This is a genomic window from Paenibacillus sp. LjRoot153, assembly GCF_964253085.1.
GTDB lineage: Bacteria > Bacillota > Bacilli > Paenibacillales > NBRC-103111 > Paenibacillus_E.
In genome coordinates this window covers 2,478,871-2,536,541 of sequence record NZ_CAXUQH020000001.1, presented here as the reverse complement: position 1 = coordinate 2,536,541, position 57,671 = coordinate 2,478,871, and the positions used below count along the sequence as shown (strand labels likewise).

Below are 57,671 nucleotides of genomic sequence, written 5' to 3'. Positions count from 1 at the left end.
GGGTGCCTGTTTCCGAGAGAGCGCCTTGATCCATTACAAAGATAATGTCAGCATTCTCGATTGTTGAGAGACGGTGGGCAATCATTATGGTCGTCAACCCTTTCCTTCTCTCTTCAAGCGGCAAGCAGATATCGTTTTGTCTCCAAATCAAGCGCCGAGGTCGCTTCGTCGAACACCAATATATCGAAATTCAAATAATACAAAAAGAATGTCAGTCGGGTAGAAGTTGAAAGAGCAATTCGACTAAAGGAAACAATTTATTATTTTGAATTCCATCATAACTGATTACTTTAACATCCTCTGGAGTACGTAAGGAGATGAAACCATTTTCAATACAATAGATCATGATGCGGATATTGTAACGAAAATAAAAATACCAATCGCCGTTAGAGACGATTGGTCATAATCCTAAACATCTATTCCATCCTGCCATGTTAACAAAAAACTATTTACCTCTTCAAACGAAGGCAAAGCAGGAATAGCGCCATGCCGAGTCGTTGTTAGTGCCGCCGTCGCATTGGCGAAAGACAAGATTTTCATCTTTTGTTCATTAGAAACATCACTTATCTTCAAATTCTCTTTGCTTAACTGAAATAGCACAGCCCCAATAAAAGAATCTCCTGCCCCGGTCGTATCAACCGCCCGAATCCGATGTCCTGTAACCGGAATGCGTTCGGTTTTCGTATACCATACTGCGCCATCAGCACCCCGCGTATAAATAACATGCTCTACATCTCCAACGAATAAGGAGGAGATCGCTTCTTCTACGTCATCAATTCCCGTAATAAACGATAACTCTTCATCACTAATTTTGATCAGATGACTCAAAGGAATAAAGTATTGTATCGTTTTTCTGCATTCTTCTTTATCATTCCATAACGGAAGTCGCACATTCGGATCAAAGCTGACAATTCCTCCGTTTTGTTTAACAGTCTGTATGGCCTTTAAGTGCGCATATTTCACCGGAGCTTCGATTAAATCAACGGAACAGAAATGCAGAATGTCCCCCTCAGTAAACCATTGCTCTCCGATATCTTCTTGTGCGAGCAGCATATCAGCGCTCGGGTTTCTGTAGAAAGAAAAATCCCTGTTTCCGTCAGCTTTCAAACTAACGAAGGCCAACGCCGTATTCGCTTCAGCGGTTCTAAACACGTATCGAGTCTCAACCCCGACTGATTCCATCGTTTCGATTAGAGAGTCGCCGAACGCATCAAGTCCAAGCTTTCCGATAAATGCGCTCTTTGCGCCGAGCTTAGCAACCGTACAGGCCACATTGGCCGGAGCACCGCCCGCCGCTTTCTGAAAGCCACTTACATGTTTCAGTTCAATGCCGGTTTCCAGCGGAATAAAATCAATGAGTGCTTCTCCTATTGTATAAACAGTTCCCATCTGGCGCTCCTCCTTAAAGAATATCCCATTTGCGAAATGAAACGACACGGCACTTTCCGCGAGCATATATATGAATGCCATTCGACTCTGGTCCTGGATAAATGCGTCCGGTCATGACCTTCTCCCCATCCTGGATAAAGACTTCCACTGAAGAACGATCTACAAAGATTCGGAGCATCAACTGATTATCTCTAAGATCAACCTTGGTTATTCGCTCACCTTTGGGACCAATCCCAGACCGTTCACGGTTAAACCGTAGCAAGCTATCTTGGAGCCTGTATGAAATGAGCGTGTGTTCCTCTTCGTACGCCCGAAGCATCAAACCAAACTCTTCCGCTTCCGCCGCATCAAATACGACTTCCAGCTCGTAGCTGTCACCATAGCAATCCAAATTCCGTTTCCCGTTAAGTTCAAAGTCCAGCAACTCATAAAGCTTTGAACGATATGCTTTTATTTCTTCCACCGGTACATATATGATTTTATCATTGACGATTCTCATCTCTCGCGGCAGTGTCATCGCTCCTGCCCAATTGTGTCCTTGCTGCGTTGGAATTTCCGTCTCCCAGGTATCCATCCAGGCAACTACGATGCGTCGCCCCTTATTGTCAACACATGTTTGAGGTGCATAAAAGTCAAAGCCATAATCCATCGGTTCATAATTGTTGTAATCAAAAATTCCATTTTCTGTATCTAAACGACCCAACATGGAAACCGTTGAATGTAAATTATGATAATCGTATCCTTGAGAAGGCATGCGCTGCGGTGACATCACCAGAACATCCCGGTCACTCAATTGGAACAAATCCGGACATTCCCAATTATCTCCCATACTCCCGTCGCTTCTCGCTATATCATTAACGAAAGTCCAATGCTGTAAATCTTCGGATCGGTATAACAAAATGACACCGTTTCCGCTTCCGTCATTTGAACCGAGCACTACGTAGTACTTTCCGTCCCGTTCAAACACCTTCGGATCCCGGAAATCCTTCTGGCTAGCTCCGGTTGGAATAAGAGAAGCAGGTATAACCGGATTCTGAGCGATTTTCTCAAAATTCACACCATCTTCGGACTGAGCAATGCTTTGCGTTTGAACGTAATCGATGTCCTTGTTCGGGCCAGTCATCATGTGCCCTGTATACATCAACACTAATTTCCCATCTTTTTCTACAGCGCTTCCCGAAAAACACCCATCCTTGTCATATTCCTGATCGGGAGCTAAAGCGACAGGCAGATAAGACCATTTAATCAAATCGTTGCTGATCGCATGGCCCCAGTGCATCGGGCCCCAATAAGGTTTATACGGGTAATGCTGGTAAAATAAGTGGAAATTTTCCTTATATTGAATAAACCCGTTTGGATCGTTCATCCAGCCATATTCACTCATTAGATGAAACTGGAGACGATAATCAGTACAAAGATGTTGCTTATTTTCTCGAATAAAATGATCGGCTCTTGCTGTTGTATAGTTGTTCACGAGGCACCCTTCCGAAGCATGAATTGTTTATAAAGTTAACATAATAAAATATCCGACTACTTTACTGCACCCTGCGTAATTCCTTGAATGATTAACCGTTGGACAAAGAGATAAATAATTAAAACGGGTAGAATAACCATTAATACCGCAGGCAAAAATTTCTCATAATCTGCCGAATAAGTTCCATTAAATACTTGAATAGCTAAAGGCAGAGTCAGGTTCTCTTTACCTGCATTTTGCAGAATGATGACCGGTAATAAAAAGTCATTCCAGATCCATAAAACATTGAGAATCCCGATAGTAGCGGAAGTCGGCGTTAATATCGGCCAAACAATCTTGAAAAACGTTTGCCGAGGATTACAGCCATCCATCAACGCCGCTTCTTCTAATTCAAGAGGTACGCTTTTTATAAATCCATGATAAATAAACACGGCAAGTGAGGCGCCAAAACCGATATACATGAACATTAATGTTAGCACAGGCGAGGATTGAATCCATCCTAGTTTTTGCCCGTAAATGGATACTAACGGAATCATGATCGCTTGAAATGGAATGATCATCGCCGACACCATCAAGAAAAAAAAGGTATTGTTAAATTTCGTGCGGTTTCTTACAAAATAATGAGCTGTCATCGATGAAAAAAGCGATATGAAAGCAACACTTACGAAAGTGATAAGCGATGTATTTATAAAACTGCCAAAGTAATTCATTTCGATAATGGCCGTTTTGAAGTTTGCAAAATTAAAGGACGTCGGAAAGGAAATCGGCGACCCAATGATTTGATCATTCGTTTTGAATGAGTTTAAGATTAGTAGTACAAATGGAAAAACGAATATGATCAATGCGGCTGCTAAAACCATGAATACAAGTGTCTGCCGAAGGAGATGGCGCGCTTTCATTAGGCTTCAACCTCCAGCTTCTTGCTAAAATAAACCTGAAGAATCGTTGCGCCCGCAACCATGAAAAAGAGCATAAATGCTTCTGCTTGACCGACACCGTAGTCGAAGCTTTTAAACGCTTTGTCGTAGACGTGCATTGAAGCCATGACCGAGCTTCCGAATGGGCCGCCTTTCGTTAATGACAAGTTCATATCATAGACCATAAAGGTCCGCTGCAAGGTAAGAAAAACGGTAACGATAAAGGACGGTACCATCAAGGGAAGTACCATGTGTGTAAGCTTCTTCCAACTACCTGTGCCGTCGATAGTAGCTGCCTCCAAAATATCCCGTGGGACGCTCATTAAACCGGCAACGAAAACAACCATCATATACCCTGCATATTGCCAAACACTGACAATGATAAGCGCCCAAAATACCTTATGCTCATCTCCTAACCAGGATTTGCTTAAGATAGACAATCCATATTTTTGGCCGATGTTCACAAAAAAACTGTTAAACATAAATTGCCAAATGAATCCAAGAACCAGGCCGCCAATCAAATTTGGCGTAAAAAATGCCGTACGGAAAAAGTTCTGCCCTTTAATTCCGGACGTCACCAAATACGCCAAGAAAAACGCTACAGCATTTACTAATACGACTGTACAGACAACATATTTAACTGTCAGCAGCATGGCGTCCCAAAACTTGCCATCCTTAAAAACCTCAACGTAATTACTAATTCCCGTAAACGGCATACTGGAAGAAATACCATCCCATTTGAAAAATGTCATATAAATTCCATAAAGGAAGGGAATCACGATAACAGCAAAGAACGCCAGTATTGTTGGTCCTGTAAAAAAGAGTTGATTACTGATTCTTCTAACCGGGCTCTTTTCAGAAATCATTCGCTCTGCCTCCACTTCTCTATCTATGTGTGATAATTTGAAAGTCGATGGACGAGTTGTGATCGTTTCATCCATCGACTTTCATTCTATATATTTAACTGATAACTATTTTCACTTCACTTTTTTCCAGTAGTCTTGAATTTCTGCGGCTAATGCAGCACGGTCAGCTTTACCAACGAGATACTTTTGCATCGAAGCGCCAAGCACTTTCCAATGATCGCCCGGTACATAGTTCCCAGCAAAAGGAATGGATTTGCCAGCATTATTATATGTTTTGATCGCTTTTGACAGAGAATCTTTAGGTTCAAGAGTAATATTTTTGAATGCAGGAATGACATTAGCTTTGTTCACCAGGAAGTCTTGGCCTGCTTGATCGTAAACGATCCAATTCAAGAATTTCTTAGCGGCATCTTGTTGCTCCGGTGTATTCACGGTTTTATCGATAAATACTTGCTTCGTTGCCCCAACCGCAATAGCGGAGTTCGCTTTATCACTTGCATTGTTACTTATAGGAACCGGTATGAAGCCGTATTCGCCTCCTGCTTTCACTTTATTCAAATCACCAATCATCCAGTTACCGTTGAACGTAATCGCCGCTTCACCTTTTGCTACAGCAGCGGAAGTTTGGTCATAACTGACAGAAAGAGGATCATTTTTCCCTTTGTTATATTTCTTCATGACATCGAAGGTGTCCATTAACCCTTTTAGCGCAGCATTGTCAGCCATTTTAACATTACCGGCTTTTAAGCTATCCAGGAATTTGTTAACATCGCCATCCGGTTGTGTAGCGTAATCAATGGCCAGGAAGTGGTTACCCAAGGACCAATCCATGCTTCCGATCGTTAATGCTGCTGTCCCGGAAGCTTCAATTTTCTTGAAAAGATCTTCCAGTGCCGAAGTGGTGTTGATCGTAGCCGGATTAAAAGAACCGCCCACTGCCTTATCGACAACCGCCTTATTATAGATAAGCCCATATCCTTCAACAGCAAATGGGAATGCCATGGTTTTTCCATCGATTTGGTTAGGTTGCGCCAGATCATTTACCCATTTTTCACCCGAAAGATCGGCAGATTTATCTTTAAACTTTGGAATGTCACCAGCATCTAACATCGTTAGCGTTGCTGGTGTGCCCGAAGCGTAAAGCAGCGAAGTTCTCTCAACAGGAGACTGTCCATCTGCCGTCGTCAACACTTCAACTGTAATATTGGGATTTGCCTTAGTAAACTCTTTCGCAGCTTCTCCAATTTGTTGTTGAATTTCAGCTTTCGAATTCATGAATGTGATTTTTACAGGCTTTACAGTTCCTGTTGCTGTTTCTTTAGCGGCTGGAGCCGTTGTAGCAGTGCCGGAGCTAGAGGTATTGCCTCCGCAAGCGGTAATCATCATTGCAAGTGTCAAGGTCATCGAAGTAACAAGAGCGATTTTTTTCATTTTGTGCTTCCCCTTTTCAAATAAAAAGAATGAATGATTTCGTTATTTTTGAATATTACCGTTTGAATCCACTTTGCGAATATGTTTCCACATCACCCCCAGAAATAATCAAAAAGGACATTTATTACGTTTTCTTAAACGAAAATATCAACATACAAATATGCTTTATCAAAGGAGAAGCGCTTACAAACACATTATACATGTCAAACGATTGACATGTCAATCGTTTGACATGTTCGTTTTTAAAAAAACTTTATCCATATCAGATAAAGTTTTTTTGCTTAAGTTGAACTCCGTTCTACCATCGTCACTGGAAGTTTATTTTCCATAGTAACTTTTTCTCCAGCCACCAGTTTGTCAATAAGATCAACTGCAAGTATGCCCATTTCTTCAAGAGGTTGTTTTATCGTAGTTAACCCTGGAGTCATAAGTGAAGCAAACTGAATGTCGTCGTAACCAATCAGCTTGATTTGTTCCGGAATTTTCATTCCGATTGACGAACATACTTTTATCGCGTTTATGGCAATCATATCACTAGTCGCAAAAAGACCATCCACATCCGGATGTTCATCAAGCAGATTCTGAACTACACGTTCGTAATGTACGTTCTCAAACACATCGGAACCGAGTTCTATGACAATCGGCTCCAAAGATTTACTGTTTAGTGTTTTCAAGAATCCCTCCGATCGAAGGTCACCGAGTAAATCAGGATTACGCCGTCCACAGATAAGGGCAATCTTTTTGCAGCCTTTTCTGATAAGCAATTCAGCGGCTAACACCCCACCGTGATAATTATCCGACGAAACGTAAGGAATCCCCGTTATAAACCTGTCAAACGTGACGATCGGTTGTTGAAGCTGTGTATATTCATGAACATCCAGTGTATGGCTTCCCATGATAATGCCTTCAACCCGATTACTTTTGAGCATATCGATATACTCTTTTTCTTTGAGTTGATCCATTCTCGAATTACATATAAGAATTTTGTAACCTAACGATGAAGCATGGTTTTCAATGTAATTGGCCAATTCCGCGAAAAATGGATGGGCGACCGTAGGAATAATCATTCCTAGCATCATCGATCTTTTCCCGATCAGGGACCGGGCTATTTCATTCGGTTGATACTGCATTTCTTTCATGACTCGGTATACTTTTTCCCGTGTTGCCTGACTGATATAACCACGATTGTTGAGGACCCGCGATACTGTTGTAACGGTGACCCCTGCTTTTTCCGCTACGTCCTTAATAGTCGCCATTGGTGTTATTCCTTTGCCAAATAAGATTAGTTCATAATTATATCAGTAAAAAGAAGACATATAAAGCTCCTTAGATCACTTTTTACATCTATACTCGTTACTTAAGAAAAACCTGATTAGCTGGTATAGTACAAAAGGCCACCGAGTTTACACCGGCAGCCTGTTTGATCTTTGTTATGAAGCTATCGTTCTGCGTTAGCTTAGTCTTCTTTTCATAATTTCAAATCATTCTTAGCTAAGTCCAAAGCTACAGCTATTTTAATCTGATTCGTTTTACTAAATCCCTTAGTCAAATTTTCTAAGAGATACACATCTATTATTGGAGCTACTTTATTATCGTATCGATCCAACTCAATCTGAATTACTGTTTGTGTATCGACAAGAAAACTTATAATATCTTCCCCCTGCTCAGGAATCCAATATAAGATGTACGCTGTTTTCATTGTGGGAAAGGTCTCTCTAATAACGCTTAAAAACCTTTGCATCGAAACATCATTAAAAAGACGAGTTTTTGAGGCTTGTAATTCTTTTCTATACGTCTGTTCCGTAATAGTCCCTCTAAGTTTCATGATTTTCCTCTTTATCTGAAAATGCAGGAGATTATTTATACATTACTTATTCATTAGAATTGCACGTTTTCCTACCCGTTAGTTGAGCAAATTCGAATTTTCAAGACACAGTACTGGCGGCAAGGGAATGCTTCAAATTCAGAACTTATGGCAAAAATATGCTTCATAATTGAACTTGTTGGAATGAAAATAACCTAAAATCGTCTGATTTTAGGCAAGAAAATGATTCAAACTGTGGCAAAAAAATAGTTCAAATCACAGGCTATTATATGTATGTTTGAAGCTTTAAGCATATCTTTGCCGCAGCGGCAATGAAATGCTTAAAAGAACCGACGGCAATAAATACTTCAAACACTGTATGTTATCATCATTGTTAGCTATTTAATGTTAAAAAATCCTTAATGTTACGCGGTTCAGTACAGATACGCAGTTCCCTAAGGTTATATCGATAAGTGAGGTAAAAACATATCTTTGTAACTGCTGCTAGCTCCCAGGGGAATTAATGCTTCCAAAATCACAAATATCGAGTCATGCTCTCCCGGGTTATCCAAGATTCGCAACCTTATCAGTTTAAATCAATTCGGAGGCCTTGCTTGAACCAAATTGCGTCGAAAGACACTGACCGCAAGTAATATTGCTAAAGGCATTACAAATGCAAAAGGCTCCCACATTGGACCTAAATAACTAACGATTTCCCCCCATTTCCTCACGCCTGTGAAGGAGGCTTTCCCATTTAAAAAAAAGATCATTCCAACGATTAATATAACCAGCCGGCTGTCACGGAGATTGAACAATCGTACTATAAATAAATTCATAACATATAGTGCAATTGTTACTTTCATAAAAGAGCCCACAATCAAAGACATGCCTATAACGGATTCAATTCGTTGAATGATTTCCTGTACCTCGATCATCCGCGCCAACTCGAACATAGGAAATTTACGGTCGCCAGCGATGGGACCGAAGACTAGGATCGTGCTCATGGTAACCAGAATTAATACGATCAGATTTAAGGACATTGAGACAAACATAACCTTCGGTATCCGATGTCGTTCATCTTCTCTTACGAATGGGATCAACATGCTGAACAAGAAAAGTTCCGCGTATGGAAATGAAAAAGACATATAAGCGCCCAAAATAACAGGCTTGAACTTACTCGGTAATAGGGGTTTCAAATTACTGAAATCATAATCCGGAATGCTGAGCACAAGCACGATGCCTACAAAAACCAATAAAGTAACTAAAAGTAACGCAAACATCTGTGCGATGACTTCAATGCCTGACAGGACAGTCAGTACAGTCACAATCAATATTGTTGAAGTAAAGATGTAAATCGGAGTCTCACTCATCATGGTGCTCTCCATAAAGAGGCCGACATCTAGCGTAATCCCTGTACCAATATGAATAATAAAAGGTAACGGAAGCAGGATCACGATGATGAACGTCGCGGCCTTGCCGATTAAGGAAGAGCTGATATCAATAAAATCAGTGCTAGGAAAGCGTTTATGCAAGTAGAGCATACCTGTTAGCAGCAGACACCCGGCAGTCCAAGAAATAAGGATGGACAACCATGCGTTGTTTTTCGCTACTGCAATTAAGGGGCCGGGAATATTTATAATGGATGACCCGGTTAAATATGTGAAAAATAAGACTCCGAGCTGTCTTGCACTGATCTTGTACTCTTTTAAATCCATGATTCATTCACCTAATCCCAAGTTATTCAGAGGGTTTCAACATTTCGACCACCTTACGAGAACTTTTACCAAATACATAGTCCGCCCAATCGTACATTGCGAATAGTTTCGTATGCCAAATACAATCGATGCTCATTAGTACGGTAACAGTCAAAAGCGAAACATATACGATGCGTTCTCTAGCCTCGGCTCCTTTTAAACGTTTGAAATCATGAGTCAGGATCGCTCCAAATAGGATGATAATCAAAATAATAAATCCAGTCATGCATTTACCTTCCCGGGTTACTTCGAAAATACCGGTTTACCGGCAGATGTACCCGTGTTTTCCAGATTCAACGTAACGCGAGCATCAAAACTGGCATGTGAAAAATAGTTTTCCCATTCCGGCTCTATCTTGTTCCATAAGGTTTCGTTATTTTGATAAACACGATTGCCGATTAGAAAAATGTCCAGCTTCTTTTTTTGCAAATCCTCAAAAGTTCGTTTCATCCGATCGACAATAATTTCCTCCGTCTTTTTCACAAAAGCTGTCTCGGCATCGACTGAATCGAAAGCGGTGCATTTAAGCTCTCGCGCCGAGCCTTTGGCCGTTGCCTTAACCGAAACGACCAATTTGTCTTTAACAAATTGATACTTTAGATTGCTCGAAAACGCGGTAACTTCAACGATTTCATTTTTCTGCTTGTTTTCAGCTGAATTCCCACATGGAACCTCGACCAGACCATAGTTGTAACGATTCGTTAACATGAGGTATCCGTCATTTTCGTCTCCTGTCAATTTATCAACCATTCTGTCTTTCTTAAACAAAGCGGAACCGCTGACTTTGAAGCCTTTCTCCTGGTTGGGAATGACATATGCAATGACCGCATTGCCAGTTTTGTCCTTCAACTGTTTACCTAAATCTAATAAATTAGAGTCCACAGTTCGAGCTGAGTACTTATAGAGCGCCTTCTTGGATCGCATGATTTGTTGACTAGTCGTTTGCTCTAGTGTTGGTTTCTTTTCTAAGTACGATTGTGCAGTGCCTTTTGTAATCATGATAGACGCTGTTAGTCGAGGTTCAGGGTCGCGATAGAAAATATCCAGTAGATCGCCAACATTAGTTCTGCGTGCGGTATCTTCGCTGATCAGAATGACTCGCATATGGCTCCACTGTGATCTCCTTCCAAGTTCTCCTGTGATTTTACGTATTGCTGGTAGTACCGAATCGCCCGTTGATATGACATTAAAACTTGTGGTTCCAATGTCTTGGCTGTTAATCTTTCCTCCCTTCGGTTTATAGTACTGTGTAGTAATCTGCACAGTACCGTCCTGCTTCGTATCGATCGCCAAACCCATCACGAATACCAAATCAGTTAATTCGTAATGACTCCAGCAACCAGTAAGGAAGATCGAAACAATCACCAATACCATGTTCATTCGGAGAATCTTTTTCATCTTTTACCATTCCTCTGTAAAGTCCTTCCTAGGATGCCAGCTCTTGATTTTCGCATTAACTGTCGAAGAGGTACACGAACAAATACATCCCGCCATTCAGGTAAGTTCAAAGGCGCGAGCGGAGACATGTAATATTGACCTAGCGGGCGCAATTTGCACAGATGAAGTAAGATTAACATCAACCCTAACATCAGTCCGTACCCTCCGAGCCAAGCTGCTAATATCATCAACGGAAAGCGCAAAACACGTAACCCGATCGCCACACTGTATTGAGGGATAGCAAAAGACGCAATTCCCGTTAATGACACGATGATGACCATACTTGGCGAAGCAATGCCTGCTGAAATTGCGGCTTCCCCAATAACAAGCGCCCCCACGATACTAACAGCTGACCCAACAGGACGTGGTAAACGAATTCCAGCCTCCCGAAGCAATTCGAAGAAAAACTCCATGAGAAAAGCTTCAACAAATGCTGGGAATGGTATCCCCTCTCTTGCATCGACAATGGCAAGAAGTAATATGGTTGGGATGAGCTCAGGATGAAATGTCGTGAGCGCGATATACATGCTGGGTAGTAAGAGTGCGATAAAAAATGCAAAAATGCGCAACAACCGGATTAAACTCGATAGGACAGTCCGTTGGTAATAATCTTCGCTTGATTGGAACAATTCGATAAATAAGCCCGGGCATAACATCATCGTGCCGGTTCCATCTACCATCACAACTATCTTTCCTTCCAGAAGTCCAGCAACTACTACATCTGGACGTTCGGTGAATCGCACTTGCGGGAACGGAGAATAGATATTATCCTCCACCAATTCTTCGACATAAGATGTCTCGAGAATTTCCAACTCGGGGATGCAGCTTATTTTCTCAACGAAAGCATTCAGTAAAGGCTTGCTTACACGGCTATTTAAATACCCGTAAACGAGATTGGTCTTCGATTCGCCGCCTCCTACCAAAAAAATCATTTTAAGGTCAGGGGTTCGCAACCTTTTTCGGATCAATCCCACATTAGTCTTGAGATCTTCGACGCTCCCTTCGCGTGGACCTTGTACGACGGATTCGCTTACCGGTTCTGCCACAGGCCTAGTTTCGACGCCAAATGCATCAAACGCAAGAGCTTTGCACCATTTATCGATGAGAATAACAATATGACCGTCTAAAATATGGGTAACAACATCGTCAAGACGTTCAAACAGAACAGCACTTTTTGTAGATACACCATGGTTTTCAAAAAATGAGGTGAATGCTTCCAATGTCACATCTGTGGTAGTTCCGTTTTCAGGCTTAAGCAGATCTTGAAGCGCTTTTTTCAAGTAATTGGTTTCTTTTTCCTTGGAAAGTGTTTTAAAGTAAATCGAACAGGCAGAAATGGAGAAATCCTTACCAAAACGCCATTCTTGAATCACTAGATCATTTGCACATTCAAATACTTGATTCAATATAGTCAAATTATCATGGATCGATACTGACAAGCTTTTCGCAATGTCCATTGAATGAGATGTCGCTATCAACATGTTCACCTCTTCCTAGGTCATGGTTATGTGTGCTTATTCTGTCCAAGATATACATATCTATCCATATTTAGTTTTCAAAAAATGCTTAGTACTTGGGATTAAAACTCAGACTAAGCTTTTAATTCTCTACTATCGTGTTTTACCTAATTTACTGATCTTCAGATTCAATTTTTAATTATGGCGTTCTCCATCAATCAACTCAATTGCACATATATGAGGGATTTCCTTGTTGTCCGTTTAATTGAACAGACTCCCAAAACACATGAGGCTACCCATACACACAATGTGCCGGTAGCCTCTTAAGGTATATTGTTACGCTCTGGTCTTAAAACGGGATCCGCAGAAGCAGTTCCCGTTTCAATTCATTGAACTAACGTTATCCGTTAGTTCAGAAAAGCCCCGATGCTTTATCGCTACAGTTGGGGGCTAGGAGTAATTCATATCTTCCTTTCATTAACAAATGCTTCAATTAATAATATTAATTCAGATGTTTCTATAGAAGTAACATTATTCTCTTCACCATACTTGAGTACTATGAACATTAGGAAAAACTAATTTATGAAATATATCCCTCCAGAAACAGTGTTAAACCTTATTTTCCCATGCTCAATTCTTATAAAGGGAATCTTCTCGTTAATTTCTAAAACTTTCTCTAGACCGCCTGTCACTACTATACATTCGCCACCACAGTGCGAAATGATCTCTATGCTTTGTAGACGACATTCTGCCCACTGAAAGCTAACCTCAAAGCCTCCTCTTGCACGCAAGCCTCTTGCACTTCCGTTAGGCCAAGCATCAGGTAAAGCCGGTAATAAGTGAATATATCCTTCATGCGATTGAAGTAACAGTTCAGCAATACCTGTTGTGATACCAAAGTTACCATCGATCTGAAATGGCGGATGAGCATCTAATAAATTAGCATAGACACCGCCTTTATGATAATTTAGTGATTCATCTTTCACGAGTTTCAGCAAATTTGACATCAGCTTTAATGCGCGATTGCCGTTTGCAAACCTTGCCCATAGACACACCTTCCAAGCAAGACTCCATCCCGTTCCTTCATCCCCTCTTATTTCCAAGGACCTCTCTGCTGCATTAAAAAACAGTTGGTTCTTTGCGGCTGTGAGCTGTTTTCCAGGATATACGCCAAATAGGTGGGAGACATGTCGATGATTAGTATCTTCATCATTAAAGTCGTGACTCCATTCCTGCAATCTGCCTTGCTTGCCAATCTGCATCGGGAGCAGTCGACTTTGTGCAGCAACTAAACTTTGACGAAAATCATCATCTATCTCGAGGACATCTATAGCCGCGATACAATTCGTAAACAAATCCCACATGATTGAAATATCCATCGTTGCACCTACACTTACGTCTGCCAATTCCCCATTCGGAGCAATGAACCGATGTTCCGGAGAGGTGGAAGGGGCTGTCACCAGATAACCATCTGAATTCAAGAAGGACCAGCTCAAACAGAACTCAGCTGCGCCTTTCATCAGCGGATAAGCGACTTCACGAAGGAAACCACGATCTTGGTTAAATTCAAAGTGCTCCCACAAATGCTGACAAAGCCAAGCCCCTCCCATCGGCCAAAGCGCCCATACGGGCTTACCATCCTGTCCGAAGTCACCAACAGGTGCGCTTTGTCGCCAAATATCTGCATTATGATGAGCTGTCCAACCTTCAGTACCATAATTCACTTTAGAAGTTTCCGCTCCATTGACGGACAAATCCCGAATAAAACCGAACAGTGGTGTATGGCACTCCGATAGGTTTGTTGTTTCAGCATGCCAGTAATTCATTTGAGTATTTATGTTTAAAGTCCAGTTGCTGCTCCATGGTGGCCTTATTTCTGCATTCCAAATGCCTTGCAAGTTAGCCGGTTGTGTACCTCTACGTGAGCTAGCTATTAATAAATATCGGCCGTATTGAAACAGCAACTCAATTAACCCCGCATCCCTTGCACCATTTTTCTCAATTCGTAAATCCGTAGGAAGATCGGCATCGTACTTCTCTCCTCCAATATCAAGTGACACTCTATCAAAGAGAGAGCGATGATCCTCAACGTGCCTATGATACAAAACATTAAAATTGTACTGTTTTACCAAATCCAAATTTCGGCTTACCTCATTAGCAATCTCTTCGCGAGCTCTTAAAGGCTTTTTATCAAAACCGCAAAAACTTGTTGCTGAGCAGAAAATAAGTGTCACTGTTGTTGCTCCATCAATATGAAGCCCATCCTGATTCACAAGCATCCTACCTGTATCAATTACAGCACTTAGTCTTCCTTCAAATCGCATAGCTGTACTTGTATCCCAATCCCCATACTGGATTGGATCCGAAAGATTATAATAGCTTGGGACAACATGTTCTGGTGCTAATCCTTGCATAATCAGCTGATCATCTAGCCAACAGGTTTGATGTAAAAGATCGCTGCTTAATTTCGCGGTAAAATTCAATTTTCCTGGATTGCTAACCTCAAGTCGAATAATTAGTGCTTGGTCCGGATGTGAAATAAAATATTCCCTTTTATAAGTTACGTCCCCTATTTGATAAACAACTCGAGAAACCGCATTTTTAATATCCAGGTTACGTTCATAGTTGTGAGCAATTTGTCCATGTCGAAATGCAAGAAATAGATGACCAAATGGCAAGTATGATTCATTGTAGGGCCCCATCATATGCAAAGAAGCATCTGTTGCTTCTGTATATTCCCCATTAGAAAGATGCTCCCTGACTTGAAGTAGCTTTTCTTTAGCTCCAGGATTGTTCCAGTTCCTTGGCTCCCCTGACCAAAGTGTATCTTCATTTAGTTGCAAGTGTTCAGTCTCTATCCCACCAAAAACCATAGCCCCAATGCGACCATTACCAAGGGGAAGTGCTTCGTTCCAGTTTCGCGCAGCCTGATGATAAATCAGTTTATTCATGTTACCCTCCTGTGCAAATGGTTATCAAAATACATTATACTGGAGCGATTTGATGCTTTACATGGATAATTCTATCTTGTCTATGGGGAGATTTTTAACCATTTACAACCCCCCAACTTCAACTATAATAGGAGTAATTACTAGAAAGGAGTATGCAGAAATGAGAAAGTTAAATACGATACATTCGAAAATATTTCTAAGATACTCCATCCTCATTGCCGCCATTATCGCTTTCTTTCTTGTTTTTTTCAGTCTATATATGTCTAAGATTCTAAAAGTTGAAGCAACTCAAAATATGCATCAGATCTCATCCAATATATCTGACACATTGGATTTAGAGATTAATAATATGTATGCAACCGCACTCAAAGTCGAAGCCTCAATTCCTATTAAAGAGGTGTTTTTTAGTGACAGTAGCGACCCTGCTGTTCTCTTCGAAAACAGAAATCGCCTGGCCAATATAATATTATCCATTATGGGGCCTTTGCCTAATTTCTATAAACTGAAGCTTCACCGAAATGATGGGTTTAGCTTTGAATATGGTAGTCAATTTAATACTTATCAAGAAGATACTCTCACCTTTAATAAACAAAGTTGGGTCATCGAAACGTTTAAAAAGGACGGCATTAAATCTATTTCTCCTCCCCGCCAAGATCAAGTTGATTCCAATATAACCAACGTAATTTCAGTAAGCATGGCATTTGCTGAAATCTATGGGATGAAGAATGATAATATCGTCACTGTTGAGCAAAACTACAATGTCTTCGAAAAGATCATTGAAAAGGCTGTTATCTCGCCTGACAACCAAGCAAAACTAAATAAGACAATCATTCTTCTGGATAAATCAGGAAACCTTATTTACCCAATGGAGAGCCAGCAAACAACCCTAGAGCTAATAGAAGAATACAAGCGTATCATTCAAGAAGGTTCATCTGTATCAGGTAGCCATACACTTATTTATCCTAGTACTAAAGAAAGAAGTATCGTCACTTCCGTCCAATCCAACTTTTCTGGATGGACTGTCCTGTTAGAAGAGCCGGAATCGAGTCTAATGGAACCCGTCACTTCGTTTAATGAGAAAGTTATATTATTTGGTATTGTTTTTCTAACGATTACACTCATTATGACTTTCTTCGTCTCCAGAAGTCTTTCAACGCCAATTAAAAAAATTAACCGTTCCGTTCGAAGTTTGGACCTCAATTCCCTTATGCCTAGACCCACACTTGAATTAAGAAGTAATGTTGACGAGCTTCAGGAACTATATCAAACCTTTATCGAAATGCGTGAAAGAATGCAAGAATCCCTGGAGGAAGCCGTGGCTTCCAGATCTCACGAAATACAATCCCGAATGCTGGCATTACAAGCACAAATGAATCCTCACTTTTTGTACAATTCACTATCAGTTCTGAGCATCATGTGCGAAGATAATCGCAATGAGGACGCAATACGGTTCTTAAATGGACTTTCCAGTATCTTGCGCTATATATCTACCAACAGCCATCATCCAGTAAAGTTAAGTGAAGAAATTAAGCATACGAATGACTATATGCTACTTATGAAAGAACGTTACCGAGAGATGCTTGAATTTCATATTCATGTTCCAGAAACAATGATGCATCTAGAAATTCCTAAGCTTTGCATTCAACCTCTAGTTGAAAATGCGGTTAAATACGGTAACCAAGTAGATCCTCCTTGGGTAATTAGGATTACAGGAAAGCTATTATCTGAAAACTGGATCATAACGGTCTCTGACAATGGTGGGGGATTTTCAGATGAGCAGCTTCAACAAATCAAACAGAAACTAGCAAGCATTGACGATATCAAAGGGTTGCCTGAGCTCGCGTTAAACGGAATGGGTCTTCCTAATCTCTACATCCGGTTAAAGCTTCTCTATGAACAAGCGATGATTTTTGACATCAAAAGCACTAAAAATGAAGGTACAACGATTACAATTGGGGGCTCATTACGTCATATGAGAAATCTATTATGAGTACAAATCGGATAATTAAAGTCATTGTTATCGAGGATGAAACAGCCATACGGGATCATATTATCCGAAAAATAGAGCAAACAGCGAGTGATTTCAAAGTCATCGCAAGCGCCTTCAATGGAAAAGAAGGCCTTCAGAAGATTATTCATTTAAAGCCGGATGCCATCTTTACGGATATACGCATGCCTATTATGGACGGTTTAGAGCTAATAACTGAAATAAGAAAATTGATGCCGGATCTCCCCATTGTCGTTCTTAGTGGCTATAATGATTTTGATTACGCTAGGCAAGCGCTTCGTCTGGGCGTATCGGAATATTTATTGAAGCCCCTTACGAATGAGGCACTCTATCAAACCCAAACCAACATTAGACGCATTGTCTACAGTAAATTTGAAACTATTGAGCGTAAAATTATTTCTTCCGAATTGTCGGGGAGTCTTCCCCCTACCAATGTACCGGCTTATTTTGATAATTCGTTTTTCTTAATCTATTTATTAGGTATCGGTAACTTAAGCAACTACATGACCTTAAATAATCGCATACATTTCTTTGAACAATGCTGGGCTAAATTCAATTGGGAGCAGATCATTAAACAACTTCCATTACAGACATTAAACTGGTGGGTCATCGATGAGAAATTATCTAATCAGAAATTTTTAGTTCTCTCTGTAGCTCCAAATAAAGATATCGAGCCTGAAGCCGTAACCAGGGTTCTTCATTCTTTATTAATTCAATCTGTATCCCCTTATCCTGTATCTATTGCTACTGACTACTCTAATTCATCTAATCAAGGACTATGGGATACAGCTCAGAAGCTCAGATTAGCCTTTGAAAAAGGGATTGTACTTGGTAAATCAAGTTTTATTAATAATTTTGATCCTCAAGTTCCAGAGAAACCGAATATCCAATTAATTAGTCCTGCGTTTTCTACTAAGATATCCTCTCTCCTTGAGCCACTTAAGAACGATATCATCAAAAAATTGATATTTGATTTATTTGATGCTTGGGAGGTAGCAGAATTTCCACAACGGCTAGTTGAGAAAGGGTTTATGGAACTTATTCAAACCATTCAAAAAGGAAAAATGACGACGCTGCAGGTAAACACGATGGATTTGGAATCTCTGCTTTTGGAACAAGTCAGTGAAGCGATTGATTTTAAAAGTGCTTGTGATCGTGTTTGGAATCTCATCGATTCTATGTTACTTGTAACTACCCACACAGACCCTAGCTCTGAAATTGCCGACAAAATTGAAAGATATCTCAAAGACAACTATGTCGAAGATATTAGCCTTGAGGAACTTGCTAACAGGTTCAATTTTACATCTGCTTATTTAACAAAAATTTTCAAGAAATATAAGCATGAAACCCCGCTTAAATATGTAATTAATCTTAAAATTGAAGAGTCGAAGAGACTAATTGTTGAGCATCCTAGTTTAGATTTGAAGGTCATTGCTGAGATGGTCGGTTATTTTGACCAACATTATTTCAGTAAGGTTTTTAAGAGTATGGTCGGGAAAACTCCAACTGATTTTAGGCTTGAACATCGAAAGTAAGTTACTTAGTCTACATAAACAAATAAAACCTTCATCACCTGCGACTTTGGCTGGTGTTGAAGGTTTTATTTGTTATCCTTTGATAGCTCCAGCCGTCATACCTGCAATAATGTGTTTCTGTCCGATCAAGTACACAATCAAGGTGGGGATGACAATGAGCATTGCGCCAGCAAATAGTAATTCATAGCTGGAACGAAAAGCACCGATAAATTGAAATAAGAGCAATACAGTTCCCCACTTTTGCGTCTGTGTCACAAAGTATAGAGGGAAAATAAAATCATTCCAGCAATTGACGAAATTAATGACCATACCTGTCACGGTAACAGGCTTTAGTATTGGAAAGATAATCGAGTAAAACCTACGCAAAGGTGAAGCTCCATCTACCGTAGCTGCCTCATCGAGATCTGCAGGTAAGTTACTAATAAAACCAATATACAAGAAAATGGTAAAGGGTAGAAATGAAGCTGTATACAGTAAGATTAAACCATGGTAAGTATTAATAAAATCCAGTGCTTTCATTACTTTAAACGTAGTGACCATATTCATCGGGGCAATCATCCCGACCAGAAATAAATTGAAAATGGATGTGTTTATCCGACTTTTTCTTCTCACAATAATATAGGCAGCCATAGCCGCTAAAATGCTTGTGAGCAATATAGAGGAAATACTAAAGATCGAACTATTCATAAAGGCCTTTAACATATCCCCCGTATGAAACACTTCCGAGTAATTATCAAAATGGAAGCTCGATGGCCATTTTATCGTCATTGCTTGTACTTCAGTCGCGGATTTCACTGAGTTAATCAGGACAAAATATAGCGGGATAAAAATAATCAATGAAACTACCCAAAGTAGAATTTCCATTATACGATTTGGTAGATTTTTCATGATACATCCACCTCAAACTTTTTGAATATGGCGTTGATAAAGAAATAAACGACAGTAATAAATAAAAATAACATTAATCCCATTGCTGTAGATAGACCGTAATTTCCCTTTGAAAACTCATTCAAGATTGTAACATTAAATACCTCGGAAGCTCTAGCAGGTCCACCGTTTGTAAGCACGTAGATCAAATCGAAAACTTTGAAACCACTGATTAGCCCTAGCAATGTATTAATGACAAAGGCTTGATATAAGTAAGGCAATGTTATATGAACCAGCTTTTGAAAGGACTTGGCTCCGTCCATTTCCACAGCTTCGTAAATTTCTTTTGGAATCATTTGCAGCGCAGCTAAGAAAACTGCCATAGCAAAACCGGAAGCCCTCCATATTTCTACCAATGAAATAGACCATATCGCTAATTTTGGTTCAGCAATCCAACTGTGTGTCCAAGATTCTAAACCAATCCCTGTTAAAAAGTGATTTAATATCCCCTGAGGACTGAAAATTTCCGAAAACATAACCCCTAACAGCACTGTGGAAATCGTAATAGGCAGAAAATAAACAGCACGCAAAACATTTCTAGAACGAATACCTTCGTTTAAGAGTAGTGCTAACACAAGCCCAAAAACAATTTTCAAAACCGTTGTACATAACGCAAAAATTGCCGTATTTTTAAATACATCGCCATTACCTGCTGAACTGCTGAACATTTCTCTAAAGTTATCCAAGCCAACAAATTTAATTGTTGTACTGATAACATTCCAATTGGTGAAGGCATAATAAAAGCTAGCGAAATTGGGGATTAAAAAAAGAACAAAGTAGAGAAGTACAGCTGGCAACAGCAAATACTGAGGGTACATTTTTTTAGTAATCTTAGGTACGTTCATCATTATCATCCCTTTTTAAAATCCTTTGAGAAATATCCATTGTGAAATGAATGACTATTTCCATCTTCTCAAGCAATGGATATTCCCCAGTTTTGCTCCCCTTATTTCGAGAGTGAATTATTTCGTCTGTGCATTAAATATTTTCTTACGGTCATTATCGATAGCTTCAAGTACTTGCTTCGCTGTCTTTTTACCAGCCAACAATTCACCAATATAGTTCCCTACAATTGTGTTGTCCCAAAACTTAATACCTGTTTCCATAATCGTGTCATTCGTATTATCGGAGTTAGCTCGAAGTGTTTTCTCCAAATCCGAAATCACAGGAGTGAAAGCTTTAAATGATGGATTTAACCCAATTGCCGCATAGTATTTTTTCAACACATCTTCTCTGCTGATGTATTCTAAATATTTTTTAGCAGCATCAATATTTTTACTATTTTTATTGATTGTACGGATCAAAGTGCCATCGTAGACTGCAAGCATTTTGTTATCCGCGAATGGTGCAGGGAATGAAGCAAACTTCGAGAAGTCGAAATCCGGATTAGAAGCTTTCGCTTGAACATCTTGATTAGCAGGTACCATGAACATGGCATATTTCCCATCTTTTAATGCAGCCATTCCTTTATCGTAAGTGTTTGAGAATGCATCTTTGCCAAAATACCCTTTATCATAAAGTGTTTTGTATTGATTTAGGAAGGTGTCGAATACTTTGCTATCAGCAAAATTCGCTTTATTGTTGTTTAAACCATCAAACAGTCCAAATTGATCCTTATTTGCTTTTGGACCTAAGAGTGCAAACCAAATCCCTGAATGCCATGTATCCTTCAGCGGTTCAAAGATTGGCGTTACACCTGCCGCTTTAATTTTCTCACTTACAGCAAGGAATTCATCGAAAGTCTTAGGTACTTCCGCACCTACTTTACTAAACAATTCCTTGTTATACAGGACACCCCAACCACCATCTTCTCCAGCAGGACCCCAACCAATAACCTTACCGTTCGCAGACCCATTTTTCTTAGCTGCATCTGTTAGTCTTGCAACCCATGGCTCATTGCTAAGATCTAGAAAGTTATTTTCCGGGAAGAACTGAGCGGAATTCGCCTCTGGCCATACGATCGCCACGTCTGGTCCCTCTCCGGAAGCAAATTTGGTTTTGAGTACGCCTGCATATTGTTCCGCTGGGATCACTTGGACATCAACTTTAATACCAGTTTCTTTCGTGAAGTCAGCAATAATATCTTTATCAATTTGTCTTACCCAAGTATCACCAGACGCAGTTGCAAGCGAAATCGTAACATCCTTTTTAGGCTGTGCTGCAGTAGTTGCAGCAGGAGTAGTTGTGCTGGCAGCACTTGCACCTGGTTTATCTGTACTGTTACCACATGCTGCTGTAATTCCCATAGTCATTATGATCGTTGCCGCAACGCTAATGTTCTTCAAATTGCTTCTTTCTCTTTTCAATTAAAGCCCCTCCTCAAGATGTACATAATTAGCTTTATTAGTTCAATTAGTTCATTTCATCCTGCCTTTTCCGGAGAAGACAGTTCGTTGTTTACTTACACTTTGAATTCTAGTGGTTTATCATCAAATCGTAAATGTAGAAAACGCAGGGCGATACGTGGATATTTTTAACCAGGGATAATACCTATTATTTGCCTATTACTAATCACGTAATCGAAGATCAACTTCATTCAACGAAATAATAAACATAAAAATAAACGCCAAATAGCCAATTAGAATAGAATGATTGGCTATTTGGCTTCCTAGTTAATTAAATAATTCACTGTGTGTAACTAAAAGCATCAATCGCCCCGATCGTATCGGAGGATGCAGCATTCTTAGTCCCATCAACAACAACTTTGATTGTGTGAGAACCCGCTGTAAGTCCTGTTTTGCTAAAGAGAGTCACTTGCTTGGTTGTCGTTGCCGCATATGCGTCAATGTTTGCTGTATCGAGTACGCCATCGATATAAACATCTATAAGCCCCATATTGTGTTGCTTCATAGAAATCAGACTGATCGACGTTCCTGTAAAAGTAAACTGTGCATATGCACCTGCTGTCCGATTATAGGTTTCGGTACTGCTGTAATCAGACGCGCTTGAACTTTGCGACCATGTACCACTGTAGGTAACGGCTGGATCTCGATCATCCACGGTTATGGGAGTTGGCGGTGCCATGACCGTTTGACCCAATTTGGCAACCCATGCATCATCAAACTGCGCAATTGTCCCATCATACACCGACAAACCAACTTTACCATTTGCAAAGGTTTTATCTACTGCGGTCAAAATCGGATTTCCATTTAGTGTAACCGTAAACGTATCATCCCTGACAATCAAGCTTAATGCATACCATTTCTCCAAATTCACGGTCGTGCTGGCAGTCGCTAAGGTAGACCATGTGCCAGCAACTCGCTTCTTAAATTGAAGTTGCCCTGTAGTTCCATTCGTGGATATCCCTAGTTTGTACATGTTGTTGTTATCGACTACTCGGAATAGCATACCCGCATCATATTTCGTACCTGCTTTAAATTTCATTAATACTTTGTACATGTAATTCACCCATGCTGAATCCCCCGCTGTCGAAAAACTCTCTACCCCTGCATTAGCAGAAGCTGAATAGATTCCGTTCTCTCCGCTTGTGTGAATTGCATTATTATTAACAACCTGCCAAGTGCCATTGCTGTTAATCCACTGCCATGGGAAATTAAAACTCGTACGAGTAGGCCAGTATGTGAATGCAAGCGCACCTTCACCTACCCAGTCCGTAGCTGTGCTCCAACTGCTAAAGTCAGAACTATAATCGACCGTCGATCCCACTGTAACTTTGGCATCATCAACAAGCACAAAATCGTTCGGAGCGCCATAGTTCACTTCAGTCTTCACACCGACCATCCCAGTTGTATAGCTGGCATCCGTCGCTGTAATATAGAGAGTTCCATCCAAATAACACTGAATCGTGGTACCCGTCATAACAATTTTCACGGCGTACTGTTGATTCGCTGAAAGGGATACTGTGCTTGTTCCTAGCAATGTCTTGTCATCTTTATACAATTTCAATTCCTGTGTACCATCAGCGTTCACATTCTTGTTTAATGGATCGAGCATCAGGGAATAGCCAGTACGACTAGCAGGAGTTTGCCGGAATGTGACCCTTACAGGAGTTCCTGCTAGGGAATTCACTTTTAATTCATACGTAAAATCACCCGAATAACTCTTCTTCTTCATATAAATCGGTACATCACTGACCCACGGGGAATCATATGGCATGATTTTCATTTGCCCATTCTTCACAGTCCAATGCTCAGATCCCAGATTGGTATCCTGATCATTCGCTTCGCTATCATAGCTGAAGTCATTGAAGGAAATATCTTTAAGCATCTGAATTTCAGCAGGAATGTAAGAAAACCGGTCTACACCAATACTGCCACTTTTTTGAATAATTTTAATCGTATGCTGTGTATTCGTCAGACCTGTTTGTCTATAAATGACTTGACCGTACAACTGTGTGGCGTTCATGGTGCTGATATTCGAAGCTTTCAGTGTTCCATCGATGTAGACATCTGCCGTACCTCCAGTTGGACCTTTACGGTCTAACCATGCAATGGACGTTCCAAAAAATTCATGCGAAGCCGAAGCCCCTGAAGTGGAAGTCAGGCTGTAGGTCGAATTGTAATCACTGGTAGTACCCGCATTAGTCCAAGTACCCGAATACGTAATTAAATTGCTTCCATCATCTGTACGTGTCCAGAAATTAGCATCGTCAGCTGCGGTATTGAGAAGGAGACGCACTGGTCCGTTATGGTTAACGGTAATAGTATCGACAAAAGTAGTGGCATTCCAATTTTCTGTATACGTATAATGATCATCATATCCAGAAATAGTAATTACGGGCTTACTTGTCGCAGAAACTGTAAACACGGTCGAGCGCAATGTCGTATCGTTCGGATGTGGCACATAGCTGTACTCTGCAAAGTAATCAGTAAATTCTAGCATCCGTTTACCCGCAGGTACATAAATATCTTGCTGATGATCGGATCTATAGTCATTGAGCAGAATGTCTAGACTTGATCCCGAATCATTCACAGTGGCCCATGTATGTGGGGTAATCGTCGTGAAATTCAGTTGGGAGAATGTCGTGCCTCCTGTCAAAGGGAGCGATGCCGTTTCATTCGTGTTAGCTGTGTAATGATTATTGTACACAAGCCAATTATTGCCGTTCTTTTGTGCAAATGCTGTACCTGAATATACGGATGGGTATTTGGTATTAAAGAAGGCTGTCCGCGTAGCCTGATCGGTATAACTGGCATTATAGGTGGTCAAATCGAGCACGTTAGGGAATTGTGATAGCACACTGCTAGGAGCATATTTCGGGATTTGCGGAATCATCCCATACCTGCCCTTAGATCTTAACCAATACCATAGACCGGAATTTGAGTTTGCATCTGGTGCAACTTCATACAGTCCTTGGAATAACGAGGTCTGATTTTTGACCGAGCCCCACGTCCGAGAATCAGAAAGTTCATTCATGGTTCCTGCTGAAGCATCAAAAGCAACTTTTGTATTCGCAATTACCTGCGCTTTGGTCGGTGCTGGATTATTAACGATATAACGGAATGCAGGTAGGATCGATTCATAAAATAACGGCGTATACATATTGTTCACGGTTGGAAGATCTAGCTGATTTTCCAGGTGATATACGGTTGCCCCATTCATGTAACTGTCAAGCATATTCATACTATAAAGTGTCTCTGGAACTGCGCGTGTCGTACGATCACCACCACCATTAGAAGAAAGTCCAAAAATATTACTTGCTGGAAACGGATAACTATCATAATAGGGGCCCCAATTATCTGCCACGCCTGCCAGCCAATAACCCTGTGCCTCCGAGTTTACGTAATCATAATTCTTGTGAACCATTTTAAAATTCGGAATAAAGTTAGCACTATACTGTGCAATGGAATTGTAATACGACTGAGATTTCATCGCTGTTGCAAAGCTGTCGTTATCCTCCATAGAGCCTTGAATATGATACCCACCATAAGTGTTAGCTAACGCTAGCAGACCAGGAATAGCCGAGTTTGTGCTAACTAATTCAGATACAACTGTACCTATCATGTTCGGATATGTCTGATAGAGGCCTTCGAGCCACGTCATCCCATCAGAACCACTTGTTGGATTCTCACCATATAGCACCATTGTCGGGATATTGAGATCTTTGCCCTCAGCCAAATTGTCTTGAATCCATTGTCTCGAATCTGTTACCAATGGCTTTGTAAGCCAATTCGCAAAGTGTCCGGGATGCAGGACGAATACAACATAGGGCTTAATATCATCTGGAAGCGCTGCCCACGCTTGTTTAATATCCCACTTGTTGTTATTATCACGTCGAAAATCAGTGTCAGCACTTGAGTTATTCCCCATGATCAACTGCATGACTAGCATTGGATGAGCGTTATCAATCACTCTTCGCATAGCACCAGCCGCGTGCACTTCTTTTTCCCCTGTAAATAGAGTCAGTGATCCGGTTAGTGAAAACATGAAGCAGAAAATCAAGAAAACTTTCATCATTTTAGCGAAATATCGCTTTACAGCAACATTTAAATTCTAAATGAAGCAAATCTATTTTTAAATGTTAAAAAGTCGACTTGCGAAGTGTAAATTTTTAACTACCAGCCTCTACAGTAAACAAATAAAATGACAAAAAGCTAAGTGGCTTGTTTGCACTTAGTTTCTTTGCTCCCTTATGACAAGCAAACCATTGACTTTATAACCTTCGACTCCGGTTTCAGCCACGTTTCAAACTGATCTACCATTTCTTCGAAGGAGGAGCGATGTGTGATATAACGGTCAATGTCGATGTTGCCTGACATTAATGCAACCTTTACCGTATCAAAATCCTCGGTTGTGGTACAAGAATTAAAAAAGATAGCAAGTACCTAATAAATTGTAATTAACTATGCCACAATACCAAATATTTTATTGAGCCATTCAACATCAGAGAGGACAGACGAATTATTTTCGGCCTGCCCTTTCCTTATCATATGTAAAGCCTCAATTCCCTTTAACGTTTAAACCGCTGGAAGAAACGATTTGAAACCAAGCATCGGTTTTGTGATTTTCTTTATGAACCGGTGATCTTGCTCCACAATGTTTGTAAAGAAACGCTTGGCTGCCGTCATATCACGATTTTCAGATAACATGAAATCAATCGTGTTTCCTTTTGAATCTACTGCTCTGTAAAGATATTTCCACTGTCCTTTAACTTTAATATAGGTTTCGTCCGTACGCCAAGAATCGTTTGAGGGTTTCAAATAGCTGCGGATTCGTTTATTTCGGGTCCAAACTCATGGACCCATCTCATGATCGTTGTATGGGATATCTTTAAACCCCGCTCGCACATCATTTCGACTATGTCTCGATAGCTTAAACTATATTTTATATACCATCTCACGGTTAGTAAAATGATTGCTGATTCATATTGCTTCCATTTAAATAAATCAATTTGGTTTCCAAAGTAAGTTGCTCCATCCCATGACTTCATTATCGATTATGTTATCATGAATAGAGTTTTGCACCACAACCCATATTTCCATTATTGTCTTATACTAAGTACTTTATCTACCCACTCTCTATTCTATCTAGGTAATTCTAGGCCGTCTGTCACAAATGAGAATTTCTTTTTTCGAACGAAGTCATCATTTCCTACTCACGAATATAAGAGACCTCCATCACTAAATAGTAAAAGAATAACACCAGTTTTCCCGACATAAAAAACAGAACCCCACATATATCCCATGGAGTCCCCGTCTTCACCATCTTATTCTAAACACTCTCTAACAACCGCCCATCACGAAACCTCACAACCCGCTTCGCCTGCAGCGCTATCGCATGGTCATGAGTAATCAGAACTATCGTCCTCCCCTGCTCATTCAACCTCTTAAATATATCCATAATCTCAATCCCCGTCTTCGAATCCAGTGCTCCAGTCGGTTCATCCGCCAAAATAATCGCAGGATCTCCTGCGAGCGTTCGTGCGATCGCAACCCGCTGCTGCTGCCCGCCAGACAACTCCGAAGGCAAATGCTTCCTGCGATCCACCAAATCGACCGCTTCCAAAGCTTTCAATACAAGTGGCTCTCGTTCTTTCCGCGTCATCCCCCGATAAATTAAAGGCAACTCTACGTTCTCATATGCACTTAATCGAGGTAGTAAATTAAAGTTTTGAAACACGAATCCGATTTTCCGATTCCGTATCTCGGCTAGCTGCCAATCTTTCATCTGGTTAATCGCTTTGCCGTCAAGAACGTACGATCCCGTGTCAGACACATCCAAACACCCGATGATGTTCATCAGCGTCGACTTCCCCGAACCTGAAGGCCCCATAATCGCGACAAATTCTCCTTGTTCAATTACTAATGACACATCATCCAACGCGCGGATCGTTTCCCCACCCATCACATATTGCTTACAGACATGATCAATTTGAATTAGACTCATATCCTTCTCCTCCATTTTGCGATCCCAAGATCCCTAACAATGAAGAATGCGACTATACGAAACGTGTTAAAAATGGGAACCTTAACCTAGCAGTCTTACCGCTTCGCCTTATAAAGTTCATGATAAAGCTTCACTAACGCCCGTTTCTCAATACGCGACACAGATGGATTAACATAGAAAAGGTGACCGGAACAGTCAATACAAATGGAGTTCCATCTAACATAATGGCAACTTTACCCTCTAATAACGCACTTACTACTTTATCTGGACGCTCGGTCGTTTGAGCTTGCGGAAAAGGGGACCAATAATTATCCTCAATTAATTGCTCCACATACCCCGATTCCGGAACATCATCGATATCGATACGATTAATGCGTCTTTGAACTTCCTCAACAAGCTGTTCATCGGTTATTCCATTAATATAAACAACCAATAAATCCTTTTTAGATCTGCGTCCTATCTTATAGCTGATTAGCCTAAGGTTAGGATCTTTCAAACGCTTTCGAATCAACGATGTATTTGTTCGTAAATTTTCGATAAACCCATCCCTCGGTCCTCGTACTACCGATTCTGTAGAAGGTTCGTCGATACTTCTAGTCTTTTGTTCGGCAGTCCCGATAACCACTATTTCTATACTGCCGTCTATTAGAAGTGCACAATTCCCCGACAATATTTCCTCAACATATTCTTTAATGCAGTACACCGCTTTTAAATCCCCGACGCTGATTACGTTGTCCTTTATTTTTTCGATTATTTCAGATAGGCTGGCTCTATCTGAAATAACAATGGACATTAAACGATTCAGAATTTGTTCATTAATTACAGCAATGTTGACTAGTCCGTCTAAATATGCAATGGCTGCCCCTATTTCCGTATTACCTATTTGAAATTTACGTATGATGAGGTCGGAGGCTTCTCCAAATATACTTTTGGTTATTTAAAGATTATTTGATAGCTCTGCATTTATGCTTAAATAACTGTTTGGCATAAACACCCTCTCTTTTTAAAACAAGTTGTATTCATTTAGCTAATATGTAAATTCCCCCATAATTTCTGTAATTATGCAATTGTACGTGGCAGACCAAAAAATCAAAAAACTTTTATTGAGTTTAGTTTGATTAATGTACACCGACGTTCACATGAGCAATAGTGATTGATACAACTGGAATTTTTTTTATATGAAAAGACGAATACGCTATTAGGATTCCAGACATTTCAAACAGCCGACTTAACTTTAAGAGGAATTGAAACTTTGCATATGACCAAAATTGGACAGGTAAAGTCATCAAGACTTTTACCTGTCCAATTTGTCGAGCAATGGTTATTTTTCCCTCTTGACTTCCATTTCAAAACGGAAACTTTCGTTGGTTGCTTTATTTTTTTGCATCAGAACCATCAATTATAGTGCACCCTTCTCCTCCTTCGCCCACTTTTGCCAAATAATTCACCTAATCGTTTTTCTTATTATTTCTGGATAATGCTCATTGTAGCAGCTGTGCCGTTTGGTCCTGTTGCCGTCAAATCGTAAGTGACATAGGCCACACCGTTCGAATCCTTCGCTGTTCCATCTATTGATGCGGTCACATTACCGTACGGATCAATATCTACTTTCCCACCTCTAATGTTCATTGTTGAGAAAGTAAGGCCTAACAGGCTGTTATACTGTCTCGGTGCCCCGCCATGACCCCATCCAGCATAAAAGGAACCATAGTTATCAAGTTCAAATAGTTGACTAAATACATTGAAACCTGTCAAAGCAGTCGTATACGTAGTGTTATACGCTCCGATAAAGGTTACAGCAATTGGGTCGTTCTTAACGGTTACCGTTGCAGTCACCCTGTTATAATCACCTTTTTTGGTTTTATAAATGACCATAATCGTGGCCGTTCCAGGTTTGTTCCCTATGACATATGCTTTCCCGTTTCCTCCATAAACTGCTTTTACTACAGAGGAATCGGAGGAAACGATAGATGTAATTTGTTTCGGTAGAGCTACCGGATTGCCTGATGCATCTGTCGCGCTGAATGTAACTTCATGAGCAAGAGTGCTAGTGACCGCATTTAACATATCAGTGGTTGTAAGCTTGAATTCCTCCCAAACATCCTTATTAAGATTCGAATCTGTATTCTCAACAACATCGCCACCAGCAACTGCGCCCCCGATTGCGAACAAATTGGACACATTATTTAATTTGTAGGTAAGACCTTCGCTAGCAATGCTGCCGGCATCTATAACCCTTACATAGCGACTTAAGGTATCGACCACAGATTCAAAACCGCTTGTATTTACTTTGATCAATTCAGCTTTAAAGCCTATAGTTCCGTTAGCTGCATCAGATGAAGTAGCCAGACGATATTTATTATCTACTAATTCCGCGAAGCCTATATTTTTGGCATATCCGGAGCCTCCGTTTACGTAAGCAAACGTATTATATTGTTTGGCGGAAGTTACGTAAGGCGAAAGCGTATTTGGCGCAACTTTGGTATCATCATCATTTGTAACAGCCGCAGCAATCCCATCTGTAGAAATTGGTGTAAACTTGATTTTGTAATACACAGCCCCAGTAACGTTGTTTACATCCGAAATGGCTATGGGATTGCCTAAACCGTCGCTTGCCAAGAAATAATTCCCGGTCTTCCCATACTGATCGATCGCTTGGATCTTGAATTGGGTGTTGCCGCCTGCGACAATTTTCGAAGTCGGTTCGGTTACCATTTTCAAATAATCCGGAATGCGAACATCCGCAACATGGAATGATTTGAATGATGAGCTATTCACATTTGCCGAATTGATATATGCATTTACCGTAACCATGCCGTTATGAGCAGCTTTAACTTGAGATAAACGGATGGCGCCTTTGTTTTGTCCGGAATTCCAAATAATTGCATTGGTACCGGAAGTTCCGTCCTGATTTAAAGCATCTGCTCCGGAAACTAGCACTTTAATCCGGCCTGTATTCAGATCACTGATTAAGTCATCCGTATTCAATTTATTGCCACCTGCGTCATATGCTATGATGGGTACATACACGTCCGTATCGCCGGCTGCAATCACATCGCTTGGGTCTCCTATCTCCACTTTTGTAGCCACCGCAATTGACGCTACCGAAACCTTAGCACTGGCAGATGCACCTTGAATATATACATTGATATTGTAATCCCCAGCTTTGTCCACATTCTGGCTAAGACTTAAGCGAAATTCCGGAATATCCGTGTTGCTGTAGTCCTGGAATCCTGCCGTTACGTTCTGCTCAAAAGGTGAGATGTTCCATTGCACTTTGCCAACTGATACAAGATCATTATCACTCGTTGCACCAAGTATATCTTGAATTGCCTTAAAGCCTATTTGGTCTCCATATTGATCGTTTACCACCAAAGTAACGGAGGCATAATCTCCTTTTCGACTAAGAACAGTCCCTTGTGAGTATTTCATTTCCCCAAAGGACACCTTTGTGATGAAAGCTCTATTGCCTACCGTATAACTCTTTGTAGCAGCAACGTGTGTAACATTATCGTAAATCATGATTGTAATACTGGTCAGATTCGTCGAAGACGGATTTCCGATCGAGTCCGCTTTCGTACTGTCTAACGTCATCTTCAACAAACCGTCGTCTCTTTTGCTCAATTGTGCGGTTTGTCCATTGCTCAAAGTAACTGTATAATTGCCAACCGGAATGGAAGCGTTCTCATTGTATTGATTAATTGCTTTAACGAGTAAAGTAGCAGTGGAAGAATAGGCAATTGTGTCGCTTGTGTTTACAAATTCAATTTTTTGCAATGTTTCATCCTGGGCTGTAAATTTACCGAATGCAGTTTTTATACTTGCTGCGTCAAGCCCGCCAAGCGTTACTTCGTAGTCGCCAGCACGTAGATTGGTATCCGTTAGTGTCAACGTAGCCGTTTTCTTATCATCAGACCACATTGTTTTAGTAGCGATTGGAGCTTTTCCTTTCGTCAACGCAAGAGTAGCCTTTGATGAATCCACTTCGCCATCTAAGGTTATGATAACCGTTCTGATACCGACAGCTTTCACTGTTTCAATCGATATCGGAGCAGCTTTGTGGGCCTCTACAAAGGCTTGTAGGCCTCCAAAAGCACCATAAACGAGATCCGCGCGAGTAGCAATTTTGGCGCCGTCGGCATTATCCGGTAGAATTTTGGCCGCAATCGCTTGCTTTACAGCATCTTTATACCAAGGGGTACCGGATAAGTCCACTTTACTGCCTAACCCTTTTATAAGCGCAGTTGCGAATTGCCCTATGGTAACTGCTTCCCCTGGGGCAAATACAGGTCCGTCAGCCGAATCGATCATTCCTTCAATCAAACCCGCTTGTTTAGCCGCCTCGACGTTAGGAATCGCCCAACCGTTTGCTGGGTCATCCATCTTCAGGTCAACGAAGCTTGAGGTCTTCACACTCAAATCTACTTTCAAGTTATAGATAATGGATAGAACTTTTGCAAATTGAGCACGAGTCATGTTTTGATCAATTCCGAAAAAGTTAGTGGATACTCCTTCAAAACCACCTTTTGCAAGCAACGCATCAATTTTCATTTTTAAATCTGCGTCAATGCTGCCTAGATCTTGAAAGTCAGCAGACGTTTTAACTGACGATACCGTATTAGCAGTTGTGCTCGGTACGGCTGTATCAGCCCAAACCGTCGATGAAAGCATCGAAATTATCACTGCCATCGAAGTTGCGGTTATGAAAGTTTTCTTCATCATGGCTTATTTCCCCCCTGTTTTCATGAATCTCTTTTCAATATCATTCTAGCTGAGGCGAAATCAAATTGTTATGACAAGAATGGAACTAAATATGCTAAAACAGGCAGATATATTTTCCTGTTTTGACAGCTTTATTTTTCCGACTTGACATACCGTGTAGGAATGAACTGATCTATAATCAAGGTCAAGCAGTAGGTTTTTCAGCGCCTTTCCTCCTCCGGAAGCGCTTTCTACTAGAGGTAGTCCAAAAGATTACCTCTTTTTTTACTTATTCAAATGTCTTCCTATACTGACCCGGCGTAGTGTTGAAATAACTCAGAAAATTGCGATGAAATGTACGCCACTCCATGCCAACCCTTTCAGCTACCTCCTCTATGCTAAAGTCATTGATCTTCAGCATTCCTGCTGCTCTTTCCATCCTGATTTTCAGGATAAAATCTTGAATCGAAAAACCTGTCTCTGCTTTAAAAAGCTTGTTTAAATATTTCGAGGTATATCCGAAATTTTTGGATAACAATGTAAGAGTCAACTTATCGCAATAATGTTCCGATATATAGTCGACTATTTTATCAGAATATGATTTACAAAAGGGTGAATGCGCTTTCAAAATTGCATCTTCCATTTTAATTTCCATAAGAAGTGAGTACACCCATTCCGACGATTTCCACATAGAGTGAGTACTCCCTTCATACCCGCTTAAACATTCCAAAAGCTGCTTCATTCGAATGTTCAAGTTGGAAGGTCTCTGAACCGAAAGCTGAAATTGAGCAAAAACGACAGACGTGCAGTAGAACCGGATAAAGGCGACCTGCCAATCCACTGTCATCCATTCAAGTTGGTAACGAAGATCCGGACGAAGGATCAATACTTGATTCTGGTCAAGTAGCAAATCCTCCTCCCCTTCAAGTCGCAATTTCCCATTACCTTTAAGGCAAATCATGATTTGGTAAGCATCTTTAACATACAACATAGAATCCGTACAATCGTCTCCAAGATATATTATGGAATGCAGTCGGATAGGCAGTATCTGGTGCAAGCTATTGTCCTTCGAATAAGTGAAATAATTGGCGGCTGTAAGCATTCGACTCACTCCTTGTCTAAAAATGAATATGTGATTTTCTGTTTCTAAAAATCCCCTACCGTGAATTTTTAATGGAAATAGGTTGGATTCCGATTAGTTTTAAGACCCATCGCTATAAAAACAAGGGACCAAACAAATACCAATTGCCGTTCCTTTTCAAGGACGTTTACAAAAAACTTTGAACCTTCCTTTTTTGAACGCTCCTTTAGACTATGGTAAAAAAGAACATCAATGTCAGATGTTCTTTTCGCAACTTGCTCACTTCAAATGTTAAGGTCTAACTACTACTCAATATCGATCGCTGTTACGCTATGCGGTTCAACCGTCAGCTCCAGGTACCATTCCCCGCTAGGGAGCTGTTTAAGCTGAACAGGCCTACTTGTTACTTCGGAAGCCTTGAACAACTCCTGAAGTTGATGCTTCGTAGGATATTCCGGGCTGCCTTGTCCCACCCATTTCGCTTTCGGATTTGCATGGGTTTCGTCAATGACCCGAATAGTAGCTTGCTTTCCGGTTAAATCGCCTCGAAATGTTATGCAAACTTCCGCGCCCGTGATCTCCTGCTCTGGTGCATTGTGATTATGAATAGCCATTGCCAATCCAGCACTTTTCTTCGTCACAAGCAGTTCTAGCGTTTCGATTTCGCAGGTTTCCATGGAAATTCTTTCTGTCCCCAAACCATGCATGATTCTATAGGCATGATAGGTTGGCTTCGGTACACCATCGATATTCAGCAATCCGAACCCCCCATGGAACGGCAACGATTGTTGAACTGATTCTTCAAAGATGTCTGAAAACGTCCAGAAGGAATATCCTTCGACAAGACCTGCATTATCAGCCAAGGTTTTCACGACGAAAGCGGCGGAATAGGGTTCGTCCTGCTTGTATGGGAAAGCGGCGGAGTTCCATTCTGTATAATAAAGCGGATAATCACCGGCCTCCCGCTTCGCATTTTGCGTCATCACCGCCATGACCCCACGCTCATAGTTTGGATTCATCAACGCTGCAAAGGCCTTCTTTTTCTCTTCTTCTTCCAATCTCATCATCGCTTCGATATCAATTTCATGATGTGTACTTAGAGGGTCAGATGTAGGATAGTGATGCGTAGAAATGAAATCAACGGCCACATTGTTATTTTTACAGTAGTCAATAAAATCCGGTATCCAGGCATTGCCGGAAGATGCCGGTCCTCCAACTTTTAGAAGAGAATCCACTTGCTTAATCGCACGAGCCGAGTATTCATAGAGCTTCATATATTCTTCCTTACTGCCGGCCCAAAAGTATTTTAAATTCGGCTCGTTCCACACTTCAAAAAACCAGGTACGAACTTCCTCGATGCCGTATCGTTCAACCAGGTGCTTTACGAGTGTATTCACCAGCTCGAACCATTTGTCATAACTTTTCGGCGGAGTAATGTTTCCTTTATATGAGAAGCATGTTTTGTCCCCGGAAGCCAATGCAGAAGGCATAAACCCAAGCTCGATAAACGGTTTCATCCCAATGCTCAATAGGAAGTCGAAGATCACGTCGATATTGTGGAAGGAGTACAACTCCTTACCTGTGAGTACGGTATAAACCGACATGTTATCGTCTAATAAACCATGGAAACGAACATATTTAAATCCCAGTTCTTCATGAGCTTTCGTCAACAGGCGCTGATAATCCGCGCGAAGGGCCGTATAAGCATGGCAGCTCCCTATGCATAGTTCCCAGTAGTGAGGAAATGCCTCTGTTTTCGAATCAAGGTTGACAGTAAAATTGACTTTCATATCTTGCACCACTCTTTCTTGTTATTAATAAGTCTAGAGCCAGAAACACCACAACATAATAATCGGTTAAACGAACCATTCAACAATATCATCGAGATTTTGTCTTGTTTTTGGACGTTTGGGATCCTCTTGCCGATATCCGAAAGCGACCATACAGGCTACACCGAAATCGTTGTCGTTAATAATATCCTCATTTTGTAGAATAGAGTTCACCTGCTTATTATCAAAACCTTCAATTGGACAGGAATCAATTCCAATTTGAGCCGCAGCTGTCATCATGTTTCCCAAAGCTATATATGTTTGTTTGCTTGCCCATTCAAAAATAAGACGGTCATTATTTTCGAATGCTGCTTCGACGAACGATTTATAGAAACCAGAATAACCTTCAATAATTTCTTCAGGCATATGTTGAATGTCTTTCAACATTTTGATCACGTGAGCAGAATCATGACTTAAGCCTTCTTTCTTTCTGGCCAATATAATTACAAAACGGCTGGCAGTGGAAAGTTGTCCCAGGGCTCCGCTAGATACAGGTTTTAATTTTTCACGAAGCGTTGTATTCTCGATCACGACAAACTTCCACGGCTCGAAGCCAAATGAACTTGGAGACAATCTTCCTGTCTCCAAGATAAAGCGAAAATCTTCATCCGAAATCTTTTTGTTGGTATCAAATGCCTTGCAAGCATGTCTAAACTGGTATGCTTTTAAAATTTCTTGTTTTTTACTCTCTGTTCCTATCATGTAAAATCATTCCTTTTCTGTTTTTTATAGCATCAGGCTTCTATTAAATTAATGTACAGCAACTGGTCTATTCTCTCCCTCGCCTGCTGGAGGAACCGAGCGCTTTAGAAAAAATAGAGCGGTCAGCAAAGCAATCACTACAATGCCGAAGGCTAGTAAAAATGCCTGCTTCATACCTGCCGCCATCGCCAGCATCTGCAATTCGGAGCCCGATATTACGCTGGTCTCACTTGTCACAAAACGGCTGGAGCCGTTCGACATGACCGTCACTAGCAGCGCCATTCCTATTGCGCCGCCAACCTGCTGTAGCGTACCGGCAATAGCCGTGCCGTGCGGATATAGGCGTCTCGGAAGCCCGTTCAAGCCGTTCGTCATGACCGGCATCATCAGCATCGAAATTCCGAGCATGAAAAGCGTATTTAAAATGGTAATCGTCAAATACGAAATGGTAGGCTTCATGAAGCCTAAGCAGCATAATGTGACGGCCATGAGCGTAAGCCCGATAACGGCCAGCCACCTGGCACCGTAACGATCAAACAATCTGCCCGTTATCGGCGACATAATACCCATAACAACACCGCCTGGGAGCATTGCTAAGCCGGCAAGCAACGGCGTGTATCCCAACGCACCTTGAAGAAAGATCGGTACAAGCATCATCGTTGAGAACATCGCCATCATGACAATCATCATAATCATTACCGAGAGTCTGAACATACCGAATTGAAAGGTTCTTAAATCCAGCATTGGCTGCCGCATCGTCAGCTGCCGCAGACAGAACCAGATGAGCGCGCATCCTCCAGCTGCAATCGGCCAGAGAACCCTTGGATCCGACCAGCCCCCGTGAAATTCCCCTGCGCTGCTGAAGCCGTACACGATCCCGCCAAACCCAAGAGTAGAGAGAAGCAAGGAGAGCGGGTCAGCCTTTGTCCTCCCGGTTTCCGCAAAATTTTTCAACCGCAGGTAAGCAATGAGCATAACGAAAGCTGCAATCGGCAGCATGCTGAAAAAAAGAACGCGCCAGCTGTAATGCGCAACGATTAAGCCGGATAACGTAGGGCCGATCGCAGGCGCAAACGTTATAACGATGCCGATTGTCCCCATCGCAGCTCCCCTTTTATGAAAAGGAACAATAGCCAATACGACATTTGTCAGCAATGGAAAAAGCAGCCCTGTTCCCGCCGCTTGAATAAGTCTTCCGGCAAATAGAAAGGCGAAACTGGGGGAAATCGCCGCCACAAGTGTGCCTGCTGCAAACATTCCCATAGCAGATAGAAACAAAGCTCTTGTCGTGAAACGCTGTATGAACATGGCTGTAGCAGGTATAAGCACGGCGATAACGAGTAAATAGCCGGTGTTCAACCACTGAGCGGTACTCGTCGAGATGTCGAGATCGTTCATAATCGGCGTAAGCGCTACATTGAGCAGCGTTTCGTTCAAAATCGCGACAAACACCCCAAGCACCATGACGAGCACGATTAATCGGTTGCTTTTACTACCGAAAACAGATTGCTCTTGGTCTTTTGCGTTTGATAAATCCATATGGCTTCCCCTCTCTATACGAAATAGACCGTCAGGACCGAATGATTCACTCGCTGACGGTCATCCGTGGAAATTACTGCTATAACGTCATCCCTCCGTCTGCAAGGACAAGTGATCCCGTCATATAACTTGATGCTTCGGAAGCCAGAAACACCACAATCTCCGCTAGCTCCTCCGGTTCGGCAAAACGTCCGATTCTCATGTTGGGGAATTCCTCGGGAACGTATCCACTTTCACGCAGTTCTTGAGGCACGGCTGCAGTCATATTCGTCGCCACTCCGCCTGGGCAAATCGCGTTGATCCGAATTCCTTTTCTTACGTATTCGATGGCGGCAGCTTTGGTCAAACCGGCAACACCATGTTTACTAGCTGTGTATGAAGCGAGACTGTGTTCAGCCCGAATCGCAGTCGTTGATGCGGTATTGACAATATTCCCGTAGCCTTGTTTGTCCATCACCTGAAGAACATATTTCATTCCCAGAAAGATCCCTTTCAGGTTAACATCGATTACCCGGCTAAACTCTTCCTCGGACACATCCTGGAAACGCTGAAACCTTTGCATCATTCCTGCATTATTGAATAGGATGTCAATTTTACCGTAAGCATCCAAAGCCTTTTGAACATAATTCTGGACATCCGCACTTTTTGAAACGTCCGCTTGAACGAAAATTCCATCCCCGCCGTTGCTTTTTACAACATCTAATGTTTCTTGTCCGGATTTTTCATTATAATCAACAAGGACTACCTTAGCGCCTCTTGCTGCTAGCTTGATGCTGCTGGCCCGTCCAATGCCACTGCCAGCCCCTGTAATAATCGCCACTTTCCCTTCATGAGTACGTAAGCCCTTTGTTTCTAGCGCAGCTGAAGGAGCCTGCTCGTTCTTTTCCGGTGTGCTTTCAAATGTAACTGTGGATAAATCTTGCTTAAGTGCCGCAAGTACAGGGGCCGGAATGTTTACTTGGGGCAAACCAGTCAGTTGATCTAAGGTAAAGCTAGAAGCCATCTTGAACATAGGCTCTTTCACATATTCCGGTAAATGCTTGGTTAGGATTTCTAAAGCCTCATTGTTCCCTAACAGTTCCCCAATTTTTAAGTTTTCGTTGTATCCCATTTCCAAATATCCTCCCTTTTTTTAATTAATGTGCCTATCTCTAAGCTCTTTTGTAATCTGCGGAAAAATTCTATCCAATCCCCAAAACAGGCTGCAAACAAAAATCAGCAGCGAAGATATCATAGGAATATAAATACTGAGGGATAATATGCCTTGGATGGCAGAGCTAGCCTGACTTGCCGCTGCTCCATCATAATGAGTTATACCTAATATCCATCCCACGGACGATAAACCAATGGCCGTACCTAAAAGATATGCTGTATTATTTACACTGTTTATTACTCCTGGAGCGCGAATGCCTGTTTTCCATTCTCCATAGTCTGCAGCATTGTTGATCATGACACCGCAGTAAGTTAAAACCGGTACAAAACCGACCCCATTAAGCACTGCTCCTGTGATGCCGAAGACGACATTACTTGTATCAAGTAAACGAATCACGCTACCCAACAAAGCTAGTAAAGCTCCTAATCCAACCGTCCATCTAATGCTCATTTTTTTAGTAATAATAGGGAGAATAGCGAATGCTAGTATCGCTGGCAGCGCACCTGCTGCTGCAAGAGCAGGTTGTAGACCGACACTCCCCAATATATATTGAGCATAATAAACCCCGGAGGAAGAGGTTAACGTACTGGTGAGCGTCGACAAAAGACTTACAGAAATAGCGATATAAAAAAACTTGTTGGTTAAAAATGACTTCAACATTTCCTTGACAGTAATCTTTGGTACAACTTCTTGATCATAGACTTGAACGTTATCTACACTTTCACGTGCTGTTTTATACTGGTAGAAGACCAGTAAAGCACTTACAATAGAAATTGCACCAGTTGCGATCAAGTACGCCTGCTGTCCACCTCCTAGAAACTGCGCAAGTGGCAGAAAAGCAACGGTTATGATCGTACCTCCAACGAAACTACTTACACCTCGTGCCGTTCCTATTTTTGCCCGTTCATGTGGATTTCGTGAAGCCAGTCCCATTAAAGTGCTTTGAGCAGTACCTTGTACAGAAATTGAGAGTTTATATAGAAGAATACCTGCTGATACAAATACAAGCTTCATTGCCAGATCCATTCCATCTCTGATAGCAGTTAAAATGAGTAGCGAAAATACCATAGGCAGGACGGAACGAGCAATCCACGGTCTAGCTCTTCCATTCTTAGTTTTATACTTATCAATTAACAATCCTGTTGCCAAGCTTCCTAAAGCACCAATAATGGAACCAAGTAAAGCAATCGTTCCGGTCGTGCTTGGATTCATATGAACAATATTTGTTAAAAAATACATGATAAAGCTAGTATAAATAACTGCCGTCATGACAGAACCAACTTGACCTAGACTATCACCAAGCAACTGACCTTTTCGCAGCTCTAAAGGGTACTCATTTGAGTTTAAATCCTTATTGGACTCGTTTGACATTACCTGGACTAAAGTTGTCATTCTCATACTCACCTCGATAGTTATCGTTTGTGAAAAGTAGAATAGATTCTCTTTCACTTGTTTTATTTTAAGGGAATCAGCACACACCCACTATCAAATATCGGTTATCCCCCTTATAAAATTCCGTCATTACTCTCAATTAATCTAAACTATCAGAAGAAAACTAAATCGAAACTAAACAAGCTGACGCCGAATAAGTTTCGACGCCAGCTTCCATCCTAAGGTTTTTCATTTATTGTTCTCATAATTCACGCTTATTAGAACGTTCCCCTGTTTGTCGATCCTAAATCCACGCGCCCATGGTGGCTCCGCTTACTTAACTAACGATGTTTAAAGCTCTTAATAAGGCATTTAAGCTATTATCCGCCTCTTTTTTACTATGAAAAGCATCAGGAATTACGAACCCAAAATGATGGTAACCTGGATATACATGCAGTTCTGTAAGTACGCCGTCATACAATAAACGTTTTGCAAAATCCAATGTCTCCTCAGCAAATAAATCGATTGATCCTACGCATAAATAAGTGCTAGGCAAGCCTATAAGTGACGTAGCTCTTGCCGGGGAATAATATTCTGAAATTCCCTCAGTCCCTGGTTCTTGATTAAGTACAGATTTCCAACCAAAATAATTGCTTGCTTTATTCCAAGCATATTCACCATTAAACGGATGATCCTCATTGATGGCTGTACGGTCAGCTAACATAGGAATGGTTAATCGCAAATGTTGTATAGTAAATTCTTGACGATCACGAATAAATAGTGCCAGTCCCGCAGCTAACCCAGCTCCAGCACTACCGCCAGCGACGGCGATTTTGTCAATATCTATATTTAATTCTTTAGCGTTGTCGATACACCACTTAATACCTGAATAACAATCATACAATTGAGCTGGTTGCGTATATTCGGGGGCCAAGCGATAGTCTACAGAAATACCGATAAAATTGTACTGATGTGCTAAATATGCATGTGTTTCATTTTCTGATTCTGCAATACCAATAATCATACCACCGCCATGAACAGAGTAGATCAATGGATATGGCTGTTCAGATTTATTTCGCGGTTTGGTAATGACTAACCTTACTTTAGAATCATCGAATACATTATCAACCCAAATTTCTTCTGTTTCTACCTCATAACGTTGTTCCACATGACTAGATGCAAACACGGCTTTTAATTGTTCTCGTGCTGCTAAATAATTTTCTGTTGTCAAGCTCGTGTTGCCCAAAAACTCTAGAACACCTCGAATTTCTGAATCAATTAAATGTTCACTTCGTTTTGGTGTATCCATACTGAACCCCCAAATTATATACTGTATATTTTCTTTAACCAGTTATGTGCTAGTGCCGGCCAAATTGCGATCCCTTCGTCCTGCTTATTTTGTTGAGCATATTGCGACATAATCTGTCTAAAATAATCCTTGGCGCTTAACCCCTCAGGAATCGTTCCGAGCATATTAAAAGGAGCCGGAAGCTCTATACGATGTTCAACTAAGTACTCTAGGGTATCAAAAAACTGTTGCATCGTGTAAAATCCCCCATAGTTCCCCGATGCCCACTGTTCGTTGGCCAGGGACAGTCCGTGGTTACCGTTTCCGAATACATGAAGCTCAAAGGGGACTCCCTGTTCCTTGCACGAGTTTGCAAATAAATAGCTGTTCTCCACAGGCACCTCTTCATCTGTTGATGTGTGCCACATAAAAATAGGTGGAGTATCTTTACCTACATGTTTTTCTAAAGACATAAACGCCAACTCTTCTTCTAATGGTTCTACCCCAAATAGGGCTGTAAACGAGCCTTGATGCCCATATTCACCTGAAGTAATCACCGGGTAAGATAAGATGACTGCATCCGGACGATTGCTGATTCCTTCATATTCCTCGTTAAGAAGCAATTCTTTCTCATCGAAATGCACGGCAAGACTGCCGCATAGATGCCCCCCCGCGGAAAAACCGCAGATCGTCAGTTGATGAGGGTTAATGTAAAATCGTTGCGCTTGTTTCCTCACAAACGTAACCGCCTTGGATAAATCCTTTAAAGGCTGCAGCTTCAGCGGGCTCGACTTCATAAAATTTGTAGTATAAGTAAGAACGAAAGCATTGTAACCTTTGTTGAAGAATTCCTGTGCAACGATTTCTCCTTCCGAGTGAGCTACCGCAGCATAACCACCACCTGGAACGATGATGATTGCAGGTCTTGCGAGATCATCTTCATCGTGAATGTATGTTACTACATTTGGAACAAATCGCCCGATCACCGGATACGTATATTCCTCTTTTTCCCATAATTTATGCGTTTCATGGATCATCATATCGCCTCCTGATTCATTCAATTTCCTAACATAAGAAGCATCCCAATTATAAGAAGTCCCGATTTAACAAAACCATCGGGACTTCACTAGGAGTTACACTTTATAGGTAAATTGATATTTGCCGCTGCCAACTTCCACGGTGACTCCAGTTGCTTTGTCCACAATCGAGGTAATACCGTCCTCTAGCTCTATATCGTGTTTATGAGCCCCTGTTAACACAATCGTAGCGGTCGTATTGGCCGGGATCTCGATGTAAACCGAAATTTCTTGTGCGTTGATGTTCCATTCAGATACGATTGTTCCATATATCGAATCATACGATGCCTTAGCATAGGTGAGGCTGCAATTGAAATCAGGTTGAATGAGAATATGTTTGTAACCAGCTTGGGCTTTATCTATTCCGGCAATTCTTCGATACAGCCAATCTCCGATGCAACCAAAAGCGTAATGATTGTAGGATACATCCGAAACCTTGCCGTCTGGACGAATGGCCTTCCAACTTTCCCAGATGGTCGTCGCTCCCTTCTCGACTTCGTACAGCCAGGAAGGAGCTTCCGTTTGATAAAGTAATTGATAAGCGATGTCGGGACGTCCGTTATTATAAAGAACATCTAATAGGAAAGGAGTAGAAACGAAGCCGGTATCTAACCGAATTCCATTTTGCTCAATTAAATGTACCAATTGAGCCAACACCTTGCTGCGCATCAAATCGGGCACCATGTTCATTTGCAGCGCGAGCACGTAAATGCCTTGGTAATGCGATTTCAGCGTACCATCTTCTTTGACATATTCCTCCGAAAAAGCTTTTCGAATTTTCTTATTTAAATCATCGTAACGAAGTGCATCCACTTCATGACCGATCACTGACGCGATATTGGACAATAATTTGGTGGAGTACGCATAAAAGCATGTAGCAACCAAATCTTTCGTCATCATCATGTTGTCTTGAATATCCGTCGGTCCGCCTCGATCAAAGCTGGGAATGTTCCAATCACCGAAATGCTGTCCCGTATTCCAAAGATATTTCTGACGTTCCCGCTCTTCTGTCGTCAACTGCCGATTTGACACGTCATCCGGAAGCTGTTCCGCTGCGGTCTTCTCGACATAGGAAACCCATTGGACCATTGCCTCATAGTTCTCTTCAAGTATGCGGGTATCTCCATAAGCTTGATACAGCGCCCAGGGAACAATGACGATTGCGTCTCCCCAACCTGCGCTGGATGAAAGCCCATAAGCCGCTGTCTGCTCAAGATAAGCTTTAGGAGCTGGAACAATATTAGGAACTTGACCGTCCGGGAATTGCTCAACAACAAGGTTTCTTAACCATCTGGTCAGAAAGGCATTCATATCCATGTTAAACGCCGCAGTTGGGGCGTAGACTTGGATATCCCCAGTCCATCCCGCCTTTTCCCGCTGTGGACAATCCGTTGGTATGGACAACATGTTCGCTTTTTGGCTCCATACGATATTTTCCTGAAGTCTATTCAAACGATGATCCGAGCAAGTAAAGGCGCCGCTTGTTCTCAAATCCGAAGAGAGGATGACCCCGGCAAAGCTTTCTTTCCTCACGATACCAGGATAACCGCTTAGTTTCACGTAACGGAAGCCGTGGTACGTAAATTTCGGTTCAAATGTTTCTTCCGTGCCCCCTCTAAGAATGTATATATCCTTTTGCTCTTTATTCCGTCCGATAATGTTATTTATAAAGTTCCCTTCCTCGTCGAGCACCTCGCTGTGCTCAAGGATGATTTCGGTGCCTCTTTGGCCTTCCGCTTGCATTCGAACTCTGCCGGCGATGACTTGCCCAAAATCGAGAACCACTTCGCCTTTTGGAGTCGTAACGATACAGTGTACCGGAATTTCACCGACCACGCGAACCGGTTCACCGTACTGCGCAACGATGTTTTCCAAACCGTAGTTTGCCATCTGAACATCAGTCCAAAGGGAGTCATCAAAATCAGGTTCGCTCCATCCTGCTTGTTCGAGACGTGCATCTACCATTTCCCCAATGAAAAGATCGGAGTATCTCACGGATCCGAAAGAAGACTTGAATCGTTCATCCGTTACAATGATTTGCTTATGACCGTCGACGTAGTCGATCTCCAATTGCAGCAACAATCCGAGTTTATCGCCATATTGGCAGCTGTCGCCGGAAAAACTGATCCGACCTGCGTACCAACCATCCGACAGCATCGCTCCGATTGCGTTGTTTCCGGCCCTGAGAAGCGAAGTTACGTCGTAAGTCTGGTATTGTAGATATTTAGGATAGGCCGTATACTCTGGAGCCAATTCAAAATTCCCGATTTTTTTGCCATTTAATTCGAGTTCGTAAATGCCATTGGCGGTTGCATATACCCGCGCGCGTTCAATCCCTTCGCTCGCCTCAAAGGTTCTTCGGAGTATAGGGCATGGATGAAGACGCTCCGTGATCGGCAAATCTACTTTATTCTCATGCATATTCATGTAATCAAATGGCGATTCTAACGTAACAGCATTTTGCACAGGCTCAATCCATTGAGCTAACCATTCTGACTGGTGAAGCAGTCCCATCTCCCAATACGCCCAAGCACTCCACTCGGATTCTTCTCCACGTTCATCCCAAACCTTAACCTGCCATTCATAACGCGTACGGGAAACGAGCTCAGGCCCCTGATAAGGAACATAAACTGATTCTTCAGATGCTACCTTTCCGCTGTCCCATTGCACAATCCTTTTAGATCCTGGTTCAAGAACATTTACAATAATTTGATAAGCGGTTTGATGTACGCCTCTGCGATTCGCTTTTAAATTCCAACTGAATCGAGGCCACTTTACATCGATTCCTAGAGGATTCTCTTGTGATTCGACGAGAAGTTGGTATAGCAAAAGCGCTGTCTTTTCATTTATCTCCAGCATAGTTTCGAAGTCTCCTTTAAAAATCACCTTAATTTCGTGATAACACGCTTTACATCGATTTACATCGATTTTTGTCCCTATCAAAGTATTGCTATGGTTTACTAATCAGTTTAGTGCAAACGAAGCAAGGCTTACGCTACCATACCCCAAATATTTAAAGTACAACGCATGCACGCCATCCGGTATCGTAATATCTGCGGAGTATTCCTTCCATTCGTTCATCATCTTCACTGGAATGCTGCCAATAGATGGGCCATCCCAAGAAGTCATGACCTCAAAAGCTCCTCCCCAGCCTCCGCGTGCTTTGATTGTAATTTGGCTTAATCCTTTACAATCAAAGTATTTAAAGCCAGCTACTGCGCCGTCCCTCATATTGGCGATATATCCGATTTCCTCGTCTCCATCCTTCCCATCCTGTGTAATCTTAGGGAAGCGGTCGTCCATCCAGCCTCCAGGTCCTGGCATAGATGCCTCAACATCTCTCCAGAACAAATTACAAGCAAGATATGCAGGATATTCTCCCCTGCCGATCAGCGGTCCACCATTCGGACCACACGATGTCATTTCCACTTGAGGTATTGTACCGTCTTTGAGAATCTGAATCGGTTCTATGCATCCCTGCCTGCTGAAACTCGTTCCATTCGTATGTCTATGATAGAAGACATACCAGCTATTATTGATTTCAACGATGCTTCCATGGTTATTCCCTCCAAAATACATGGCTTGTTCTGCAGGTTTGTAGGAGTCGATAAACGTATCACTATTGCTAACGATCGTCCCCCGGTATGCAAACCCTTCCGTAGGGGAGTTGCTAGTTGCATAGCAAAGCTCATGATAATTGATAGAAGAATAGATAAAGTAGTAGGTATCTCCTACTTTTCTCATGGAAGACGCTTCAAAGAACTCATGACCTTCGAATCCCGTGCCTTTACTGTAAGAATCACTAGGCACGACAACTTTCGGCCCTTCTTTAATCGTAAGCATATCCGATTCCAGAATAGTAACCGTTGCTCCCTTTCTGGATACATCACCTCTCAGGCTGAAACCCGTGTAGAGGTACACATTGTTTCCTTCCACCAGTACAGCGGGATCGAATTGCGGCTCATCGCCAGCCTGATACCCGAGAAGCGTCCCCTCTGGATAATGCACATCGCCGTAATATTCGTACTTCCCTGCAGGGGTATCGCAAACCGCAACAGAAACTATCGGTTGTTGGTCCAAGACATAAAACAAATAATATCTTCCATCTGACCCTCTCGCGACATCTGGTGCCCAAAGATACATTCCGCCGTCTGAATTTTTCGGGTCATCCGTTTTTTTGTAAATGACTCCTTCGTTTCTCCAATCCGCCAAATCAGTTACGGGCGCCGACCAACATACATAATCGTTCTGGCAAAAGGCATATCCGTTAAATCGATCGTGGGAACCATATACATATACTCTATTGTCGAACACATATGGTTCTCCATCTGGGATATATTCGAAAGAAGGCAGATAGGGGTTAAATCCTTGTTTCATCATTTTTCACTCCTTTAATTTTCCCGACAATAGTAATAAGTCACAGGATCCCAAATGAGATCCTGTGGTTTATTAACAATTTATTTTTTGTTCGCTGCCCATGCATCAAGCTGTTTTTGTTTCTCTGCGTTAATTTTTTCAATACCTGCAGCCTTTAATTGCTTATTCATTTCCGGCAACTTCGAAGCGGGATCAATCATACCTGTTTCCAAAGCTACTTGAAATTGGCTCAACACGTTAGAAACTGCTGCTACTTCCGTTCTAACCGGCTCTACATCAAAGCTGAAGCCTAGAATCCTTGATTTCACAGCCTTATTACTAATCTCGGCTGCATTTTTCCACATATCAGGAGCATCTCCTTTACGAAGATACGATAGGAACGAGTTTCCAAACATCCAAACTTGAGCAGGGAAATAAGTAGAATTCGACGCATCAACACCCTCAGGGAAGTCAATGATGTTGTCTGACACTTTTACATAATGTTTGCCTTCGATCCCGTAATCCAATAAATTAACCACATCTTTGTCCGTATACATGAGTTCGAGCAGTTTCATCGCTCGTTCCTCATCCACCGTGTTTTTAGTAATACTCCACATAAATGAATTAAGCGATGAAGTAGCGACTGGAGCGGCCTTAAGATGAACAAGTACCGTTTCTTTTCCAGTTGACGAATCGCTAGTAAACCAAGGATCTACTAGATTGGGGTACGAGAAAACTTTTCCTGCTTTCATAAGATTAAAACCAGTCTCCGTACTCGTAGCACTATCTTTGTCAATGTAGCCCGCTTGATACCATCTTCTAACGGTATTCAGTAAATAGGCATTTTCCTCTGTTTCGAACCAGTTTACTACTTTTAATCCGGCATCTTTTGTTGAAAGTCCGGCTCCATCGCCAAGCAGTTCCCCATTAATACCATTCAGAACTGTGAGAATTGAGCTGCCGGATTTTGCTATTGGCGTGACATTGGGTTCATTTTCTTTAATAACTTTGAAAATTGGATCAAGATCATCCAAGGTTTTAATTTTGGATGTATCAATCTTATATTTTTCTACCAAGTCCTTGCGCATAGCAATGGTATAATCTTGTGCCACATTTTTAATAATCGGAATACCGTAAATCTTGTTATTGACTTTTACTGCATTAAGATAATCGGAACCAATCGTTTTATCGAACGCGTCCTTGATTCCTTTTCCGGTCTTTTCCAGGATACTATCCAATTCAACATACAACCCTTTGGCAACATCCTGATTATGGGTTCCAAGACCGCTGATCATCAAATCGACTTGCTCGCTCGAGGACAACATCAGTGTTTTTTGCTGGCTATAGGCTCCAAATCCGATAGGTACCAATTTTACGGTCGCATTGATCTTTTCTTTCGTGATTTTGCTAAGCGCATTCTGTACCAATTCTAGATCCTTCTGTTCTGTAACCGTAGGGTATGCCATCACTAGGTTTACTGGCTTTAAATTGGCACTTGATTTGCCGCTTCCATTGGCTGTCGCTTCAGGATCTTTACTCGAATTGCTGCTGCATGCCGTAGTGAGAACAGTTAACGCCAAAGCCGAAAATAGAATTGTTTTGAAGGTGTTTTTTCTCAATTCAATTGCCTCCCTTTTATTCATTAATTATCAAGACCTGCAAGATCATACTAACAGAGTAGAGTTTGTTCAACTTTCTCATTTCCGAGATTTCGATTTCAATTTTCCGTCATCCTCAAAGCCATTATCCATTACCCTTTTACAGAACCAATAGTTAGACCCTTTACAAAAAATCGTTGGAAGAATGGAAAAGCAATCAGTAAGGGAACAACACCTATGCAGGCAATGGCCATGCGCATTGAACCCAGCGGAACTTTAGACGCCAATTCGTCACCTTTGTTATTTAATTGAGTTGAACTCTGTAAAAATTGGATATCCTGCAGAATTCTGTTCAGCAGGTTTTGCAGACTGTAATAATGACTATCGGTGATATAAATCAAACCATTGTTCCAATCGTTCCAATAGAGAAGCGTATAAAATAATCCGATCGTGCCAAACACAGGTGTCGATAGCGGAATTATAATAGCCCAGAATATTTTCCATTCTTTCGCCCCATCGATTTGTGCCGATTCAATAAGCGGCCGCGGAATAGATGTGGCGAAGAAAGTGCGCATTAGAATAATGAAGTAGCCATTCATGAGTAAATTAGGTATGATCAGTGCCCACAACGTGTTTTTGATATGAAATAAATTTGTGTAAATCAGATAACTCGGAACGAGTCCCCCGTTAAAAAGCATCGTAAAAAAGATAAAGAAAGCCAATGCATTTTTGAAAGGCATCTCAAACCGTGAAAGCGGGTAAGCTAACATCGCAGTCAAAGATAAACCGGCAACGGTGCCAATAACAGTGACTAGAATCGTAGTACCATAAGCCCTCATGATACCTAGGGAACTATTGAATAAATACGAGTAAGCTGAAAATGTTATATCTTTTGGTAGGAAGGTATATCCATCGCGGATAATTTCCATGTCATCGGTCAACGAAGCCGAGAACAACAACCAAAAGGGAATCAAGCAGAATACGCATAACAAAATCATGATTATATTAAGGACGCCTTGATTCAGATTACTTGATTTCAATGAAGATCCCCCTTTAGTACAACGCGTTTTCTTTGTTTTTCTTGCTTACTATTGCATTAGATACCACGACAAGGATAAAACCAACGAAAGATTGATACAATCCAGCTGCAGAGGACATCCCAATGTCACCCATGGTCATCAATGCACGAAATACATACGTGTCGATTGTACCAGTAACCGAATTGAGCACGCCTGAGTTAAGAGGTACCTGATAAAATAAACCGAAATCCGAATAGAAAATTCGACCGATAGCAAGCAGAGTCATAATGGTGACGTAGGGCATAATAGAAGGTATTGTGATGTGCCAAATCTGCCGCCACCTGTTAGCACCATCAATCTTTGCGGCTTCGTAATATTCATGGTCGATTCCGATTATTGCGGCATAGTAAATAATGCAAGTGTTTCCAATACCTTTCCATAGTGTAACTAGGGTGAGAATCCATGGCCAATATTTCGTCTCGCTGTACCAAGAGATTGGATCCACGCCGAACATAGGTAGAATGCTATTATTCAAAAATCCCTTCTCAACATCGAGGAACGCAAGCACCAGATAGGAGACAATAACCATCGAGATCAAATGGGGCAACAGAATGAAAGTCTGATATATTTTGGTTAAGAATCGCTTTCTAATCTCATTAAGGATAATTGCAGTTCCAATTCCTGAAGTTGTAGTCAGCGCAATAAAGAGGAAATTGTAAAGAATGGTATTCCTCGTAATAATGTAAGCATCTTTTGTTGCAAACAGATACTCGAAATTCTTAAAACCAATCCAATCACTGCCCAACATGCCCTTAGCGAAGTTGTAGTTCTTAAAAGCAACAACAACCCCGAACATAGGCAAATAATTGTTAATTAGCAGATAAAGCAAGCCTGGAAGGGCCATAAACACTAACGTTCTGTACCTTTTAGCCTTTCTAAGCTCCAGAGCTAACTTTGTTGTCTTTTTCATTTTTAAGTCCTCCTGGTCTGCCTGGGTCTTAATCACGGCTTCATTTTGCAAGGGTCTCTGCCACCTTTCAATTGATTGCTTTCATTTTAAAACATAAGGAAAATACAAACTATTAAATATCAGGCATTGCTCTTACAAAATTCAGACATCGTTTATTTAGTTAAGCGCAAAAAAAGAAGGTATCATTTCTACCTTCTTTTTTTATTTCATATTCAAAATGATTCCTTTCGATAATGCTTTCTATACTCCTGAGGTGTCATCAATACTTCCTTCTTGAATATCGATGAAAAGTACGGGAAATTGGTAAATCCGACAGCCATGGCAATATTAGTAATGGATATATTTGTGCTTGTCAGCATTTCCTTTGCTATCATGATCCGCTCTTGCAGAATATAATCATTTATGGAATTGCCTGTTTCTTTTTTAAAAACCTTTACAATATGATCAGGGCTTAACCCAAAATAATCGGCAATACACTGTCGAGACAGATCCTCATCGATATGAAGGGCAATATATTTTCTTATTTTTTCTACAATCGTTTCATTCAATTCCCCACCCTTGATATGAAAAAATACCACCTCTATAACATCCAACATCCATACCTGCAGATCCTTCACGGAACGTAAAGCGACTTCTAATCGCACTGGAGACAAATGATCGGATAAAATTTCATCAGCTCGGAAACCCTTATTCTGTAAGGTAGCCATGATCATTTGTATAAATCCTTGGTAAAATTGGGTGATCCATTTGGCATCAAGCCCTATAATTCGTTTCCAAGAATCTAAGAATTGTTGCGATTCTTCAATAAGCTTACTTTTATCGCCTTGCTTGAACATCTCTGACCAAATTTTGAAAGGCGGCATTGAAAGCTCAATTTCCTTTTTTTGATGATCTTCAAGAAAAATAACACGGTCAGTAAAATTGACATAATCCTTCTTAAAAGCAATCAAGCTTTCAACGATATCCCGAATTTCATGAATGGGTGCTGTTGTCCCGATATAACAGGAAAGATGACAATAGAAATATTTATTGCATGCTTCAATAAAATCCTTACAACGCATTCTTATAATTCTTCTAAATCGTGGTAAATCTTCTTGGTTCCAATTCTCAGTCGGAATAAACACCAATCCGCTTTCATCATTGATCCACACAAGCTCAGCGGAAGCATGATCTTGAATGACTAATTCCTTCAAGGCATTTTTCAACGCATACTTCATGATTTGGGTATCTCGCGAGTTTAATGGCTTCTCCCAATGATGTATACTAATGAGGAACGGCAAGAATTGCATCGATTTCGAGAGTGGTATATTTAATTTTCGAATCATTTCCTCCAAATGATCTGGATCGGAAGGAATCGCTTGACTCAACACGTCCCGCCAGAAACTTTCGATTATGATTACAGCGGATTCACGTTCCTTTCTAATCTTCTCTAATCCCTTTCTAACCACTTCCTCCAACTCATCTTTGGGGATAGGCTTCAGCAAGTACTCGAAGCTACCAAGCTTTACAGCTTTTTTGGCGTAATCAAAGTTCGGGTGAGCGGTTAGAAAAATACACTCTGTTTGCTGAGATGACTCCCGCACCCACTCAACCAATTCTAACCCGCTTCCCTGCGGCATCTCGATATCACAAATCATCAAATCAATTGTTTGTTTATCAAAAATCTCTTTTGCTTGCCGAATATTATAAGCAACCGATACGTTGACAAAGCCGAGACGTTCCCACTGCACACTCGATTTTATTCCGTCCGCGATGAACATTTCATCATCCACAATTAATAAGCGATACATGTTACATCCCCCCTATTTTATACGGCAGCATGATGTCTACGACGGCTCCATCATCATTCGAGAACTCGATATGTGCCTGATCCCGATATAACAATAGCAGCCTGCGTCTTACATTCCAAATCCCGATATGCTCTCCCTCTTCATTGGTTAAGTTCATTTTTTGCTTTAACTGTTGCAGCACCTCCTCTGAAAATCCTTTTCCTGTATCACGGATACGGATTTGCAATTTCTGTTCTTCAGGGCTAGTACCAATAGCGTTGATAATAATATCAATATGGGTGGTTCCGTCCGTATCGATCGCATGCTTAATCGTATTCTCTGCAAAAGACTGAATCATTAAGGTAGGAACAAAGCAATCGTCCAGACCTTCCTGAACGGAGATGGTAAAAGTGAAGCTTTCCGGAAAACGAAATTTCTGGATTTTCAAATAATTCTCAGTATGTGCCAGTTCATCCCGCAGCAGCACAAAATTTGTATGACTCCGGAACATGAAGCGAAAATAACGGATCAAGGAGAGAGACAGCTCTTGGATCAAACCAACTTTATTTTCCTGTGCGAGATAATAAACGACGTTTAAGCTATTTAGAAAAAAGTGAGGGTTGATTTGGAGCTGCAAATGCTTAAGTTCGGCCCTTTGGCTAATTAACTGCTCTTCGTAAACATTAATCTTTAATTGCTGAATTTCTGAAACCATACTGTTAAACGATTCGTTCATCAGCTCGAATTCATTGGAGGAAGGTTTGAGATCTATTCTCTGTCCTAAATTGCCCTGTTTAACTCTCCGCATTGCAGTTACGAGCCGATTGACCGGAACTAATATGACCTTTCTCAAGAAAAATAAAGTAGCGACTAATACAAATGCAGAGCCTACTACAATAAACAGAATAATTCGCTGAAGATATGGAAGCTTCTCCAGGATCACCTCATCAGGAATAAGTGCTACAAGCCTGAAACTTCCCTTAGCCGATTGTTTACCAGTGACCAGATATTTGTCTCCTTGACCGGTTAGATAATATGAATCCGATTTATTAGTCAGGTTTATTTGATTCTCTGTAAAAAACTTCTCATCCTGAAGAGGTGTGCCGTTAGCGTCAACAAACAATGCTTTGCCCGTGATTCCCAGATTCAACAAATCAAGTGGCCCCATAACATCATTTGCATTAACACCAGCTCCAATATATACGTTTCCGGATTTAATGATGTGTATGAGATAGAAGCTTTCTTCCAGTTTAACCGCAATCCATTTTAGATTTGAATAACCTTGCTTCATGGATTTATCCTGTAATAGGTTAACAATCGCGCGTTGGATCGGTTGATTTTCGGAGTAAGCATGACCTGTCGGTTTAGGAGCAAAAACCAGATCATCATTTACTACCGAATAAGCAAAGAAATAATCAAGCCCCTTGTAGTAAACGCTGTTATCGGTTAGCTTCTGAAATAACCATAGCTTGTCCAAATTATATTGATCAAGATCTAATTTTTCCGGATGATAAAGGAATTGTAGTCCGCTTTCTTCTGAAACAACCTTTATTAAATAACGATCAATATCTTCCAATAGGGCATCACTTAGACTCATGTAGAGATTTACCAAATTGCTGTTGGATTGTGCGACCTGATTTCTTACAACATCGATCGAGTACAAGTTGTTGTAACTTAGAAAAATAATCATGGGCAGAATGATTGCAACGAGGCCAGCCGTTAGCTTAAAGCGGATGGAATTAAACATAGCGCGATTAACCAATTGTTGAAGGATCATATTTGTCCTTTCTTCTTTTAAGATGTATGGAGCAACTAGCCGCAGGATATCCAACACTGTTTACTATTATAAACTTAAGTTATTGGAGATACACCTTCGGGGTACTTACTCGATAATTTATCATCATCTATCACATATAAGCCGAATGTCTAAGAAACATTTCGGATCATTCATCAAAGTACAATTGGTAAACAAGTAAAAGAACATCATTCTTTTTAAAAGAGGATGTTCTTTTACCAAATAAACACTTGTTTAGTTAATATCGGAGTGGCTATTCTCCTATGAGGTATATATCTAACTTGAGGATCAACCAGCTTCCTTTATATGTTTATATGTGACCTTGGCGATCGCTTCGGCACCTATAGCATTCGGATGAATGCCATCAGATACAAACCAGCCTCTATGACCTGCGGTTTCCTTATGAATATCAATTATTCCTAAGTTCATTTCTTCTGAAAGTTCCTTTACGGCATCTGCTGCCTCCTTTATCTCAGCCTTCCGTACATCAAACATCATATGGCCGGAAGACACCCCATCTTTATAGTATGGCGTTGCAGGTGTCAATAAATAAACGAATGGTTGGGAATCCAGCTCTTGATAACCCCTAATTAGCTTCTTAATCTGTCGTTTAAATTCTTCCTTCCCTTTCCAGTTATGAGGCTTGGAATCATTCGTGCCAAACATGATGAGCACGAGATGCGGTTGATAATTTTTACTCCTCTGATAGCGATACTCCTTCTTATAAGGATGATCGCCTGTTTCCATCGCTGTTCTTCCACTTACTCCAAAATTGCGGACATTGTATCCCTTTCCCAACATCCTGCCCAGAACGTAGGGATAGTTGAATCTGTACCAATTTTTTATCAATAGACCATAGGTGATACTGTCACCTATACAAGCGATCCTTACATCGCCTTTTTTAACTCGTTTCCCAATAGGGATAGCTGTGAAGCCTAAATAACCTAAATACCAATAGACGATTCCTAATACAAGTACTACAATACCTGTAAATATGAAAGGCATCTTTTTCTCCTTTCACCATCATAGTAAACAATCTGAGTAATTCTATATAAGACTTAAGACAGGCTCTAATGAACCTGTCCAGCCGTTTAAAACATAGGTTCTATCAATGAGCGTTAATCTGTACGGATTTTGGAGCACAACCTTGTGCTGAGACCGTCACCGTAATCATTCCGGGACCGGTCGGGCGCACGACAGCTAACGCTTTACCGTCGAAGGTTGTATGTTTGGTATCGTGGAAGCTTTCTTCCGACTTCGGATTGGCACTGCCAAAGCCCTGCAGCACACCGGTGCCCTCTAAGTTAACAGAAACCATCCGATCTACGGTGTTATACAGATTTCCTTCCTTGTCTACAAGGCTGATCATGACGAACGAAAGATCACTGTCAGATGCGGAAATCTCCGTGCGGTCCGCCTCGACCTTCATTGTGACGTCACCGTTAGCTGAATGGAGTGTCATCCGACCGGTTTCTTGTCCGCCGCAGTAAGCTACTGCTACAATTTCCCCAGGTTGATAGACGGTATCGATAACTGCTTTATAGCGGTTCTGTTCACCTGCAGCGGCTTTGCCTACCGATACGCCATTCACCATGAGCTCGACTTCCTCCGCATCAGCATACACTTCCACTTTGATCGGTTTACCTTCATACCCACTCCAGGACCAGCTTGATACGGAATCGCTCCAGCTCCACATCATCGGAATAACCTGCTTTCCATAATGTTCCGGCCTTTGAACGGCAATGTACGGATCCTTCCGCAGCCCAAAAACGATTTCGCGGTAATAGGATACCGGACGCCTATTGCCTATGATGTCTATATCTCCGCACCAGGCAGTAAACCACGGATATCCGCCTACGATGCCGGTCGCCAATTCAGAAGGATCGTAAACGACTCTTCCGATTCCCGATTCACCAAGATAATCCCAACCCGTCCAGGTAAAATCGCCAATGATTCGACTGTTCTCCCTTACCTTCTTCCAGTTTTTATCTATTTGATCGGGTTTAGTCTCACTGCCTACAATCACCCGGTTCGGAAACAGCTCTAAATCCATTATGTAGCGTGCTTCCCCGTAGTTATAACCTGCAATATCAACACAGGCAAAGGATTCAGCCGTTTTATCCTTCGCAAGATCGCTAACTACGATCGCAGCCATGTGCTCCCCCAAGTTGTTCATCATCGTGTTAATGCCTTCACTGCTGCCTTCGCTGTTATCCGCCTGGTTGGCTTTCATCATCTTAATCATCTCATCCAGAACCGATACCATAAAGTTGATGGAATTCGTTACGTAACGTGTACTGTCAAGGATACGGATCTTTTCGGCCATCTTGCGGCCCCATGTCGAGTCAATCGCTCTTCCGGTTTCCGGAATCTCATTGCCGATTGTATACATAATGACACTCGGATGATTGTAATTTTTGTCCACCAACGCCTGGATATCTTTCTCCCACCATGTAGGGAAGAGAAGCGCATAGTCATGATCGACTTTCGTGGAGGTCCACATATCAAAGCTCTCGTCCACCACCAACATACCTAGACGGTCGCAAGCGACTAGAAGCGCCTTGCTCATAGGATGATGTGCGCTTCGGAGCGCATTGAAACCTGCATCCTTTAGTATCTCGACCCGACGCTCCTCTGCCCGGTCTATTGTAGCGGCGCCGATTACACCATTGTCGTGGTGAATGCACGCGCCGCGCAACTTCACAACCGCACCGTTGATACAAAGGCCTTTTTCCTGGTCCACTGTTAGCGATCGAATACCAAAGGTGTTCGTTTCCTCGTCAAGCAATTCCTCATCCAATGATGTAATACGGGTTTGGCATTGATATAAATTGGGATTCTCCACGCTCCAAAGCTTCGGTTGCCTAACAAAAACACGTTGTCGGAGTGTAGCACTTTCTCCTGCAAAAGTCGTAATCGGTGAAATTTCGTGCGCTACGACATTCCCTTCAGAATCGACGATTTCCGTCTGTACGCTAACAGTTCTAGTGTGGAGACCCTCATTCTCGATTACAGTTGCCACTGTAACCACTGCACGTTCGCTATTGATATCAGGAGTAGAAACTTTCACGCCATCAAGGGTGATATGCACTAGATTCCCGACAATTAACTTCGTATTGCGATAGATA

Annotated in this window: 38 protein-coding genes and 1 pseudogene (1 of these 39 running past the window's edge); 2 read left to right on the top strand and 37 right to left on the bottom strand. The window is 41.5% G+C overall.

Annotated features, from left to right (window positions below):
- Window positions 1-408: 408 nt before the first annotated feature.
- The 12 genes from ACSQ8P_RS11095 to ACSQ8P_RS11040 form a co-directional block, all read right to left on the bottom strand.
- On the bottom strand, window positions 409-1,389 hold the full coding sequence (locus ACSQ8P_RS11095; RefSeq protein ID WP_436235222.1) for a carbohydrate kinase family protein: 981 nt from the start codon (window positions 1,387-1,389) through the stop codon (window positions 409-411).
- A gap of 13 nt (window positions 1,390-1,402) precedes the next feature.
- Window positions 1,403-2,863 (bottom strand): glycoside hydrolase family 32 protein, encoded by a 1,461-nt coding sequence (locus tag ACSQ8P_RS11090; protein WP_436235221.1) that lies wholly within the window; start codon window positions 2,861-2,863, stop codon window positions 1,403-1,405.
- A gap of 56 nt (window positions 2,864-2,919) precedes the next feature.
- A complete protein-coding gene (locus ACSQ8P_RS11085) occupies window positions 2,920-3,762 on the bottom strand; it encodes a carbohydrate ABC transporter permease (protein ID WP_436235220.1) in 843 nt (280 codons plus the stop codon).
- Entirely contained in the window at window positions 3,762-4,646 is an 885-nt protein-coding gene (locus ACSQ8P_RS11080) for a carbohydrate ABC transporter permease (protein ID WP_436235219.1), read from the bottom strand. Before ACSQ8P_RS11080 ends, ACSQ8P_RS11085 begins: the two co-directional genes overlap by 1 nt.
- A gap of 111 nt (window positions 4,647-4,757) precedes the next feature.
- Entirely contained in the window at window positions 4,758-6,077 is a 1,320-nt protein-coding gene (locus tag ACSQ8P_RS11075; protein WP_436235218.1) for an ABC transporter substrate-binding protein, read from the bottom strand.
- A 281-nt stretch (window positions 6,078-6,358) separates the two neighbouring features.
- On the bottom strand, window positions 6,359-7,333 hold the full coding sequence (locus ACSQ8P_RS11070) for a LacI family DNA-binding transcriptional regulator (protein WP_436235217.1): 975 nt from the start codon (window positions 7,331-7,333) through the stop codon (window positions 6,359-6,361).
- A 212-nt stretch (window positions 7,334-7,545) separates the two neighbouring features.
- Window positions 7,546-7,902 (bottom strand): hypothetical protein, encoded by a 357-nt coding sequence (locus tag ACSQ8P_RS11065; RefSeq protein ID WP_436235216.1) that lies wholly within the window; start codon window positions 7,900-7,902, stop codon window positions 7,546-7,548.
- A gap of 575 nt (window positions 7,903-8,477) precedes the next feature.
- Window positions 8,478-9,596: a GerAB/ArcD/ProY family transporter gene (locus tag ACSQ8P_RS11060; protein WP_436235215.1), complete on the bottom strand. Its 1,119-nt coding sequence runs from the start codon at window positions 9,594-9,596 to the stop codon at window positions 8,478-8,480.
- Window positions 9,597-9,618: 22 nt separating this feature from the next.
- Window positions 9,619-9,861 carry a hypothetical protein gene (locus ACSQ8P_RS11055; RefSeq protein ID WP_436235214.1) on the bottom strand — a complete coding sequence of 81 codons (243 nt, stop codon included), beginning with the start codon at window positions 9,859-9,861 and terminating at the stop codon, window positions 9,619-9,621.
- A gap of 17 nt (window positions 9,862-9,878) precedes the next feature.
- Window positions 9,879-11,015 carry a Ger(x)C family spore germination protein gene (locus ACSQ8P_RS11050; RefSeq protein WP_436235213.1) on the bottom strand — a complete coding sequence of 379 codons (1,137 nt, stop codon included), beginning with the start codon at window positions 11,013-11,015 and terminating at the stop codon, window positions 9,879-9,881.
- A 14-nt stretch (window positions 11,016-11,029) separates the two neighbouring features.
- A complete protein-coding gene (locus ACSQ8P_RS11045) occupies window positions 11,030-12,529 on the bottom strand; it encodes a spore germination protein (protein WP_436235212.1) in 1,500 nt (499 codons plus the stop codon).
- A gap of 575 nt (window positions 12,530-13,104) precedes the next feature.
- On the bottom strand, window positions 13,105-15,480 hold the full coding sequence (locus tag ACSQ8P_RS11040) for a glycoside hydrolase family 95 protein (RefSeq protein ID WP_436235211.1): 2,376 nt from the start codon (window positions 15,478-15,480) through the stop codon (window positions 13,105-13,107).
- Window positions 15,481-15,640: 160 nt separating this feature from the next.
- Here ACSQ8P_RS11040 and ACSQ8P_RS11035 point away from each other — a divergent pair, with 160 nt between their 5' ends.
- A complete protein-coding gene (locus tag ACSQ8P_RS11035; RefSeq protein WP_436235210.1) occupies window positions 15,641-17,470 on the top strand; it encodes a histidine kinase in 1,830 nt (609 codons plus the stop codon).
- Entirely contained in the window at window positions 17,467-19,023 is a 1,557-nt protein-coding gene (locus tag ACSQ8P_RS11030; RefSeq protein ID WP_436235209.1) for a response regulator transcription factor, read from the top strand. The genes ACSQ8P_RS11035 and ACSQ8P_RS11030 overlap by 4 nt, the downstream gene beginning before the upstream one ends.
- 72 nt (window positions 19,024-19,095) lie before the next feature.
- Here the strand turns inward: ACSQ8P_RS11030 and ACSQ8P_RS11025 are convergent, their stop codons facing one another.
- The 25 genes and pseudogenes from ACSQ8P_RS11025 to ACSQ8P_RS10905 all read right to left on the bottom strand — a co-directional run.
- Window positions 19,096-19,911 carry a carbohydrate ABC transporter permease gene (locus tag ACSQ8P_RS11025; protein WP_436235208.1) on the bottom strand — a complete coding sequence of 272 codons (816 nt, stop codon included), beginning with the start codon at window positions 19,909-19,911 and terminating at the stop codon, window positions 19,096-19,098.
- On the bottom strand, window positions 19,908-20,798 hold the full coding sequence (locus ACSQ8P_RS11020; RefSeq protein WP_436235207.1) for a carbohydrate ABC transporter permease: 891 nt from the start codon (window positions 20,796-20,798) through the stop codon (window positions 19,908-19,910). Before ACSQ8P_RS11020 ends, ACSQ8P_RS11025 begins: the two co-directional genes overlap by 4 nt.
- A gap of 114 nt (window positions 20,799-20,912) precedes the next feature.
- Window positions 20,913-22,256 carry an ABC transporter substrate-binding protein gene (locus ACSQ8P_RS11015; RefSeq protein WP_436235206.1) on the bottom strand — a complete coding sequence of 448 codons (1,344 nt, stop codon included), beginning with the start codon at window positions 22,254-22,256 and terminating at the stop codon, window positions 20,913-20,915.
- A gap of 319 nt (window positions 22,257-22,575) precedes the next feature.
- Window positions 22,576-26,337 carry a glycosyl hydrolase family 98 C-terminal domain-containing protein gene (locus ACSQ8P_RS11010; protein ID WP_436235205.1) on the bottom strand — a complete coding sequence of 1,254 codons (3,762 nt, stop codon included), beginning with the start codon at window positions 26,335-26,337 and terminating at the stop codon, window positions 22,576-22,578.
- Window positions 26,338-26,753: 416 nt separating this feature from the next.
- Window positions 26,754-27,340: pseudogene (locus ACSQ8P_RS11005) on the bottom strand (IS6 family transposase).
- 281 nt (window positions 27,341-27,621) lie between these two features.
- Window positions 27,622-28,296, bottom strand: coding sequence for an ABC transporter ATP-binding protein (locus tag ACSQ8P_RS11000; protein ID WP_436235204.1), 675 nt, complete (start codon window positions 28,294-28,296; stop codon window positions 27,622-27,624).
- 133 nt (window positions 28,297-28,429) lie between these two features.
- Entirely contained in the window at window positions 28,430-29,221 is a 792-nt protein-coding gene (locus ACSQ8P_RS10995; RefSeq protein WP_436239501.1) for a spore germination protein, read from the bottom strand.
- Window positions 29,222-29,760: 539 nt separating this feature from the next.
- Window positions 29,761-33,018 (bottom strand): hypothetical protein, encoded by a 3,258-nt coding sequence (locus tag ACSQ8P_RS10990; protein ID WP_436235203.1) that lies wholly within the window; start codon window positions 33,016-33,018, stop codon window positions 29,761-29,763.
- 268 nt (window positions 33,019-33,286) lie between these two features.
- The gene (locus ACSQ8P_RS10985; protein WP_436235202.1) at window positions 33,287-34,099 is read right to left on the bottom strand and encodes a helix-turn-helix transcriptional regulator; all 813 of its coding nucleotides are present in this window, start codon (window positions 34,097-34,099) and stop codon (window positions 33,287-33,289) included.
- A gap of 284 nt (window positions 34,100-34,383) precedes the next feature.
- On the bottom strand, window positions 34,384-35,868 hold the full coding sequence (locus ACSQ8P_RS10980) for a GH39 family glycosyl hydrolase (RefSeq protein ID WP_436235201.1): 1,485 nt from the start codon (window positions 35,866-35,868) through the stop codon (window positions 34,384-34,386).
- Between the two features lie 66 nt (window positions 35,869-35,934).
- Window positions 35,935-36,609 carry an NAD(P)H-dependent oxidoreductase gene (locus ACSQ8P_RS10975; protein WP_436235200.1) on the bottom strand — a complete coding sequence of 225 codons (675 nt, stop codon included), beginning with the start codon at window positions 36,607-36,609 and terminating at the stop codon, window positions 35,935-35,937.
- A gap of 48 nt (window positions 36,610-36,657) precedes the next feature.
- Complete coding sequence (locus ACSQ8P_RS10970; RefSeq protein WP_436235199.1) at window positions 36,658-38,148, bottom strand: MDR family MFS transporter; 1,491 nt, start codon at window positions 38,146-38,148, stop codon at window positions 36,658-36,660.
- Window positions 38,149-38,227: 79 nt separating this feature from the next.
- Complete coding sequence (locus ACSQ8P_RS10965; protein ID WP_436239500.1) at window positions 38,228-38,968, bottom strand: SDR family NAD(P)-dependent oxidoreductase; 741 nt, start codon at window positions 38,966-38,968, stop codon at window positions 38,228-38,230.
- A gap of 312 nt (window positions 38,969-39,280) precedes the next feature.
- The gene (locus ACSQ8P_RS10960; RefSeq protein WP_436235198.1) at window positions 39,281-40,693 is read right to left on the bottom strand and encodes an MFS transporter; all 1,413 of its coding nucleotides are present in this window, start codon (window positions 40,691-40,693) and stop codon (window positions 39,281-39,283) included.
- 316 nt (window positions 40,694-41,009) lie between these two features.
- Window positions 41,010-41,981 carry an alpha/beta hydrolase gene (locus tag ACSQ8P_RS10955; RefSeq protein ID WP_436235197.1) on the bottom strand — a complete coding sequence of 324 codons (972 nt, stop codon included), beginning with the start codon at window positions 41,979-41,981 and terminating at the stop codon, window positions 41,010-41,012.
- A gap of 14 nt (window positions 41,982-41,995) precedes the next feature.
- A complete protein-coding gene (locus ACSQ8P_RS10950) occupies window positions 41,996-42,997 on the bottom strand; it encodes an alpha/beta hydrolase (RefSeq protein WP_436235196.1) in 1,002 nt (333 codons plus the stop codon).
- Window positions 42,998-43,093: 96 nt separating this feature from the next.
- Window positions 43,094-45,895: a glycoside hydrolase family 78 protein gene (locus ACSQ8P_RS10945; RefSeq protein WP_436235195.1), complete on the bottom strand. Its 2,802-nt coding sequence runs from the start codon at window positions 45,893-45,895 to the stop codon at window positions 43,094-43,096.
- A 105-nt stretch (window positions 45,896-46,000) separates the two neighbouring features.
- Window positions 46,001-47,416, bottom strand: coding sequence for a family 43 glycosylhydrolase (locus tag ACSQ8P_RS10940; protein WP_436235194.1), 1,416 nt, complete (start codon window positions 47,414-47,416; stop codon window positions 46,001-46,003).
- Between the two features lie 77 nt (window positions 47,417-47,493).
- Window positions 47,494-49,011, bottom strand: coding sequence for an ABC transporter substrate-binding protein (locus ACSQ8P_RS10935; protein ID WP_436235193.1), 1,518 nt, complete (start codon window positions 49,009-49,011; stop codon window positions 47,494-47,496).
- 131 nt (window positions 49,012-49,142) lie between these two features.
- Entirely contained in the window at window positions 49,143-49,988 is an 846-nt protein-coding gene (locus ACSQ8P_RS10930; RefSeq protein ID WP_436239499.1) for a carbohydrate ABC transporter permease, read from the bottom strand.
- Window positions 49,989-50,043: 55 nt separating this feature from the next.
- Window positions 50,044-50,979, bottom strand: coding sequence for an ABC transporter permease (locus ACSQ8P_RS10925; RefSeq protein ID WP_436235192.1), 936 nt, complete (start codon window positions 50,977-50,979; stop codon window positions 50,044-50,046).
- Between the two features lie 212 nt (window positions 50,980-51,191).
- A complete protein-coding gene (locus ACSQ8P_RS10920) occupies window positions 51,192-52,769 on the bottom strand; it encodes a response regulator (protein ID WP_436235191.1) in 1,578 nt (525 codons plus the stop codon).
- Window position 52,770: 1 nt separating this feature from the next.
- Window positions 52,771-54,495 (bottom strand): sensor histidine kinase, encoded by a 1,725-nt coding sequence (locus tag ACSQ8P_RS10915; RefSeq protein WP_436235190.1) that lies wholly within the window; start codon window positions 54,493-54,495, stop codon window positions 52,771-52,773.
- 336 nt (window positions 54,496-54,831) lie between these two features.
- Window positions 54,832-55,548, bottom strand: coding sequence for a GDSL-type esterase/lipase family protein (locus tag ACSQ8P_RS10910; protein ID WP_436235189.1), 717 nt, complete (start codon window positions 55,546-55,548; stop codon window positions 54,832-54,834).
- A gap of 103 nt (window positions 55,549-55,651) precedes the next feature.
- Window positions 55,652-57,671: the 3' portion of a glycoside hydrolase family 2 TIM barrel-domain containing protein gene (locus tag ACSQ8P_RS10905; RefSeq protein ID WP_436235188.1), read on the bottom strand. The gene runs 428 nt beyond the window's last position; the window shows 2,020 of its 2,448 coding nt (coding positions 429-2,448); its start codon lies beyond the right edge, outside the window — the gene reads right to left on this strand; its stop codon occupies window positions 55,652-55,654.

Excerpts from the sequence above, each read along its gene's own strand:
- ACSQ8P_RS11095 (WP_436235222.1), bottom strand. The coding sequence starts at position 1,389 with ATGGGAACTGTTTATACAATAGGAGAAGCACTCATTGATTTTATTCCG.
- ACSQ8P_RS11085 (WP_436235220.1), bottom strand. The coding sequence starts at position 3,762 with ATGAAAGCGCGCCATCTCCTTCGGCAGACACTTGTATTCATGGTTTTA.
- ACSQ8P_RS11080 (WP_436235219.1), bottom strand. The coding sequence starts at position 4,646 with ATGATTTCTGAAAAGAGCCCGGTTAGAAGAATCAGTAATCAACTCTTT.
- ACSQ8P_RS11075 (WP_436235218.1), bottom strand. The coding sequence starts at position 6,077 with ATGAAAAAAATCGCTCTTGTTACTTCGATGACCTTGACACTTGCAATG.
- ACSQ8P_RS11070 (WP_436235217.1), bottom strand. The coding sequence starts at position 7,333 with ATGGCGACTATTAAGGACGTAGCGGAAAAAGCAGGGGTCACCGTTACA.
- ACSQ8P_RS11065 (WP_436235216.1), bottom strand. The coding sequence starts at position 7,902 with ATGAAACTTAGAGGGACTATTACGGAACAGACGTATAGAAAAGAATTA.
- ACSQ8P_RS11060 (WP_436235215.1), bottom strand. The coding sequence starts at position 9,596 with ATGGATTTAAAAGAGTACAAGATCAGTGCAAGACAGCTCGGAGTCTTA.
- ACSQ8P_RS11055 (WP_436235214.1), bottom strand. The coding sequence starts at position 9,861 with ATGACTGGATTTATTATTTTGATTATCATCCTATTTGGAGCGATCCTG.
- ACSQ8P_RS11050 (WP_436235213.1), bottom strand. The coding sequence starts at position 11,015 with ATGAACATGGTATTGGTGATTGTTTCGATCTTCCTTACTGGTTGCTGG.
- ACSQ8P_RS11045 (WP_436235212.1), bottom strand. The coding sequence starts at position 12,529 with ATGGACATTGCGAAAAGCTTGTCAGTATCGATCCATGATAATTTGACT.
- ACSQ8P_RS11040 (WP_436235211.1), bottom strand. The coding sequence starts at position 15,480 with ATGAATAAACTGATTTATCATCAGGCTGCGCGAAACTGGAACGAAGCA.
- ACSQ8P_RS11035 (WP_436235210.1), top strand. The coding sequence starts at position 15,641 with ATGAGAAAGTTAAATACGATACATTCGAAAATATTTCTAAGATACTCC.
- ACSQ8P_RS11030 (WP_436235209.1), top strand. The coding sequence starts at position 17,467 with ATGAGTACAAATCGGATAATTAAAGTCATTGTTATCGAGGATGAAACA.
- ACSQ8P_RS11025 (WP_436235208.1), bottom strand. The coding sequence starts at position 19,911 with ATGAAAAATCTACCAAATCGTATAATGGAAATTCTACTTTGGGTAGTT.
- ACSQ8P_RS11020 (WP_436235207.1), bottom strand. The coding sequence starts at position 20,798 with ATGATGAACGTACCTAAGATTACTAAAAAAATGTACCCTCAGTATTTG.
- ACSQ8P_RS11010 (WP_436235205.1), bottom strand. The coding sequence starts at position 26,337 with ATGTTTTCACTAACCGGATCACTGACTCTATTTACAGGGGAAAAAGAA.
- ACSQ8P_RS11000 (WP_436235204.1), bottom strand. The coding sequence starts at position 28,296 with ATGAGTCTAATTCAAATTGATCATGTCTGTAAGCAATATGTGATGGGT.
- ACSQ8P_RS10990 (WP_436235203.1), bottom strand. The coding sequence starts at position 33,018 with ATGATGAAGAAAACTTTCATAACCGCAACTTCGATGGCAGTGATAATT.
- ACSQ8P_RS10985 (WP_436235202.1), bottom strand. The coding sequence starts at position 34,099 with ATGCTTACAGCCGCCAATTATTTCACTTATTCGAAGGACAATAGCTTG.
- ACSQ8P_RS10980 (WP_436235201.1), bottom strand. The coding sequence starts at position 35,868 with ATGAAAGTCAATTTTACTGTCAACCTTGATTCGAAAACAGAGGCATTT.
- ACSQ8P_RS10975 (WP_436235200.1), bottom strand. The coding sequence starts at position 36,609 with ATGATAGGAACAGAGAGTAAAAAACAAGAAATTTTAAAAGCATACCAG.
- ACSQ8P_RS10970 (WP_436235199.1), bottom strand. The coding sequence starts at position 38,148 with ATGGATTTATCAAACGCAAAAGACCAAGAGCAATCTGTTTTCGGTAGT.
- ACSQ8P_RS10960 (WP_436235198.1), bottom strand. The coding sequence starts at position 40,693 with ATGACAACTTTAGTCCAGGTAATGTCAAACGAGTCCAATAAGGATTTA.
- ACSQ8P_RS10955 (WP_436235197.1), bottom strand. The coding sequence starts at position 41,981 with ATGGATACACCAAAACGAAGTGAACATTTAATTGATTCAGAAATTCGA.
- ACSQ8P_RS10950 (WP_436235196.1), bottom strand. The coding sequence starts at position 42,997 with ATGATCCATGAAACGCATAAATTATGGGAAAAAGAGGAATATACGTAT.
- ACSQ8P_RS10945 (WP_436235195.1), bottom strand. The coding sequence starts at position 45,895 with ATGCTGGAGATAAATGAAAAGACAGCGCTTTTGCTATACCAACTTCTC.
- ACSQ8P_RS10940 (WP_436235194.1), bottom strand. The coding sequence starts at position 47,416 with ATGATGAAACAAGGATTTAACCCCTATCTGCCTTCTTTCGAATATATC.
- ACSQ8P_RS10930 (WP_436239499.1), bottom strand. The coding sequence starts at position 49,988 with ATGATTTTGTTATGCGTATTCTGCTTGATTCCCTTTTGGTTGTTGTTC.
- ACSQ8P_RS10925 (WP_436235192.1), bottom strand. The coding sequence starts at position 50,979 with ATGAAAAAGACAACAAAGTTAGCTCTGGAGCTTAGAAAGGCTAAAAGG.
- ACSQ8P_RS10920 (WP_436235191.1), bottom strand. The coding sequence starts at position 52,769 with ATGTATCGCTTATTAATTGTGGATGATGAAATGTTCATCGCGGACGGA.
- ACSQ8P_RS10915 (WP_436235190.1), bottom strand. The coding sequence starts at position 54,495 with ATGTTTAATTCCATCCGCTTTAAGCTAACGGCTGGCCTCGTTGCAATC.
- ACSQ8P_RS10910 (WP_436235189.1), bottom strand. The coding sequence starts at position 55,548 with ATGCCTTTCATATTTACAGGTATTGTAGTACTTGTATTAGGAATCGTC.